This is a genomic window from Dactylosporangium sp. NPDC005555 (assembly GCF_040605635.1).
Lineage (GTDB): Bacteria > Actinomycetota > Actinomycetes > Mycobacteriales > Micromonosporaceae > Dactylosporangium.
In genome coordinates this window covers 1-56,259 of record NZ_JBEXDG010000041.1, presented here as the reverse complement: position 1 = coordinate 56,259, position 56,259 = coordinate 1, and the positions used below count along the sequence as shown (strand labels likewise).

The following is a 56,259-nucleotide window of genomic DNA, read 5'->3' as shown; positions in this document are numbered from 1 at the left end:
GTGCGAGCGCCGCCGCGCTGCCCCTGTACGGGATGGCCGGCTGGACCGGCCCGTGCCGGATCGGCGCGTGGTCCTGGGACGACGACCGGCTCGTGCACGCCGGCCTGACCTTCGGCGACCCGGCGACCGGCAGCGGCGGCTGGGTCGAGGTCGTCACCACCGCCGGCCCGCCACTGCCCCTGCTCATCGACATGCGCGTCGCCGCCGTCATGCCCCAGCCCCCCGAGGACCGCAAGACCTACGAACGCAACCTCCGCGCCGCCTCCACACCGGCCCCCCACCGCGTCGGCATCACCGTCGACGGCGTGCCGAAGCCGTTCCACCGCTGGCCCGACCAGCAGGTCCTCCCCTCCCAGAAGGGCTGGCTGGCCGTCCTCGACGAGGTGCCGGGTCTGCTGCTGCGCGTGTCCAACCTCGCCCCTGCGGACATCAGGCTCGCCCGGGTCGGCGACCTGGAACCCCACCTGATCGGCACGAGGACCCAGCTCCTCGCCGGCTACGACAACCACACCGAGGACCGCCTGCTGTAGCACCGCGGCGTTCAGTGCCGGCACCCGGGCGTTTCAGTACCGGGACGCCAGCGCCTGCGCGAAGTTGACCCGTTGCAGCGCCTCAGCCGCGTGCAACGGCGAGTACACGATCTCCCGCGCCATGTAGTGGAACTGCCCCGCCTGCACCGACACGATCAGCGGCCCCGACATGGTGTGGGTCTTCGCCGTCAGGAAGAACAGACCGAACATCAGGAACAGACTCAGCCCACACGTGAACGGCGCCAGCACCACGGCCAGAATCGCGCAGGTCACACCGAGCCCGATCCCCCACCCCGCAGTCGTGGTGATCGGCACCGGCTGCGAAATCACCATCCACCGGCTCCCCCGGATCGGCCACACCCCCATGGGTGTGTAGATGGCCCGCCCGTCGACCCGCACATCACCGATCTGCACGTCAGGCCCGGTGTACGCAGGCAGCTCACCGCCACCGCCGCTGTACGGGATGGGCAACGTCACGCGAACATTGTGCCGCCTCCCAGCCCCTGGAGGGACCCTCTCCGCGGCCCCACCGCGCCACCTGAACAGACAGCGCCCCAGCCACCCACTCATCCCACCCCTGCCGCCGCTGACGGCGCTCGCCGGGCAGCCGCTCACAACGCCGACCAGGTCAGCCGCTCACGGCGCTGGGCCGGGTAAGCCGCTCACGGCGCTCGCCGGGCACCCGCTCACGACACCGACCAGGGCAGCCGCTCACGGCGCTGGGGCCGGGTCAGCCATTCACGGCACTCGCCGGGCAGCCGCTCACGACACCGACCGGGGCAGCCGCTCATGGCGTCGACCGGACCGCCACCCGTGGCCCCTCGCCGTGCCGCAGCCCGCCACGGCGCAGGACCTGACCAGGTCGACGCTCCAGTGCATCGCGGCAGCCGGCGGAGCGGGTGCGGGTCATCGCTCGTCCAGGTGCTCCGCGAGCCGGTCGAAGAACTGGCGCCAGCCCGCTGCGGCGCCCTCGGCCTGCGCATCGTCGGTGTTGACGCCCTGCTCCCGCATGGTCATCTCGGTGCCGCCGTCACCGGTCGGCTTGAACATCACGCTGACGGTCGAGGCGACGTCGCCGGTGGTGTTGTCGGGATCGCCGGTCGTCATGACGAGCCGCGCGGGGGCTTCGAGCTCGCGATAGACACCGCCGAACGGGTGCTCGTTGCCGACGCTGTCGAGCATGACGACGTGCCAGGCACCGCCGGGCCGGGTCTGCATGACGATGCGGTCCTCCGGCGTGGTGAACTCCCTCGGCCCGAACCACCGGCTGAAGCCCGCAGGCGTCGTCCAAGCCCGGTAGACCCGTTTCGGGTCGGCGGTCAGCCTGCGGGTGATCGAGTATTCGGCGGTCCGCACCGTGCGCTCCTTGCAGGCGTGGAAGAGGCCGGCGCGATGCCGGCCCCTCCCGGTGTGGTCAGGCGTAGACGGCGGCGAGCCACTCGGACCAGGTCCGCTCCGCGGCCTCCCGGTCGATGTCGGCGAACACGTGGTGACCGGTGAGGATCATGCCGCCGCCACCCACGAACCGCAGCAGTGCGTCGTCGGTGCGCACCCCCAGGAAGCCGGGATCCAGGACGACGTCGACGACACCGACAACGGCCTGACCGTCGACGGTGAACTCCACCTTGTCGCCCTCACTGACCCGGCCGGTCAGGCCGACCGCGCCGACGATGCCGTCCCAGGCACGCTCCTGGTCGGACTGCTGCGGCCCGAACGCGGTGACCGGCACGGCGGTGCGACCCGGGAAGTGCAGCAGATACTGCTCGAGCGTGCGCAGATAGAGCGGGTTGCCCTGGCGCAGCGCGTCATACTGCTCCTCCCAGTCGCCGGTCATGATGCCGCTGTGCACGAGCCGCAGCGCGGTGCTCCCACCGTCGCGGCCCTCGACGAGATATTCGAACGCCATGAACGCACCGTCCTCGCCAGGCGTCGCACGGTAGGCGAACCGGTGCGGCGGCTCCCAGGCGGTGATCGTCGACTCGGCGGTGAAGCCGGGCATCGTGAGGGAGCCGCGCCCACCGACACGAGGCTCGATCTCGGTGCTGCCCATGAACCACGAGTCGACGCCGGGGCCGGTGGCTATCGCGTCCCAGACCTGCTCGGGCGTGGCCGCGATGTCGATGTCGTGGGTGAGCTCGAATTCGTGCGACATGTCAGGACTCCTCGGTCTGTGGACGGTGCTGACTTTCGATCTGAACGTCGGTGTCGGCGTCGACGGCCGCCGTGTCCGTCTGACGGCCGGTTTCCGGGCGCAGGCTCGGATGGATCGCGACGATGACCCGGTGCTCCCTGCCACCCTCGGCACGCTCGTCGTGATAGCGGCTGACCAGCCCGGCGACCGCCGTGGCCAGCTCCTGGGCGAACGCGGCCCGGTCGGCCGCAGAGGCGAACCGCACGGTGCCGTCGAGCGCGAAGGTGGCGACCGGTTTGCCCGCCCGGGCGGACCCGGTGATGAGTGCGCCGACCTCTTTGACGAGCCGGGCCGCGACGGCGAGCAGCCAACGCGCGGACAGCTTGTCGGGCGACCTCGACGGGTCGGGCGCCACATCGGCGAGCGCCGTCGGCGAGATCACGAACGAAGCGGCGGCGGACCGCAGCACCCGCTCCGTGACGTTGCCCTTGCGCCGCTCCTCGACGAGCTCGACGAGGCCGTGCGCCTCGAGCGTCTTGAGGTGGTAATTCACCTTCTGCCGGGGCAGGCCGACGATTGCCGCGAGGCCGGTCGCCGAGTGTGGCTCAACGAGCAGCGCCAGCAGTCGTGCCCGGATCGGGTCCAGCGCCACCTCGGCGGCACTCGGCTCCTCGATGACTCCCACTTCGAACATGCGAGAAATGTAGCCTCCGACAACTTGAACTGTCAAGACAGGAAAAATTGTCGGAGCCCGCCGCTACAGTGACCGCCGCACTGGCCGAGCGCCATCGTCCTCAGTGCGGGCGCGGCCATGTTCCTGCTCGCCCACGCATGGTTCCTGCCCGTCCCGTGATGGCCGCCGTGGTCATCGTCAAGGACCTGAGGACTGTCCGGACCGAGCACACCACCGTCATCCATGACTTCGGCCGCTGACCGCACGATCGTTGGTGGAGCAGGTCGACCCGGCGGACGAGCCGCGCCCGGCCGGCTGCTGGCGAAGGAAGCGGCGACTGCGATCGGCATGTCCGCCATCGGGGCGCGGTGCCGCACCGCCTCGTCCGGGACCGCTTGGGTCGCACGGGTCGGTGGCTCCGCCGACGAAGAAGGACCCGGCGAGAAGGACCTGATGAGGAGGACCTGACGGGAAGGACCTGACGGGATCGTTCGGCTGGGTCAGGGGCGGGCCGGCGGGAGAAGGCCGAGGGACATCGCGGTGGTGACGGCGGCGGTGCGGTCGCTGACGTCGAGTTTGTTGAAGGCGCGCAGCAGGTGGGTTTTGACGGTCGCTTCGGTGATGTGGAGGGTACGGCCGATGTCGGCGTTGGTGTGGCCGGTGGCGACGAGGGACAGGACCTCGAGCTCGCGGGCCGAGAGGATCGGGGTGGTGGCCGGGCGGGGTGGGTTGCGGACCTGCTGGACGAGGCGGCCGGCGACCGAAGGGGCCAGGACGGTCTCGCCGCGGGCGGCGGCGCGGACGGCGGCGGTCAGGTCGGTCCGGGAGGCGTCCTTGAGGAGGTAGCCGCTGGCGCCGGCCTCGACGGCGCGGAGGATGTCGGCGTCGGTGTCGTACGTGGTGAGGACGACGACCCTGGTCTGCGGGAGCGTGGCGAGGATGCGGCAGGTGGCGCCGGCGCCGTCGAGGCCGGGCATCCGCAGGTCCATGAGGATGACGTCGGGGTGGTGGATGCGCGCGGCGGTGACGGCCTCGTCGCCGGAGCCGGCCTCGCCGACGACGGTCAGGTCTGGTTCGGCCTCCAGCATGCCGCGCAGACCGTCGCGGACCACGGGGTGGTCGTCGACCAGCAGGATGCGGATCATACGAGCCGGTCCACGACGGCGGCATCGGCGGACGACACGCAGCCGACCGCCGAGGACGCGAAACCGGCCAACGACACCGCGAAACCGGCCGGGGAAACCGGGAAGCCGGCCCGCGAGACCGGGAAGCCGGCCCCCGAGACCAGAATCCCGGCCCGCGAGACCAGGAACCCGGCTCGGGAGGACAGGAGACTGACTGCCGAGACCGGGAAGCCAGCCAGGTAGGACAGGCGACCGGATGCCGTGATCGGAAGACCGGCCCGGGAGGACGGGACGCGAACCGGCAAGGGAAGAGCGCGTGCGGGACCGGCATCAGACGGCACGACGCGGATCATACGAGCCGAGCCGTGGTGGCGAACACCAGCGCGAAGCGGTGCTGGTCGCTCCGGATGGACCGGGACGCAAGGGCTGGGTGGCGCCGCGGTGCGGTTCATCCGAGTTGCACCGTGACAGTGGTGCCGGTGCCGGAGCGGCTCGAGACGGTGCACACGCCGCCGGCCTGCTCCACCCGCGCTCGCATGCCGGCAAGACCGAAGCCCGACCTGACGCTGGGTTCCGAGCCCGAGCCCGAGCCGACGCCCGACCCGGAACCAGACCCAGCGCCGGAACCGGACGCAGCGCCGAAACCCGAGCCAGACCCAGAACCGGAACCGAACCCAGAACCCGAGACAGAGCCGGAACCCGATTCAGCGGCGGAACCAGAGCCAGAGGCGGGACCGGACTCGGAAAAGGGGCGGGAGGCTGCGGTGGGAGCAGGGAGCGGCGGGGTGAAGCCGAGGCCGTCGTCGGTCACTGTCAGGACGATCGAGCCGTCCCTGAAAGAGAGCCGGACGTCGACGGTCGCGGCGTGGGCGTGTTTGCGGACGTTGGTCAGGGCCTCCTGCAGCGACCGCAGCAGCACCACCTGCACCGCGGTCGGCAGGGCGGCCAGGGCGTCGTCGATGCGGTGGTCGAAGTGGCAGGCGGTGTGGATGCCCGTCTCGGAGGCGAGCCGGGACAGTTGCCGCCGCACCGCGTCGCCGAGGCCCGAGGTCTGCAGGTCGGCGGGACTGAGGGCGGCGACCAGGGCGCGCGCCTCGGCGAGGTTCTCCCGGGCGGTGCGGGTGACCTGCGCCAGCCGGTGCGCGGTCTGGGACGGGTCGCCGGAGGCCGCCTGGGTGAGCGTGATGATGCTCGTGAAGCCCTGGGCCAGCGTGTCGTGGATCTCGGCGGCGAGGCGGGCCCGTTCGGTGAGGACCCCGGCCTCGTGGGAGAGGCGGGCGACCTCGGCGCGGCTGGCGGAGAGTTCGGCGATCATCGCGGCGCGTTCCTCGTTCTGGTCGGTGAGGCGGGCGATGTACGTGCCGGCCACGACCGCGAACGCCAGGCCCAGCACCGTGAGCGGGATCAGTCCGTGCACCTTGGCGAGGGTGCCGTCGCGCACCAGTGTCAGCGGCACCGGCAGCAGGTCGAGGGCGGCGACCACGGCGAGGGCGGGGCGCAGCGGCAACGCGGCGAACAGCATCGAGGCCCAGGCGATGAGCGCGAACGACGCCGTGTGGTCGAGCCAGACGGCGGTGAGGTGCAGCAGTGCGAGGACGCCGGCGAAGACCCAGACCGGAAACCCGAGCCGGCCGTGGAGAACGTGCCAGGCGAGGCCCAGGGCGAGGAGCACCGCGGCGGCCGGGGCGCTGACCACGCCGGGGGCCCGGTCGACCAGCAGGAAGCCGACGACCGAGCCCACGACCACGACATACAGCGCGTCCCACCGGGCCAGGGTCACCGGCGTGACCACCGGAACGTCAGCAGGCTCAGCGCCAGGCCGATCAGGCACCACACGCCCAGCACCAGGGCGGTCCTGCCGGGCTCCCATGTGCCTGCCACCTCCTGTGCGGCGAGGGCGTCGGGCAGGAAGACCGAGCGGAATCCCTGCCCCATCCATTTGACGGGGAACAGCGCCGAGACGTCGACCATGGCCGGCGGCAGCGCGGCGATGTGGACGAAGATGCCGGACGTGAACTGCAGGACGAGGACGGGCAGGTTGAGCACCGCCGGGGCGCTGCGGGCCGACCGGGCCAGCGACGAGGCGGCGATGCCCAGCAGGGTACAGGCGACCACCGACAGAACCAGGAGCCAGGCAAACGTCAGGAAGTGCGAAACATCCGCGAAGAAGGGCAGGTCGAAGAGCAGCGTGCCGACCAGCAACAGCAGCGCCACCTCGAAGAGCGCCGCGAAGAGGACCAGCACGATCTTGCCGATGAAGTAGGCCCCGGCGGTCACCGGCGTGCCACGGAGGCGCTTCAGCGTCCCGTCCTCGCGGTCGACGGCGATCCCGACGCCCATCGAGATGAACGCCGTGGACAGGATCCCGTAGGCGATCATCCCGGCCGCGAACACCTGGCTGTGCGTCGTGGAGGACCCCGGCATGACCGGCGTGGAGAAGATGAACCCGAGCAGGATCGTCAGCAGCGCTGGGAACGCGAACGTGAAGATGACCGCGTCCTTCTGCCGGATCAGCTGCAGCACCTCGACGAAGCCGCGGGAGCGGCCCATGGCAAGCGTGGACGGCATGGTCATGACCGGGCTCCGATCAGGTCGAGGTAGACGTCCTCCAGGCTGGGCCGGCGGACCTGCAGGTCAGTGGCGTCGGGACGCAACGAGGAGACCACCGTGCCGGGCGAGTCGGTGCGGACCTCGTGCAGGCCGGTGCCGTCGCGCCAGGTCACGGTCGCCTGCGCCTGAGCGGGTCCGCCCACGTCGGAGGGTGTACCGGCGGCGACGATCCGGCCGCCCACGATGATCGCGAGCCGCCCGGCGAGGGCGGCGGCCTCTTCGAGGTAGTGGGTGGTGAGCAGGATCGTGGTCCCGTCGGCGGCGAGGGACCGGATCAGCGCCCAGAACCGCCGCCGCGCCTCAGGATCGAACCCGGTCGTCGGCTCGTCGAGGAAGACGAGCGAGGGGTTGCCGATGATGCCGAGGGCGACGTCGACCCGCCGCCGCTGCCCACCGGACAGCGTCCGGATCCGGGCGTCGGCCTTGTCCAGCAGTCCCACCAGGGAGAGCACCTCGGAGGGGTCCCGCGGCGAGGGGTAGTGGCCGGCGAAGTGCCGGACGGTCTCGCGGACCGTGAGGTCTGCCGCGTCGGTGGCGGTCTGCAGCACGATCCCGATCCGCGACCGCCACCGGCGGCCGGCCGCACCAGGGTCCTCCCCCAGCACCCGTACATCACCGGCATCGCGACGACGGTGGCCTTCGAGGATCTCGATGGTGGTGCTCTTGCCCGCCCCGTTGGGCCCGAGCAGGGCGAAGATCTCCCCGGGCCCGACGGAGAGGGAGATCCCGTCGACTGCCGGGTTGCCCCCGTACGCCTTGCGCAGCCCGTGCACCTCGATCGGTTTCATGGACCTATCGAACTGCGTACACCCCCTGCGGAGGGACGACCGGAGGACTGAACCCGGATGTCAGCCGACCGGTGGACAGACGGCGCCGAGCCGGAAGACCTGGGCGGGTAGGTCTTCCGGCTCGGCTCTTACCTGAACAAAGCGGCTACGGCCCAGCCGTCACATAGATGATCTGGTTGGCCGTGTTGGCGGGTCCCGCCGTGTTGTTGATGACGTGGTTGATCGTGCCGACGCCGCCGAGGGAGACGCTGACCATGTTGCGGAACTGGATCCCGGACTTCACCGGCACCTCGAAGGAGCGTTCGCCGACGACGGCGGGGTTGACGTTGAAGTAGCAGTAGCTGCCGAGGCCCCACGCCTGGTGCGTGTTCACGCTGTCGGCGACCTTGTAGGCGGCCCAGCCCCGGGTGGAGCCGTTCATCCAGGCGGCCTGGTTCGGCGGGTCGTAGGGCATCTCGTTCTGGTAGAAGTACGTGCGGCCGCCGTTGCCGTTCCAGATGGTCTGGTACTGCTGGTAGTGCTCGACGAACAGCCCGTACATCGTGACGTCGTTGCCGTTGACGACCATGCCGTTCTGGCCCTTGCTGACGGTCCAGCCGTAGGTGCCGGCGTTGCCGTGGTCGGCGCGCCAGATCCACATGTGGTCGCCGATCACGTTGTTGCTGTTGACCTGCAGGCTGACCGTGGCGTTGCCGACGTGGGCGCCGCCGATGCGGAAGTACACGTCGTGCAGCGAGGTCGGGTTGGCGGCGTGCGAGGCCGACGAGCCGGCCGGGCCGAGCTCGACCAGGGTCGGCGAGTTGACCGTACCGGCGTCGATGAGGATCCCGGCGAGCTTGACGCCGTCGACGTCGGCGACCTTGATCGCGGTGACGCCGCCGTCCGGCACGAACGTCGCCAGGCCGAGGCCCAGGATGATCGTGTTCGGGTTGTTGACCTGCAGCGCCTGGTTGAGGTGGTAGACGCCGGGGGTCACCAGCAGGTGCCGGCCGGCGGCCAGCGCCGCGTTGATCTGCGCCGCGGTGTGCCCGGGCCGGACGATGAAGAACTGGTCGAGCGAGACCGACGAGCCCGCCGGCGTCTTGTTGTACCAGCTCGTGCCCGACGTGTTGGCCTGCAGGGCCGGGACGAACACCCGGTAGGTGCCGGTGCCGTCGATGTAGAGGAACGGCTTCTCCCGCTGCAGCGGCGTCTGGTTGATGACGGTGTGCGACGGGTTCGGGAAGTTCGGCGGCGGGGCGCCCTGGACGCCCTGGAAGACCATGTTCCACACGGAACCGGCCCAGCTGCCGAGCTCGCTGTTGCGGGTGTACCACTGCTGCTGCGAGCCGGACACGACCCGGCCGTCGACCTTCGTGTCGGCCATGAGGCCGCCGGAGGACCAGCCGTCGCCGCCGTTCCAGAGCTGGATCTCGTTGTTGGCGCCGCGCAGGTGCATGCGGCGGTACTGCACGGCCTGCGAGACCGCCCAGCGCTCGACCTGGGTGCCGTTGCCGGTGTTCGGCAGGGTCACGGACAGGTTCTCCGCGCCGCGCCAGAAGTTCTGGGTGGCGTTGCCGCCGAACCACAGTGCCTCGGCCCGGACGTGGCCGTTGATGTTGACGTCGTCAGGTGAGAAGCCGAGACCGGCGACCTGGGTGTAGAAGCCGATGTTGGCGTCGATCGTGTGGTTGCCGGGCTTGAACAGCACCGCGTAGCGCTCGGTGCCGAACTGGTTGGTCTCCTGACCGGCGAAGATCTGGTTGAGCCGGGCCTGCGCGGCGGCCTGCTGCGACGGGTCGTAGACGGAGACGTTGGGGCCGAAGTTGGGGTTCTTCGGGTCGGGCGTCTCGATGGGTCCGCTGCTCACCGGCGGGCTGCTGGACGGCTGGCCACCACCCACGACGTACACCTCGAACTCCCACAGCGACACACCCCACTGGGTGGCCTTGGCGGTGGCGTTGACCCGGACGTAGCGGCCGGTGCCGGTCACGTCGATCGTCTGCACGCCGCCGGTACCGGTGGTGGTCGAGTAGACCTGGGTCCACGCCGCGTTGTCGTTGGAGACCTGGATCTGGAAGGCGTTCGCGTAGGCGGCCTCCCAGCGCAGGACCACCCGGCAGAGCTGGTACGCCGAGCCGAGGTCGACCGTGAGCCACTGCGGGACCGAGGCGGCGCTGGCCCAGCGGGTGCCGGTGTTGCCGTCGGCGGCGGCGGTGGCGGGCGTGCCGGCGTTCTCCGTCGAGGAGGCGGTCGCCGGGCGGCTGATCGCGCGGTTCGTCGGGCCGCAGGTCTGGCCGGTCGGGGAGACCTCGCCGAAGACCTGGAACTCCCACAGCGAGTAGCCGTAGGCGGTGTTGCGCTGGGTGCCGTACATCCGCACGTACCGGCCGGTGCCGGTCACGTTGATCGTCTGGGTGCCACCGGCGCCGGTGGTGGTGTTGTAGACCTGCGTCCAGGTCGCGGCGTCGTTGGAGATCTGGATCTGGAACGCCTTGCCGGACGCGGCCTCCCAGTTGAGCACGACCTGGGACAGCGCGGCGGGCGCGCCGAGGTCGACCTGGATCCACTGCGGGTCGCTGAAGGCGCTGGCCCAGCGGGTCCCGGTGTTGCCGTCGGTGGCGGCGGTCGCCGGTGCGCCGGCGTTCTCGGCCGACGAGGCGGTGGTGGGCTTGCCCTGCGACAGCAGGGTCGGCGCGGCGGAGGCGTTGGGCAGCGCGATCGCGGCGACGGCGGTGGAGAGCATCAGGGTGGCGGCGCCACCGAGGAGCCAGCGGCGCAGACCGTTGCGACGCCGCGGCGCATCAGACGATGCATGCGCCGATGGATAGCGCGACAAACGCGGAAATTTCATGATCCTGCCTGTCAGTCGGGGGACGTTGGCGGGGATCCGGACCGGTGCTCACCGGCCGTGATCTGGGCGGACGGAACCGTGAGGGGTCGTGCGGTGACACGGCGGCGCAAGGCGGTGCGCCGACGGTCCCCGGCATCGTCATGCCGGAACACACATCTGAGAGAGCGCTCTCTCAGAACCACGAGTGTTACGCCGGGGTTGCGTCGGCGTCAAGACAAACTTCTATCGCGACGTGAAAAATCCGTTTTTGCGGCCTTTGCGAGGTCGTCGCGACAGGGACCGGACCTTGACGGCACGAAAGCGTCCCACTTTAATGACGACATTATTTAAGTCTCGATAGAAACTGGTCGCGGCACCACACCCCCGTTCGGCTGGGACCAGCACCACCTTCACCCCCTGTCGAGCGTGCGACCGTCACGCCGCAGTCCCAACCCCTGCGGTCGCTTCGGCACGCCGGTCGGCACCCATCGAAAGGGCAGACACCGTGCCGGGACGACGAAGGCTCGTGTTACTGATGGCGGCCGCCCTGCTGACCGGCTCGCTCGCCGCGTGCGGCGAACCCGTGGCGGACGCCAAAACCTTGACCTACTGGGCGAGCAACCAGGGCAGCAGCCTCGAATTCGACAAGCAGACGCTCGCGCCCGTCCTGGAGCGCTTCGAGCAGCAGACCGGCATCCACGTCAAGGTCGAGGTCGTGCCCTGGTCCGACCTGCTCAACCGGCTCCTGGCGGCGGCGACCTCGGGCCGTGGCCCGGACGTGGTCAACATCGGCAACACCTGGTCGGCGTCGCTGCAGGCGACCAACGCGCTGATCTCCTTCGACGCCGCGGCGTTCGACCGGATCGGCGGCAAGGACCGGTTCGTGCCGGCCGCCCTCGCCTCCGCCGGCGCGCCCGGCAAGGCCCCGGCGGCGGTGCCGCTCTACTCGCTGTCCTACGCGCTCTACTACAACAAGCAGATGTTCGCCGACGCGGGCATCAGCAAGCCCCCGGCCACCTGGGAGGAGCTCGTCGAGGTCGGCAAGCGCCTCACCAACGGCAAGCAGTGGGGGCTGGCGGTCGAGGGAGCCAACCTGTCCGAGAACGCCCACCACGCGTTCACGTTCAGCCAGCAGTACGGCGGCGAGTGGTTCGATCCCAGCGGCAAACCGACGTTCGACACCGACCAGAACGTCAAGGCCATCAAGCGGTACATCGACCTCATGGCCGTCGACAAGATCGTCAACCCGAGCAACGCGGAGTACGCGAAGAACGAGTCGCTGTCCGACTTCGCCAACCGCAAGGCGGCGATGCTGCTGTGGCAGGCGGCCGGCTCGGCGTTCCAGGCGCAGGGCATGCGCCCCGAGGAGTACGGCATCGCGCACGTGCCGTTCCCGGCGAACCCCCCGACCGGCGGGCGCCGGGTCAACAGCATGGTCGCCGGGATCAACATCGCGGTCTTCCGGCACAGCCGCAATCTGGAGGGCGCGATGGAGTTCGTGAAGTTCATGACCAGCGACACCGAGCAGGTCGCGCTCAACAAGGTGTACGGGTCGCTGCCGTCGGTCAAGGCGGCGCTGAGCGACCCCGCGTTCTCCGCACCGGAGCAGAAGATCCTCGCCGAGGTGCTCGCCTCGACCGCCTCGCCGCTGCCCCAGGTGACCACCGAGAGCCAGTTCGAGACCCTGGTCGGCGCGGTGATGAAGGAGCAGTTCGCCAACGCCGCGAACAACAAGCCGATCACCGAGGCCGCCATCTTCGCGAAGCTGAAGGCCGTCGAGCAACGGATGAAAGGATGACGGGGCCGCAACGGGTCAGGGGGTCGGCGGTCGTGCCGGTCCGCCGGCCGATGCACGCGGCGCCCGACGTGCGCCAGCACAACGCCCGCGCCCACGGCGGCACCCCGTCGCGGCGGCCGAGCACGCCGAAGCAGCGCCGGAGGCGCCGGCTGCGGTCCAAGCACCTGCCGTACCTGCTGGTCCTGCCGGCGGTGATCCTCGAGGTCGCGATCCACGTCGTGCCGATGCTCGTCGGCGTGTGGATGAGCCTGCTGGAACTGACCCAGTTCCACATCCAGGACTGGTCGACGGCGCCGTTCGTCGGGCTCGGCAACTACACCGCCACGCTCGACTTCAGCAGCGAGACCGGCAAGGCCCTCGCCCACTCGTTCGGCATCACCGTGCTGTACACGTCGCTGTCGGTCTTCATCTCGTGGCTGTTCGGGCTGTCGGCCGCCGTGTTCCTGCAGCGGCCGTTCCGCGGCAGGGCGCTGCTGCGCACCCTGTTCCTGACCCCCTACGCGCTGCCGGTCTACGCGGCCGTCATCACCTGGGGGTTCCTCTTCCAGCGCGACACCGGCCTGGTCAACCACGTCCTCGTCGACCAGTTCGGGCTCGTCGACGGCGAGCGGCCGTTCTGGCTCATCGGCGAGAACAGCTTCTGGGCGCTGCTGGTCGTGTCCGTGTGGCGGACCTGGCCGTTCGCGCTGCTGTGCATCACCGCCGGGCTGCAGAACGTGCCGACGGAGATGTACGAGGCGGCCGCGATCGACGGCGCCGGGTTCTGGCGGCGGATCACCTCCGTGACGCTGCCGTCGCTGCGCCCGATCAACCAGGTGCTGCTGCTGGTGCTGTTCCTGTGGACGTTCAACGACTTCAACACCCCGTACGTGCTGTTCGGCGGGTCCGCGCCACCGGAGGCGGACCTCATCTCGATCCACATCTACAACAGCTCATTCAGCACCTGGGACTTCGGCACCGGCTCGGCGATGTCCGTGGCCCTGCTGCTGTTCCTGCTGCTGGTCACGGCCGTGTACCTGGTCATCACGAACCGCAGGAGGAACCATGCGTGAGGGCAGGGGCGAGCGGATCGCCCGCTGGATCGTGCTGACGTTCCTGTCGCTGTTCGTGCTCACGCCGCTGTACGTGATGGTGAGCTCGGCGCTGAAGCCGCTGCAGGACGTGCAGGACTACTTCACCTGGTTCCCCTCGACGGTGACGTTCCAGGCGTTCGTCGACATGTGGACCACGGTGCCGCTCGGCACCTATCTGCTCAACAGCGTGATCGTGTCGTCGGTCGCGGCGGTTTTCTCCGTCGCGATCGCGGTGTTCGCGGCGTTCGCGATCAGCCGGTACCGCTTCCGCGGCCGCGGCGTGTTCTCCGTCGCGGTCCTGTCGACGCAGATGTTCCCCGGCATCCTGTTCCTGCTGCCGCTGTTCCTGATCTACGTCAACCTGGGCACGGCCGGCGGCGTCGACCTGTACCAGACCCGGCTCGGCCTGGTCATCACGTATCTGACGTTCTCGCTGCCGTTCTCGATCTGGATGCTCGTCGGCTACTTCGACTCGATCCCGCGCGGCCTGGACGAGGCCGCGCAGGTCGACGGCGCCGGGTCGATGCGCACGCTGTTCACGGTCATCCTGCCGACGGCGGTGCCCGGGATCGTCGCGGTCACCGTCTACGCGTTCATGACGGCGTGGGGCGAGGTGCTGTTCGCGTCGATCATGACGGATCAGGACAGTCGCACCCTCGCCGTCGGCCTGCAGGCCTACTCCACGCAGTTCCAGGTGTACTGGAACCAGGTGATGGCCGCGTCCCTGGTGGTCAGCATCCCGGTCGTGGCCGGGTTCCTGGCCCTGCAGCGGTACTTCGTCGCCGGCCTCACCGCCGGCGCGGTCAAGTAGGCGCCTCCCACCGCAGCACCCGGCCGGTCTCACCGCCGGCGCCGTCAGGTCAACCCGTCCTCACCGCAGCACCCCAAGAGGAGAACCGTCCCGTGCTGGATCTGTCCAACCTCCCACCGAACTTCATCTGGGGGTCCGCGACCGCGGCGTACCAGATCGAGGGCGCCGTCACGGAAGACGGCCGTGGACCGTCCATCTGGGACACGTTCAGCCACGCGCCCGGCAACGTCGACAACGGCGACACCGGCGACGTGGCCTGCGACCACTACCACCGCTGGCCGGAGGACGTGGCCCTGATGCGCCGGCTGAACCTGGCGGCGTACCGGTTCTCGGTGGCGTGGCCGCGGATCGTCCCGGCGGGGACCGGCGCGGTGAACGAGGCGGGCCTGGACTTCTACGACCGGCTCGTCGACGGGCTCCTCGGGGCGGGCATCCGGCCGTTCGCGACGCTGTACCACTGGGACCTGCCGCAGGCGCTGCAGGACGCGGGCGGCTGGCCGCAGCGCGCGACGGCGGAGGCGTTCGCGGACTACGCGGCCGTCGTCGCGGGCCGGCTCGGCGACCGGGTCGCGGACTGGAACACGGTGAACGAGCCGCTGTGCGTGTGCTGGATCGGGCACCTCGAGGGCCGGATGGCGCCGGGCGAGCGGGACCTGACCCGGGCGGTGCGCGCCTCGCACCACGTGCTGCTCGGCCACGGCCTGGTCAACCAGGCGATCCGGGCCTCGGCGCAGCTGCCGCCGGCGGTCGGGATCGTGCTCAACCTGAGCCCGACGGAGCCCGGCAGCGACCGGCCGGAGGACGTGGCCGCGGCCCGCCGCGCCGACGGGCACATCAACCGCTGGTGGCTGGACCCGCTGCACGGCCTCGGCTACCCCGCCGACATGCTCGAGGTGTACCAGGTGGAGCTGCCCGTCCGCGACGGCGACCTCGACCTGATCGCGGCGCCGACGGAGTTCCTCGGCATCAACTACTACTTCCGGCAGGTCATCGTCGACGACCCCACCGGCGTGGCCCCGTTCGTGCGGCAGATCCCCGTGCCGGGGTCGACCGAGACGGCGATGCCGTGGGAGGTCCACGCGAAGGGCCTGGAGGACATCCTGGTGCGCGTCGCCGAGACGTACGGGCCGCGCAGCATCCTCGTGACGGAGAACGGCTCCGCGTGGGCCGACGCGGTCGAGCCGAGCGGCGAGGTCCAGGACAAGGAGCGCGTCGACTACCTGGAGCAGCACCTCGACGCGGTCCGCGACGCGGTCGTGCGGGGCGCCCCGGTCGACGGCTACTTCGCCTGGTCCCTGCTGGACAACTTCGAATGGGGCTACGGTTATGACAAGCGGTTCGGCCTGGTCCGGGTCGACTACGACACGCAGCAGCGCACGATCAAGGCGAGCGGCCACCGGTACGCGGAGCTGATCCGAGGCCACAGCGCCGCACACAGCGCGGCCCACGATTCGGTGGATTAGGGTCGAATGTGGCGCTGCCGGGTAAGCAGAACGGCAGCGCCACAGGACCTGCCACCGAGGAGACGAATCATGAGCTCTGACACCGCGAGCTGGGACCCGGCCCCGGACGAGGAAGGCCAGCTGTCCGTCGAGGACACCCTGTCGGACCGCGGGCTGGTCGACGCCCTCGACGAGGGCTACTCGCCGCCGGAGAAACCGCTCGGCCTCAACGCGTTCGGCGTCACCCAGGCCGAGGCGCAGCAGGGCGAGTCCTGGGACCAGCGGATCAAGCAGGAGGAGCCGGACCCGACGGCCCGGCCCGACCTCGACGACTACGGCGCCACCAGCGAGTCCGGGGAGTTCTTCGACGCCGGCGAGGTCGGCGACCGGCGGGCCGGCCGGCTCGTCGCCCCCGACGAGGGCTGGGGCGAGGACGAGGAGAAGGACGAGATCGGCTCCGACGTCGGCATCGACGGCGGCGCCGCGTCCGCCGAGGAGGCCGCCATGCACATCATCGACGTCGACCGCTGACGGTCACGCTTCTTGCGGGCGGTGGCCGCCTGGTAACCCAGCGCGACCACCGCCACGCCCGCGGCCCACAGCACGTACCACCCGGTGAGGGCGAGCAGCCCCACGACGCACAGCAGCGCGACGACCGCCGTGCGGCGTGCCCAGCTGCCCGCGGGAAGCACTTTCACCGCCGCCGCCGTGCCCAGGACGTACACGACGACGAACGACGCCGTCGTGGCCAGTATCAGCGGCTTCGCGCCCACCCCGAGGGGGATCATCGGGTACGGGATGATCGGCGCCGCCGACCTGCCGGTGGCCCTGGACCTCCTCGACCGGGCGTCCGGCTCCTGACCGGCGGGATGACAGCCGGCCACGGAACGCTCGGTTACGGTGAGCGGATGCTCGTGCGCCGCGCCGCCGCCCTCACCGTGCTCACGGTGTGCCTCACCGGCGTGGCCGCCTGCGGCAGGTCGAAGCCGCACGCCGCGCCGCCCCCCGCCGCGCCGTCATCCGCCGCACCGGCGTCCTCCGCACCCGCGTCGTCGCCGGCCGTCTCCGCGCCGCCCTCGCCGGCCGTCGAGGCCGCCGGCAGTGCCCCGCCGGCCGCCGCGGGCATCCCGACGATCACCTACACGCGGGCCGCGTCCGGCTTCCCCGCCGACCCCGACCAGGCCTCGACCGTCCCGCTGACCGAGGCGCTGCACCCGGCGGCGAAGCTCGCCGCGTACGACAGGCCCGGCGGCACCGCCCGCGCGTTCCTCACCCCCGAGATCAGCGGCGTGCCGCTGATCATGCCGATCGTGGCGCGCCAGGCCGGCTGGGTCGCGGTGCTGCTGCCGACCGTCAACCGCAGCGTCGGCTGGATCCCCGACGGCGGCTGGAGCACCGTCGCGCTGCGTGACCAGATCGTCGTGCGACGCGGCGCGTACACGCTGACCTGGGTCCGCGACGGCGTCGTGCAGCGGACGTGGACCGTCACCGTCGGCGCCGCGTCGACCCAGACGCCGCTGGGCCGCACGTTCGTCCTGGGCCGGTCGTCGCTGTCCAGCAAGGTGTACGCAGGGCTCGACGTCCTCGCCCTCGGCGCCGTGCCCGACGACAAGGGGGCCGTCGCGGAGGGCCTGCAGGACGCGCACACCGGGATCCACGCGTGGTACCGCAACGAGTTCGGCTTCCGCAGGTCCAACGGCTGTGTCCGGATGCCGCCCGCCGCCCAGAAGACGCTGCTCGACTCGGTGCCCAGCGGCACCAGCGTCGTCGTCCTGCCCTGAGCCGTCTTCCCGTCCTCACGTTCTGTCGTCGTCCCGCTCTTCACTGGCGTTTCACCGCCGACGGCTTACCGTAGGGAAGGTGATCCGTACAGTGGCACTGATTGGTATCGACGGCGCCGGCAAGTCCACCCAGGCGCGGTGGCTCGCCGACTGGCTCGACGCGACCGGCACGCCCGCGCGCTATCACCGCAACGCCGCAGGCCGGGTCTTCTTCAGCCGGCTCGCCCAGCGGCTCGGCCGCCGCGACGCCGAAGACCTCCTCGGCGTGCGACTGTTCCTGCTGGTGGAGACGCTGATCCGGGGCTTCGTCATCGCGCGGGCGCTGACCCTGTCGCGGCTGACCGGCACGGTGGCCGTCATGGACCGGTACACCTACTGCCAGTACACGAGCATCACCGTGCGCGGGGGCACGCCGCGGCCGGCCCGGCTGCTCTTCCGCCTGCTGCCGCAGCCCGACCTCGTCTTCTACCTGGCGGTGCCGCCGCTGGTCGCGCAGGCCAGGGTCGAGGCGCGGGGCAAGGACCACGAGGAGCTCGACTACCTGACGGCGTCGGACCGGGCGTACCGGGCGCTGCCCGAGGCCGGCCGCTTCACCGTCGTCGACGCGGGCGTGGACCCGTCGGCGGTGCAGGCGTCGCTGCGCGCGGCGCTGCGCCCCGACCCGCTGCCGGGCACCGTCTCGCCGCGTCCCGCGCGGTCCACGTCGCACCTGCTCCCGATCGGGTGACGGGCACGCCTGTCGTGGACCCGGCAGGCCGGACGGCCGGTTAGCGTCGATGTCTCGGGCCACGCGGGCACCCGAGCCCGACGAAAGAAGGAACGCGCGTGTTCTCCACCGGCGACGATCCCGCGGCACGGCTGCGCCACGAGCTGCACACCCCGTTGACGTCGATCCTCGCGTACACCCGGCTGCTGCGCGACGACCTGGCCTGCGCCCCCGCGGCGGACGCGTTGCGCGAGGGCGTCGCCTGTCTCGACGCGATCGACCGCAACGCGGTCCGCCTGCAGCGCTACGTCGACGGCGTCATCCTGCCCCTCGCCACCGTCGAGGGCACCCCCGCCGGCGACGCGCACCGGGTCGGCGCCACCGACCTGGTCGTGGTGCTCCGCGACGCCGTCGACCTGGCGCGGCGGGTCGCGGTCGCCGGCGCCGTCAGCATCCACGCGGACGCGCCGGCAACGGTCCTCGTCGCCGTCGACGACCTCGTCTGCCGGCACCTCGTCGGGCAGCTCGTCCTGTGGCTGGCGACGGCCGCCCCGAGCCGCGCCCACATCGAGATCGCGCTGCGCGCCGACCCGGTCCCGGCGATCGACGCGAAGATCGTGCCGCACGGCGAGCTGACCGCTCCGCAGCCGCGCCCCAGCGACCCGCAGCGCCCCGCCGACCTGCGGGTCGCGAGCGCCGTGGCCAGCCTGTGCGGCGGCGAGGTCCGCCTCGACGAGACCTCGTTCCGCCTCACCCTGCCGGCCAGCGTCCTCGCCACCGCGCGCTAGCCCGGCTCAGAGATCGACGATGCCGTCGAGCTCGCCGATGGTGCGGCGGACCGCGGGCCCGTGCGCGGTGAGCAGCCGGGCCTCGTGCCGGTGCGCCTCAGCCACGGCGTGAGCGAGCCCGAGCGACCCGTTGAGCCGCGACGCCAGCCTCCCCAGCCCGACCGCGTCCGCACCCCCGAGCGGCGCGACGGTGACCGCGCCGAGCAGGGCGTCGAGCCGGGCGAGCTCCTCGGCGTACGCGAGCTCACTGCGGGTCTCCGCGAGCGACACGGCCGGCACCACCACGACGCCCCCGTCGGCGAGGACGGTGCTGACCAGGTCGTCGACCCCGGTGTTCCCCTGCGTGTACGCGAGCACCGCCGACGGATCGAGCACCAGCCCGACGGCCTCGCTCCCGGCGGTGACCTCGTCGGCGGTGACCTCGTCGGTGGTGACCTCGTCGGTGGTGACCTCGTCGGTGGTGACCTCGTCGGTGGTGGCCTGATCGGTGGTGGTGTCGTCGGTTGCCGGCTGCTCGGTCATGCCCAGCCCATCAGTTCGCGGACCTGCTCCCGCGACTCGGTGCGGGCATCGGCGGTGACCTTCGCGCCCGCGTCACTGAGCCGCTTCCGAGCGCGGGCACGGCGCTCGTGCTCAGGTGCGGTCTCGGCGGCGACACCGGCACCAGGGTCGATCTCGTTCATGGCGTGACCGTACCCCTTCATATCGATCACCGCGGTCCTCCGAAGCGCCGACCTTTCCCCGCCGCGCCGGGCCGCTCCGCGGCGGGCTTCCGTGGTGACCGGCGGGCGGCGGGTCAGCGGCTGTGGGAGCGGAAGGCGACGGGGTCGAAGCGGCCGTGCAGCAGCGGGGCCAGCCAGTGCGGGGACTCGCGGCGGAACAGGGATGGGGCGAGGGCGCCCGCGCCGTCGGGGATCGCGCCGGCCAGGTCGCCGGGGAGGTCGTGGAGGTTGGTGCGGTGGACGAGTTCCGGGTCGGCGGGCCAGGTGCCGAGGACGACGGCGGCGGGGACGTCGCGGGCGGCGAGGGCGGCGAGGGTGAGGGCCGTGTGGTTGAGCGTGCCGAGGCCGGGGCGGGCGACGACGACCGCGGTCGCGCCGAGCGCGGCGGCGAGGTCGAGCATCGTCCAGCCGTCCTCGCCCATGGGCACCAGCAGGCCGCCGGCGCCCTCGATGAGAGTGAGGTCGTGCTCCTCGACGATGGTGCGCAGTGCCAGCTGGGCCATGACGGCGGTCAGCGGGTCCTCGCCGGCGACCCTGGCCGCGGCGAGGGGGGCGAGGGGGTCGGGGAAGCTGGCGAGGGTCCGCACCGTGACGGGCTCGGCGAGGCGGGCGACGGTCGCGGCGTCGGGCTCGTCGCCCTCGGCGGTGCCGGTCTGCGCCGGTTTGACGACGGCGACCAGGCGGCCGGCGGCCGTCGCGGCGGCGGCGATCGCGGCGGTGACGATCGTTTTGCCGACGCCGGTGTCCGTGCCTGTGACGACGACCGCACCGGTGATCGGCTCGGTCGCCGCCGGGGTCACGTCCTGCGACAGCAGCGTCTCGCAGCGCAGCGCGTCGGCGAGGAGGGCCTCCGCGGGCGAGACGTCATGGTGGTCGGCGGGGCGCGGGTCGCTCAACGGCTCGTCCTTCAGTCGTCCTCTAAGGGCGCTCTTTGACGACGATGTCGAGCGCGTGCTCGAACGCCGCCGGTGGCACGCCGACGTTGACGGTGAGCCGCAGGCGCGACCGACCGTCCGGTGTGGACGGTGGGCGGAAGCAGCCTACCGCGACCCCCCTGCCCCGGCACGCGGCCGCCCAGGCGAAGGCCTCGTCGGGGCTGGGCGCGCCGACGGAGATGACCCCGCCGTCGGGGTCGGAGACGTCGAGGCCCTCGGCGCGCAGCCGGGCGACGGCCCGCGCGACCCGCCCGGCGAGCTCGGCCCGCAGGTCGTCCCCGGCGCTCAGCAGGTCCAGCGCGGCGAGGGCGCCCGCGGCGACGGCGGGCGGCAGGGCGGTGTCGTAGATGAACGTGCGGCCGGTGTCGACGAGCTGCCGGCCGAGCTGGTGCGGCCCGGCGACGACCCCGCCGGCGGCGCCCAGGGACTTCGACAGCGTCGCGGTGACGATCACGTCCGGCCGCCCGGACAGCCCGGCGGCGGCGACCCCGCCCGCGCCGCCGGGGCCGATCACGCCGAGCGCGTGCGCGTCGTCGACGAGCAGCAGCGCGCCGCCCGGGTGTTCCCCACAGGTGGCGTACAGCGCGGCGAGCGGCGCCAGGTCGCCGTCGACGGAGAAGACGCTCTCGGTGACGACGACGGCGGGCCGGTCCGGCTCGGCGGCCAGCAGCGCCCGCACGGCCGCGGGGTCGGCGTGCGGCGCGACCACGGTCCGCGCGCCGCGGGCCGCGCTGCCGGCGCAGGCGAGGCGGCAGCCGTCGACGATGGACGCATGGTTGTGCGCGTCGGAGACCACGAGCGTGCCGGGGCGCACCAGGGCCCGGATCGCGCCGAGGTTGGCGAGGTACCCGGACGAGTACACGAGCGCGGTCTGCGCGCCGAGGAGCCGGGCGAGCCCCTCCTCCAGGGCGTGGTGGGCGTCGGTGGAGCCGCGCACGAGCCGCGAGCCGGTCGCGCCGAGCCCGTAGTCGGCGAGGGCCCGCGCGGCGGCGGCGAGCACGTCGGGGTGGCGCGAGAGGCCGAGGTAGTCGTTGCCGGCGAGATCGATCACATCGTCGCCGGTGCCGCGCGGACGCAGCTCCCGGCGCAGCCCGGCGGCCTGCCGGTCGGCAGCCTCACCGTCCAGCGTGGACAGCCACGATCCGTCCGGCGTGGACAGCCGGGATCCGTCGTGCACCGCAGCACCCTCCCCGTCGCGTTGTAGAACCCCTACGATGTCGTTTGTGCGATGTGCACAACGTAACTGACCACCTTCGGGCCGACCGCCCGACCCTAACGTTTTGTAAGGTACGAGCATGCTTGATGCTGCCAAGGCTGTCGTCGACACCGGAGTCGGGCTCGACCTCGAGGGCGTTCTCGCCGTGCTGCGCTGCTCCGACGAGGAGCTGCCCGACTATCTCGCGATCGCGCATGACGTGCGGATGACGTGGTGCGGCCCGGAGGTCGAGGTCGAGGGCATCGTCTCGCTCAAGACCGGCGGCTGCCCCGAGGACTGCCACTTCTGCTCGCAGTCCGGCCTGTTCACCTCCCCCGTCCGCGCCGTCTGGCTCGACATCCCGTCGCTCGTCGAGGCCGCCAGGCAGACCGCCGCGACCGGGGCCACCGAGTTCTGCATCGTCGCCGCCGTCCGGGGCCCCGACCAGCGGCTCATGACCCAGCTCGCCGACGGCGTCGCGGCGATCCGCGCCGCGGTCGACATCAACATCGCCGCCTCGCTGGGCATGCTGACCCAGGAGCAGGTCGACGAGCTGTCGGCGCTGGGGATCCACCGGTACAACCACAATCTGGAGACCGCGAGGTCGCACTTCCCGCAGGTGGTCACCACCCACACCTGGGAGGAGCGGTGGGACACCCTGCGCATGGTCCGCGACGCCGGCATGGAGGTCTGCTGCGGCGGCATCCTCGGCCTGGGCGAGACGGTCGAGCAGCGGGCCGAGTTCGCGATCCAGCTGCAGGAGCTCGACCCGCACGAGGTCCCGCTCAATTTCCTCAACCCGCGCCCCGGCACCCCGCTGAGCGACCAGCCCGTCCTCGACCCGAAGGACGCCTTGCGCGCCGTGGCCGCGTTCAGGCTCGCGTTGCCCCGCACGCTGCTGCGGTACGCCGGCGGCCGCGAGATCACGCTCGGCGACCTCGGCACGCGTGACGGCCTCCTCGGCGGCGTGAACGCGGTCATCGTCGGCAACTACCTGACCACCCTGGGCCGCTCCCCCGACCAGGACCTCGCGCTGCTCGACGAGCTGAGCATGCCGGTCAAGGCTCTCTCGGCGACCCTGTGACGGACACGGACACCGCCACGTGGTGCGACCGGTGCGGCGAGGCGCTGACCGGCCCGCACCCGGCGTGCGCGGCGGCACGGGAGCTGGAGCCGCCGCGCTTCTGCCCCCGGTGCCGCCGCCGGATGAAGGTGCAGGTCCTGCCGCAGGGCTGGTCCGCCACCTGCGTCGAGCACGGCCCCACCGCACAGGGCGGGTAAGGCGGCCGGCAGCCCCCGCCGTCGGGCCCCTCGGCCGCCCACCTTTTCCGTGATCCGGAAGACTTCGTGCACCCTGGACGACACGAACTCTTCCGGATCACGGGATGCGCGAGGGTTGGTCAGGCGGAGGTCGGGCCGGGCCATTCGGCGGCCGCGGCGGCCGCCCTGTCGAGGGTGCGGGGGTTGGCGCGGCCGAGCGCGGCGCCCATCGCGCGGCTGGTGAGGCCGCCCCGGGGCTGCAGCACCGCGGCCGCCTTCCGGGTCTGCTGCAGGACCCTGGCGATCCGGGCGCGGCGCAGGCGGCTGTACTCGTCCAGGGCGGGCGCCAACGGCCCCCGGACGTTGGCGAGGACCGCCTGGAGGGTGGCGACGTCCTCCAGGGCCAGGCAGGCGCCCTGGGCGAGGTGGTGCGGCATGGCGTGGGCGGCGTCGCCGATCAGGGCGTAGCCGCCGTTGCCGGCCCGCACGCCGAAGGTCTCCGGCATCGGGGTGAGCTCGCCGACGGACTCCTGGACGAGGTCGTCGGGCTCGGTCGCGGCGAGCAACTGCGGGATCGGGGCGTGCCAGCCGGCGAACCAGCGGCGCAGCAGGGCGAGCTGGCCGGCGGCGGGCTCGGGGCGAAGCGCGCCGGGGACGGTCGCGACCCAGGAGATGCCGCCGCGGGTCGAGCCGCCGGACGAGCCGCGCTCGCCGAGGGAGGCGTGGGTGAAGCGGTGCCCGGCGTCGAGCGTCTCGCCGTGCGGCGGGAGGCCCGGCGGCAGGTCGGGGATGCGGTACCACGGAATGACCGCCCGCCACGCGGCCACACCGGCGCTGGCGAACGACGTGGCCGGGGCGAGCCGGCGGCGCACGGCGCTCTGCACCCCGTCGGCCGCGACGATCAGGTCGGCCTCGAACGTGACCCTGCCGTCGCCGACGGCGCAGCGCTCCCGGTGGACGCGGGCTGGCTGCACCTCGATGCCGCTGCGGATGTCGACCTGGTCGCTGAGGCCGGCGATGAACGCGTCGTGCAGGTCCTCACGGTGCACAACGACCGGTGGCGACTCGACCTCGTCCGGTGCGACCGCGCCGGGACGGACCAGCCACTGCCCGTCGGGCCGGCGGATGCCGACCGGCGGGACCGGGGTGGCGATGCCGTCGAGGCCGCCGGCCAGGCCGAGGCCGCGCAGCGCCCGGACCCCGTTGGGCCACAGGACGAGCGCGCCGCGGCCCGGCCGGAGCCGGTCGTCGCGTTCGAGGAGGGTGACCTGCCAGCCGGTCCGGGCGAGCGCGCCGGCCGCGGCGATCCCGCCGATGCCGGCGCCGACCACGACAGCGGTGCGCATCCGCTCGCTACCTCAGCCCTTACTCAGCGACGTGCCCGGCGAGCTGTCCGAGTCGCTGTCCGCTTCGGAGGAGGCGTCAGGCTCCGGTTCCGCCACGTCGTCGTCCGGGTCGTCCGAGGGAGCCGGGGAGTCCGAGGCGTCGGCGACGGCCGGATCGGCCAGGGCACCATCCGCGGTGACCGGGGTGATGCGGCCGTTCTCGTCGTACGTCACGCGCTCCTGCGGCCCGCGGACGCGCAGGAAGTAGGCGAGCGCCAGCGCGAAGACGACGATCGACGTCCAGTTGTTCAGGCGCATGCCCAGGAAGTGGTGGGCGTCGTCGATGCGCAGCGCCTCGATCCAGAAGCGGCCGACGCAGTACAGCGCCACGTACAGCGCGAACGCCCGCCCGCGCCCGAGGGACCAGCGCTTGTCGGCATACCAGACGGCGGCGGCGACGCCGAGGCACCACAGGAACTCGTACAGGAACGTGGGGTGGAACGTGCCGAGGACGATCGGCTCACCGTTGACGGTCTGGGCGTGGCCCGCGCTCGCGTCCCAGTTGTAGACGCGCAGCGCCCACGGCAGGTCGGTCTCCTTGCCGTAGAGCTCGTTGTTGAACCAGTTGCCCCACCGGCCGAGTGCCTGGGCGACGGGCAGGCCGACGGCCAGGGTGTCGGCGGCCATCGCGAAGGGCAGGTTGAGCCGGCGGCAGGCGATGTATGCGCCCACGGCGCCGCCCGCGATGCCGCCCCAGATGCCGAGGCCGCCCTCCCAGATCTTGAACGCCTTGATCAGGTCGCCGTTCTCACCGAAGTAGGCCTCGGGCGAGGTGATCACGTGGTAGATCCGGGCGCCGATGATGCCGGCGGGCACCGCCCACACCGCGATGTCGAGAATCACCCACGGCGGGGCGCCGCGCTGGCGCAGCCGCCGGTCGGCGATGAAGCACGCGGCGACGATGCCGAGCACGATGCACAGCGCGTAGGCGCGCAACGGCAGCGGCCCGAGGTCCCAGACGCCCTGCGAGGGGCTGGGGATCACGGCCAGCGGGGAAAGGGCAGCATCCACGGGTGCACACGCTACCGCCGATCCGCCGAAACGCGATGCCCTGGGTTCGCCCAATTCGTCATCCGGCAGCGCGCGGAAACCCACTCCGAGCGGCGAAGATCACCATCAGCGAAGGTATCGCAACGGTCCGCTATGCCGCTTAGAGTGCGAATATGAGCTACGAAGTCTCGTCCGCCGTCGCCGCGATCATCGAGGACGCCGCCGGTCGCGTGCTGCTGTGCCAGCAGGCGGGCGGCCACCGGCTGTGGGGCCTGCCGGGCGGGCGGGTCCGGGCGGCGGAGAGCCCGGTGCACGCCGCGGTCCGCGACATCTTCTCCGAGACGGGTCTCCAGGCGCGGATCGTCGAGCTCGTCGGCTTGTACGAGGTGACCGGCGACGGCTGCGGCGAGGCGATGCCGGACCTGTCCGTCCACGTGTTCCGCGGCCGCCTGGACGCCGGTGGTCCGGCGCTGAACGCGCCCGGGCGGATCAGCCGCCTGGCGTGGCACGACCCGGCGGCGTTGCCGGAGCCGCTGACCGCCACGACGCGGACCGCCATCGCCGACGCGGCCGCCGGCCGCGCAGGGGTGGTCCGGCAGATCACGCGCGACATGCAGCGCGAGGTCATCGACGCGTGACACGTGCCCGGGCCGGTGGTGATCTACTTGACCCGTGGCCTACTACGCGCTCGGCGACTCCATCTCGATCGACGACTATGCCGGCGGGCCGGGCCTGGGTGCCGCCTCGCTGCTCGCCGACGACTTCGGCATCGACCTGACGCTGCTCGCCCGCGACGGTGCGACCAGCGACGACGTCATGCGGTCCCAGCTGGACAAGGTCGAGGGCCGACCCGCCCTGATCACGCTCACCATGGGCGGCAACGACCTGCTGACGGCCATGACCGAAGCAGGGACCCGGGCGGATGAGGGCACCGTCGCCAGGATCGCGGGCAACTACGAGGTCGTCATGCCCGCCCTGACCGCGACCGGCGCCCGGGTGGTGGTCAGCACCGTGTACGACCCGACCGACGGCACCGGCGACCTGTCCTGGGCGGGGCTCCCGCCGTGGCCGGGCGGCCTGGAGGTCCTCGCCGCGCTCAACGCCGCCATCCGCGACGCGGCGGCGCGGCACGGGGCGGTCGTCGCCGACCTGCACGCCGCGTTCCTCGGTCACGGCGCGAAGGCCGGCGACATCACGGCCGCCGACCCGCGACCGGACAACCGGGACCTGTGGTTGTGCGGCCACATCGAACCCAACGCCTGGGGCGCCCGGGCCGTCCGCGACGCCTGGAGAGCGGCGCTGCGGGCCTAGAGGCGCGGGAACACCGGGTCGGGGGTGCCGACACGCGCGCCGTCACCGAGTTGCGCCGCGAGGCGGGCGGCGCCGGACGGCAGGAACGGCGCCAGCTCGCGGGTCACCTCCCGGCACTTCGCCACCAGCGTGGAGAGCACGGCGTCCAGGTCGGCGTCCCGGCCCTGCTTCGCCAGGTCCCACGGCTTCGCCGTCTCCACCAGGCGGTTGCCGTCGGCGACGGCCGCGCAGATCGCCTCGGTCGCCGCCCGGAAGTCGAACCCCGCCAGCGCGGCATCGACGGCCGCCGACAGCCCGGCGCCGGTTTCCGGACGGACCACCGAGCCGGCCCGGTAGCGGTGCACCAGGCCGAGCGTCCGGTTGACGAGGTTGCCGACCCCGTTGGCGAGGTCCTGGTGGTACCGCTGCAGCAACCGCTCCTCGGTGAAGTCCGTGTCACCGAGGAGGGCGACCTCGCGCAGCAGCCACCAGCGCAACGCGTCCTCACCGAAGCGGGACACCAGGGAGAACGGGTCGACCGCGTTGCCGGCGCTCTTGGACAGCTTGGCGCCGTCGACCGTCAGGTATTCGTGGACGAAGATCGTGGTCGGCAGCGGCAGCCCCGCGGACAGCAGCAGCGCCGGCCAGTACACGGCGTGGAAGCGCACGATCCCCTTGCCGATGACGTGGACCCGCTCGCCCGCGTCCTGCCACCACTCCTGGTAGAGGTCACCGTCGAGGGCGGTGACGTAGTTGGCGAGGGCGTCCCACCAGACGTAGATGACCTGCGACGGGTCGCCGGGCACCGGGATGCCCCACCCGCCGGCACGTGAGGCGGGCCGGGACACGCTGATGTCCCGCAGCCCGGCCCGGACGAACGCGAGGACCTCGTTGCGTTTCGCGGCCGGCTCGACCCGCACCTCCCCCGATTCCAGGACTTTCAGGATCCGGTCGGTGTAGCCGGACAGCCGGAAGAACCAGTTGGACTCCGTGACGGTCTCCAGCGGCGCGTCATGCTCCGGGCACTCCTCGGACGGTTCGTAGAACTGTTCGCAGCCCTGGCAGTACAGGCCCTCGTAGTCACGCGGGTAGAAGTCCGCGGCGGAGCGCCGCCACAGCGCCTCGACGCCCCGCGCGTGGCGTGGATCGGCGGCGGTGCGGATGAAGTCGTCGAACGACAGCCCGAGCACGGGCCCGAGCGCGGCGAAGCGGTCCGCGTTCGCCGTGACGAACGCGGCGACGTCCACGCCCGCGGCGGCCGCCGCCGTGACGTTCTTCAACGCGTTCTCGTCGGTGCCGGTGAGGAACCTGACCCGCTGCCCGCGCAGCCGCCTGTGCCGGGCGAGGACGTCTGCCTGCACGAGCTCCAGGGCGTGCCCGAGGTGCGGTGCGGCGTTGACATACGGGATGGCGGTGGTGACGTAGAAGCTCATGACGGATCTCCGGTCTGCCTCAACGGGACGACCTGATCCGGCTCGCCCCAGAACCAAGGGGCGAGTGGTGAGCGAGTTAGCGCACGCCGACGGACCCCGTGACGGGGCGCATCATCCGGCCGGTGTGCATGGGGGTCAGCGTACCCCGAGCGCGAACAGCTTTTCGAGCGCCGCGAAGTACACGTGGTCGCCGGACAGCAGCAGCGGCTCGTCGCCGTGCAGCGCGTCGAACGGCAGGGCGCGGCGCAGCAGGACCGTCCCGGCGGCGGCGTCCAGGGCGAGCAGCTCGGTGCGGTGCACGGGCTCGCCGTCGCGGATCGCGAACTGGTACACGACCGCGTAGAGCACGCCGCCGCCGGTCACCGGCGACCAGTAGGACGTCGCCACCTCCGCGCCGGCCATGCCCCAGTCGCGGGTCCAGCGGACGGTGCCGTCGGCGGCGTCGAACCCGGCTGCGCGCCCGTGCGCGGCGAGCACCATGAGGGTCCGCCCGTCGGTCGCCGCGGACTGCGGATCGACCAGCGTCTCCGGGTCGCACCAGCGGCGGGCGCCGTCGGCGACGGTGAGGGCGCAGACGCCGCCGCGGCCGGTGGTGTAGGCGACGCCGCCGGCCGCGATCACCCGCGGGCCGCTCGCGTCCTGCCGCCACACCCGCGCGCCGGTCCGCAGGTCGAAGCCGGCCAGGCCGGTGCCGCCGCCCACCTCGAACGACTGGATGGCGACGCCGGCGTCGGCGACGGGCGGGTGCAGGCCCGCCTCGCCGTCCAGTGGCGCCGTCCACGCCGTGGTGCCGTCCGCGACCCGCAGCGCGGTGAGGGTGGCGCCGGCGGCGCGCAGCACGAGGTCACCGGCGACCGTGAAACCCCCGGAGACCTCGTCGGACAGCGGCGCCTCCCACCTGGTTCCGCCGCGCATGGTGTACGACGTGAGCCTGCGCTCCAGGAGGTGCTTCGTCGTGGGGTCGATCGTCTGCGCCTCGACGAGCAGCGCCGTGCCGCCGCCGGTGCCTGCGCCTGCGCCGCTGCCGGTGCGTGCGCCGCTGCCGGTGCGTGCGCCGCCAGTGCCGCTCCCGGTGCCAGTGCCGGTGCCGGTGCCGGTGCCGGTGCCAGTGCCGGTGCCGGTGCCGGTGCCGGTGCCAGTGCCGCTGCCGACGCCGACTCCGGTGTTGCTGCCGGTGTCGCCGCTGGTGTCGCCGGCGGTCGTGACGGCGAGCTGGCCGAACCTGCGGTCGGCGACGTCGGTGACCGGGCCGAGGTCGGCGCCGGTGACCGCGTCGTAGCGGCGGATCTGCCCGGTCGGGCCGCCCGAGGAGCGCAGCAGGACGCCGTCGGCGACGACCGCGCCGCCGACCTGTTCGTCGGGGCGGGAGACGGGCGCGGTCCACACGGTGTCGAGGCGGGCCGCGGAGCCCGTGCCGAGATACGGCGTGACCGGCTGGAACCCGCTGCGGCCCGGGCCGTTGCCGTCCTGCCGCCAGCCCGCGTCGGCCTCGACGACACCCGCCGCGGGTGGGCGCTGTGCCGCCGCGGACGCCAGCGCGAAGCCGGGCGCCGCCGCTAGGAGGAGCGCTACAGGTACCAAACGGAAAAATCGCCGCACGCCGGGCTCAACGACGCGCGTCGAACCCGGTGACTGCGTGGCGCTCTTTACCGGCGGCGGCGGACGCCGTCAGCGAGGTCGGCGCTGAGCGCGGCGACGGCGGCGACACCTTCGGCCGGCGTCGCGGCGTCCTGCAGGCACCGCACGAGGGCGCTGCCGACGATGACCCCGTCGGCGAACGCGCCGACCTCCGCGGCCTGGTCGCCGTCGGAGACGCCGAGCCCGACCGCGACCGGCAGCGTCGAGTCGCTCCCGGCGGCCTTGCGGATCCGCTCGACGAGGGCCGGCGCGGCGGTGCTGGTGCTGCTGCGGGCGCCGGTGACGCCCATGACGCTGGTCGCGTAGACGAAGCCGCGGCAGCGGCCGGCGGTCATCGCGATCCGGGCGTCGGTCGACGACGGCGACACGAGGAACACCCGGTCGAGGTCGTGCGCGTCGGACGCCTCCAGCCACGGCTGCGACTCGTCCGGGATCAGGTCGGGCGTGATGAGCCCGGCCCCGCCGGCGGCGGCGAGGTCCGCGGCGAAGCGGCCCACCCCGTAGCGCTCGACGAGGTTCCAGTAGGTCATGACGAGGATCGGGGCACCGGCCGCGGCGACCGCCTCGACGGTGCGCAGGCCGTCGGCGACCCGGAAGCCGCCCGCCAGGGCCGCCTCGGTGGCCCGTTGGATGACCGGCCCGTCCATCACGGGGTCGGAGTACGGCAGGCCGACCTCGACGATGTCCACCCCGTTGTCGATCATCGCCTTGATGGCGTCGATCGCGCCGGGAACGGTCGGGAAGCCGGCCGGAAGGTAGCCGATGAGCGCGCTGCGGCCCTCCGCGCGGGCCTTGTCGAACGCCACGGAAACGCTCACTGTCACACCCCGAAGAAGTCGCGCGCGGTGTCCATGTCCTTGTCGCCGCGGCCGGACAGGCAGATCACGACGACCGGCTCCCGGCCGAGGTCGTGCGCCAGCTTCGGGACGACCCGCAGCGCGCCGGCGACCGCGTGGGCGCTCTCGATCGCGGGGATGATCCCCTCGATCCGGCAGAGCAGCTTGAACGCGTCCATCGCCTCGGCGTCGGTGACCGGCTCGTAGATCGCGCGACCCGTGTCGTGCAGGTATGCGTGCTCCGGGCCGACGGCCGGGTAGTCCAGGCCGGCGGAGATGGAGTGCGACTCGACGGTCTGCCCGTCCTCGTCCTGCAGCAGGTATGTGCGGGCGCCGTGCAGCACGCCCTTGGACCCGCCGGTGATGCTGGCCGCGTGCCGGCCCGTGTCGACGCCGTCGCCGCCGGCCTCGAAGCCGTACAGGGCGACGCCCTCGTCGGGGACGAACGCGTGGAACGCGCCGATCGCGTTGGACCCGCCGCCGACGCACGCGGCGACCGCGTCGGGCAACCGCCCGGTCTGCTCCAGGATCTGCCGGCGCGCCTCGACGCTGATGCCGCTGACGAAGTCGCGGACCATCGCCGGGAACGGGTGCGGCCCGGCGGCGGTGCCGAGCAGGTAGTGGGTCGTGTCGACGTTGGTGACCCAGTCGCGCAGCGCCTCGTTGATCGCGTCCTTGAGCGTCTTGCTGCCGGTCGTGACGGGCACGACGGTCGCGCCGAGCATCCGCATGCGGGCGACGTTGAGCGCCTGGCGGCGGGTGTCCTCCTCGCCCATGTACACGACGCACTCGAGGTCGAGCAGGGCGCAGGCGGTGGCGCTGGCGACACCGTGCTGGCCGGCGCCGGTCTCGGCGATGACCCGCGGCTTGCCCATCCGCTTGGTCAGCAGCGCCTGGCCGAGCACGTTGCGGACCTTGTGCGCACCGGTGTGGTTGAGGTCCTCACGCTTTAGGAACAGCTGGGCGCCGGCGTGCGCGGACAGCCGGTCGGCGCGGTACAGCGGCGACGGCGTGTTCGCGTAGTCGCGCAGCAGCCTGGTGAACTCGGCCTGGAACGCCTCGTCGGCCTGGGCGTGCCGGTAGGCGGCGTCGAGCCCGTCCAGGGCCGCGATCAGCGCCTCCGGGACGAACCTGCCGCCGAAGTCGCCGAAGTGCCCCGACTGGTCCGGCAGGAGCCCGGCGGCGGACAGGAACGCGCTCACCGAGCGGGCCTCGGCGTCGCCGGGTGACTGCCGGCCGTGACGAGCTCGGCGACCGCGTCCCGCGGACTCTTCTGGGTGACCAGACCCTCGCCGACCAGGACCGCGTCGGCGCCGGCGGACGCGTAGCGGATCAGGTCGTGCGGGCCGCGGACACCCGACTCGGCGATCTTCACGACGTCGTTGGGCAGGCCGGGCGCGATCCGCTCGAACACCGTCCGGTCGACCTCGAGGGTCCGCAGGTTGCGCGCGTTGATCCCGATGACCCGCGCGCCGGCCTCCAGGGCGCGGTCGGTCTCCTCCTCGTCGTGCACCTCGACCAGGGCCGTCATGCCCAGGCTCTCGATGCGGTCGAGGAGACCCGACAGGGTGTTCTGATCCAGCGCGGCCACGATCAGCAGCACCAGGTCCGCGCCGTAGGCCCGGGCCTCGTGCACCTGGTAGGAGGACACGACGAAGTCCTTGCGCAACAGCGGCACGTCGACGGCGGCGCGCACGGCGGCGAAGTCGTCGAGGCTGCCGCCGAACCAGCGGCCCTCGGTCAGCACGCTGACGGCGCGGGCACCGCCCGCCGCATACTCCTTGGCGAGCTCGGCCGGATCCGGGATCTCGGCGATCTGCCCCTTCGACGGCGACGCGCGCTTGACCTCGGCGATCACCCCCACGCCGGGGGCCCTCAGCTTGGCGTAGGCATCCTTGGGCGGTGCCGCCTGCGCCGCTGCTGCCTTGATCTCGTCCAGGGGCTTCTGCGCCTCGCGGATGGCCAAGTCTTCGCGCACGCCGGCGAGGATCTCGTCGAGCACACGGCCAGATTCCGCGTTGATCAAGGAGCTCCCCTCTCCGGTGGTCATGCGTCCGATGCTAGGAGCCCCCCGGTCAGTGGATGGCCGTGGGGGTATGGCCGACGTCACCTGATGGACTAGGGCATAATGCGTTGCCGTTCGTATGGTTGGGCGTATGACCGTGGATCGAGCCAACGCTCTGACCTCGCGCTGGGCGGCCGCCTCCGACGGCCCGGCAGCCTTCTCCGGCGCGGGGGTCTACCCGCTGCTCGCCCTGCTCGCGGGGGTCGCGTCCGGCCCCGCCCGCGACGAGCTGCTCGCCGTCGCGCCGTCGGCCCTGACCCTTCCCTCGACCGGCGGCGTCAGCGCCGCGCTCGGCGTCTGGACCCGCCACGACCTCCCGCTCTCCCCCGGTTGGGACCCCGGCACCCGGCTGTCCGGGGACCCGTCGGCCGACCGGCGGCGCCTGGACGCGTGGGCCTCTTCGCAGACCGGCGGGCTGATCCCGGCGCTGCCCGTGTCCGTCGACGAGGACACCGGCGTCGTGCTCGCCTCGGCGCTGTCCGTGGTCACTGAATGGGCCGTGCCGTTCGACGACAGCGTCCTGTCCCCCTCCGACGGGCCCTGGGCCGGTCGTACCCTCGCCGCACTGCATCGCAAGCACGCCGCCACCGACGCCCTGGCGCCCCTGCGGGTCCTCGACGGGTCCGTCACGCTGCTCACCGTCGAGGGCAAGGACGACATCGACGTGGTCCTCGCGCTCGGCACCGGCGGGCCCGGCGCCGTTCTCGCGACCGCCGTCGACGGGTGGACCCGGGCCGTCCCGGCGACCGCGGGGCCCGGGATCGCCGCGGAGGAGGTCGAGGCCACCGACGACGCACCCGAACTCGTGACGCGGCTGCCGTCGTTCGACGTGACCGCGGGCCACGACCTCCTCGCCGATCCGGACCTGTTCGGGCTGCGGACGGCGGCCCGCGACGGGACGTTCCCCGGCATCAGCCCGGTCGACCTCGCCGTGTCCTCCGCCCGCCAGCAGGCCCTCGCCAGCTTCACCGCGCTGGGCTTCCGGGCCGCCACGGTGACGGCCCTCGCCATGTACCCGCTCGCCTACCGCCCGCCGAGCGCGCGGAAACTGCGGGTGACGGTGACGTTCGACCGGCCGTTCGGCTACTTCGCCGTGCACCGCCCCACCGGACTCGTCCTCATCGCCGGCTGGGTCACCGCCCCCGCCGACTGGACACCGTGAACACCGGCCCGTGGAGGCCGCGAACCCGCTGACGGCCGCGTGGGCCCACACCGTCACCGGCGGGACCGTGCTGTCCGGCGCCGGCGTGCACCCCGGTGCTGGACCTGCTCGCCTCCGGCGACGACGGGCGGCCCGCGACGAGCTCCGGGCCGTCGCGCCGGCGCCCCTGGCACTGCCGGTCGGCGACGGGGTCCGGGCCGCCGCCGGGCTGTGGCCCCGCGCCGACCTGCCGCTGACACCACGCTGGGAGGCGCTCGTCGCGGGCGTCCTCACCGCCGACCTGGCGCCGGCTCTCCAGGCCGGCACGACCGACCCGCGCGTCTAGCCCTCGACGCTGTCCTCGGGGCGGCGCCAGCGGGCCGGGATCTCGCCGCTGGCCTGCATCTCCTTCCACTTCGCGAAGGGGTCGTAGTCGACCTCCAGGGGCTCCTGGGCGGGCCGGTCGGCCTCCGGCACGTGCACGAGGTTGAGCCGGATCCGGGTCCACAGACTGTTCACCCCGCGCATCGAGTCGACGAGCACGTCCGCGGGCTCCAGCAGCGGCCACACCGTGGGGTGCCGGGCCTTCCAGCGTTCGAGACCTTCCAGGGCCTCGTCCTTCGTCGCCGCGCGGGCGATCTCGATCAGCGGCATGGTCGGCAGCCGGCGGCCGGTGCCTTTCTTCGCCGGGGCCTGCTTCTTGTGCTTCGCCGCGAGCTCCAGCAGCGCCGTCAGGTCGCCGCGGCTGTCCTCGATGCCGGCCCACGCGTCGATGCCCTCCCGCAGGCGGCCCTGCACCGACTCCATCGTGTACGCCGCCGGGTCGCACCCCGGCACCTCGTCCCAGGTGAGCGGCGTGGAGACGCGGGCCTCCTCCGACGGGCGCACCGAATACCCGGACGCGGTGGTGTGGTCCTTCGCGTTCTGGTTGTAGTCGACGAAGACGCCGTGGCGCTCCTCCTTCCACCAGGCGCCGGTCGCGAGGTCCGGGGCGCGGTGGGCGACCTCCCTGGCGAAGCCCTCCGCCGCCCGGCGCACCTCGGCGAAGGTCCAGTTGGGCTGGATCCTGGCGTACACGTGGAAACCTCGCGAACCGGAGGTCTTCGGCCATCCGGTGAGCCCGTGGTCGGCGAGGACGTCCCGGGCGACCATCGCGACCTCGACGACCTGCGCCCACGGCACGCCCGGCACCGGGTCGAGGTCGATGCGCAGCTCGTCGGGGTGGTCGACGTCCTCGGCGAGGACGGAGTGGGTGTGCAGCTCCAGGCAGCCGAGGTTGACGACCCAGGCGAGCTGGGCGGCGTCGCGCAGGACGACCTCCTCGGCGGTGCGCCCCGACGGGTACCGCAGCTGCGCCGTCTCGATCCAGTCGGGGCGTTTCTCCGGCGCCCGCTTCTGGAAGAACGCCTCGCCTTCGATGCCGTTGACATAGCGCTTCAGGGCCATCGGCCGCCCGCCCGCGCCGCGCAGGGCACCGTCGGCGACCGCGATGTAGTAGCGGACGACGTCGAGCTTGGTGCGGCCGGACTTCGGGAAGTACACCTTGTCGGGGTTGGTGACGGTCACCTCACGCCCGGCGACCTCGAGGACTTCCTTGCTGCTGCTCGCCATAGGCGAACCCTACTTGTCGGCGGTCGGATCCTCGCCCCGATCGAGGGCGTCCCAGAGCTCCGTCTGTCGTGGTTTCGCGGTGGTACCGGTGGCCGGCCGCTCATAGCGGGCGCCCATCTCCGGCCACGTGTCGCTGTACCGGATGGTGACGCCGCCGGCGACCACGACGACGGCGGCCGCGACGATGGTCAGCAGCGGCCAGCCCACGTCGACGCCGTGCCGCAGGGTCTCGATCACCGCGACGACCAGCCCGATCCCGGCGAGTGCCAGAAGGCCGCCGACGATCGTGCGGAGCCGCCCGCGGGTCGCGAGGAGCGCGCCGGCACCCGCGAGGCCGACCGCGCCGAGCGCCGGCAGCCACGGCGACATCTGGGTGCCGGTGCGGTGCTGCGTCATCGGCGGCAGCGGCGAGACCTGGTGCGTCATGACGGTGTCCCAGTTGCGGGTGGCGGCGAACAGCACCACCGCCGAAGCGACCGCGGTCGCCAGCGTGGTGACGGCCAGCCCCCGCCTGCCGGCCGGCCTCGGGGCGGCGGTCGGTGGGCTGGTCGCGGCCCCGGTCATCGGGCCGGGCGCAGGGTCTCGGCGGTGGCGATCGCGGCCAGGACGGCGGCGGCCTTGTTGCGCGTCTCCGTCTCCTCCGACAGCGGGTCGGAGTCGGCGACGATGCCCGCACCGGCCTGCACGTACGCCATCCGGTCCCGCATGAGCGCCGTCCGGATCGCGATCGCCGTGTCCATGTCGCCACCGAACCCGAAGTAGCCGACGACACCGCCGTACAGGCCGCGCCGCGTCGGCTCGAGCTCCTCGATGATCTCCATGGCCCGCACCTTCGGCGCCCCCGACAGCGTGCCCGCCGGGAACGTCGCGGCCAGGGTGTCGAACGCGGTCCGGTCGTCGTTGAGCTCACCGACGACGGTGGACACGATGTGCATGACGTGGCTGTACCGCTCGACGGTCATGAACTCGGGCACCTCGACCGTCCCCGGCTTGCAGACCCGGCCCAGGTCGTTGCGGGCCAGGTCGACGAGCATCACGTGCTCGGCGCGCTCCTTCGGGTCGGCGAGCAGGTCCGCGGCGAGGGCGTTGTCCTCCTCGGGCGTCGCGCCCCGCCACCTAGTGCCCGCGATCGGGTGCAGCAGCGCCCGCCGCCCGTCGACCTTGACGTGCACCTCCGGTGACGAGCCGACCACGTCGAAGCCTTCGAAGCGCAGCAGGTACATGTAGGGGCTCGGGTTCGTGGAGCGCAGCACCCGGTACACGTCGATCGGGTCGGCGTCGGTGGCCCGCTCGAACCGCTGGGCGACCACGATCTGGAAGCACTCGCCGGCCCGGATCGCCTCCTTGGCGGCCTCGACGGCCTTCGGGTACTCCCCCGCGGGGGTGCGGCTGACCACGTCCTGGGGCCGCAGTTTGTCCACTGTGGACACCAGCGGCGGGGTCGGCCGGGACAGCGCCGTCGTCATCGCGTCCAGACGTCCGATCGCCTGGTGGTACGCCGCCGTGACGGTCGCCTCGTCGGCGCCCTTCTCCGGCAGGACGGCGTTGGCGATGAGCAGCGCCGCGCCCTCGAAGTGGTCCAGGGCGACCAGGTCCGTCGCCAGCATCATGCCCAGTTCCGGGTGCCGCAGGTCGTCCTCGGCGAGCTCCGGCAGCCGCTCGAAGCGCCGCACCGCGTCGTACGACAGGAACCCCACGAGCCCGCCGGACAGCGGCGGCAGGCCGAGCCCCTTCAGGTCGGCGTCGTCCTCGCTGAGCGCTTCGACCGTCTGCTTGAGGACCTGCGTGGGGTCGCCCCCGGTCGGGACGTTGGCCGGCGGGTTGCCGAGCCAGTGCGCGCCGCCGTCCCGCTCGACCAGGGTGGCCACGCTGCGGACGCCGATGAAGCTGTACCGCGACCACACCGCACCCGCCGCGCCGGCACCCTGCTCCGCCGACTCCAGCAGGAAGGTGCCCGGGCCGCCGGCGAGTTTGCGGTACACCCCGACCGGCGTCTCACCGTCGGCGAGCAGCCGCCGCGTCACCGGCACGACCCTTCGCCTCCTGGCCAGCTCGCGGAAGGTCGCCTCGTCGGGCGTCACGGCTCCGGTCGTCATCGCGCCACCTTCAGGTCCGTGTAGAAGCAGGTGTGGTTGCCCGTGTGGCAGGCCGCGCCCGTCTGCTCGACGGTGACCAGCAGCGTGTCGCCGTCGCAGTCGATCGCGACCGACCGGACATGCTGGGCGTGCCCGGACGTCTCGCCCTTCACCCAGTACCCGTTGCGGCTGCGCGACCAATACGTCGCCCGCCCGGTCGTCAACGTCCGGTGCAACGCCTCATCGTCCATCCACGCCAACATCAACACCTGCCCGGTCCCGTGCTCCTGCACGACCGCAGGCACCAACCCGGCCTCGTTGCGACGCAGAAGGTCCGCGACTTCTGGATCAAGGTTCGACGACACAACGCTAATTCTCCCGCACGGCCCTGTCTCGTCGGTTTGGGGTCTATGGCTGGTCGTGTTTGCGGAGTACCTTGACGGTGCGCCGCACGGAAGTCTGGGCGGTCGCTCATCCCTCCCCGCCTGCCGTCGGCCGACCCTCCTCGCCGGGGGTCCCGCTTGCCGTCGGCTTGCCGGCTCTGGGCCGGGCGCCGTTCGGCCTCCCGGCGTCCGCGACCCCAGCGCTGAGCCCACAGCAGTCTGAACGGGTGGCACCCTCCCCCGTTCCGACCGAGCGGACGGAGGACCCACCCCGATGCATCCCAACTTCACCCCGCCGGACGACCAGTCGAGCCCCTCCCCTGAAGTCACGACCCCACCGGGCGTGCCCGAGCAGCGCCAGCCCGTCGAGGACACCGTCCCACCCGTCACCGTTTCCGCCGCCCCCGTTTCCGCCGTCCCCGCCTCTTCCTCTTCCGAGGAAGCCCCGGCCGAGGAGGCGCTGGCCGACGTCTCGGCCATCACGGTCGCCGTCCCCGACGACATCTCCGACATCGTCGGCCCGGCCGACACCTCCACCGAGGAGGAGCCGGCCGCTGGGGTCGACGCAGACGCCGCCGAGTCCGCCCCGACCGCCAACCTCCAGGCGCCCGAAGCCCCCGAAGACCTCTCCACCGACTCGGACGCCGAGGACGAGCCCGCCACCGAGCCGGAAACCGCCGACGACCCCGAGGCCCTGGGCGAGGTCGCCACCGAAGAGGCCACCGCCGAGCCCGAGAGCGCCGACGAACCCGAGGCCCTCGACGACGCCGCTGCAGCGCCTGAGACCGTTGCAGAGCCTGAGACCGTCGAAGAGGTCGCCACCGACGAAGCGGCCGGCGACCCCGTCGCCGAATCGGACACCGACGACGCCCCTGAGGCCGTGACCGACGAGGCCGGCGAAGAGGCCGCCGCAGAGCTGGACACCGCCGACGAGCCGGCCGCCCTCGAAGAGACCGACGCCACTGAGGTCGTGACCGACGAGGCCGACGATGAGGTCTCCGCCGAGCCCGAAGCAGCCGTCGAGGAAGCTTCCGCAGAAGCCGAGCCCACTGCGGAAACCGTCGCCGACGAGGACACGACCGACGACGAGCCCGCCGCGCTCGAAGAGGCCACCGCCGAGGACGACGCCCCCTCCGACGAGGCAACCGAAGACCCCGCCGCCGAATCGGACACCGCCGACCCCGAAGCCGAAGCAACGGCCGAGGACGAAGCCGCCGAGGACGAGCCGGAAGCCGAGGCAGTCACCGACGACGAGGCGACCGCCGAAGAGTCGCAAGCCGAAGCCGCCACGGAAGAGACCGACACCGAGGACGAGCCGGCCGCGGAGGCCGCCACGGAAGCGACCGACGCCGAGGACGAGCCAATCGCCGAGGCCGACGAGGACGCGCCCGAAGCCGAAGCAGTCACCGACGACACGGCCGGCGACGTCGCCGAGGACGAGGCCACCGTCGACGACGAGACGACCACCGACGAGCCGGAAGCCGAAGCCGCCGCGGAAGCGACCGACGCCGAGGACGAGCCAATCGCCGAGGCCGACGAGGACGCGCCCGAAGCCACCGTGGAAGAGGCCACCGCCGAGGACGAGCCGGCCGCCGAAGCTGATGACGACGAGGGCGAGCCCGAAGCTGAAGCAGCCGTCGAAGCGGAGGCCGAGCCCGAGGCCGAAGCAGCCGGCGAGGACGAGGCCGACGACGCACCGGAAGCGGAAGCCGTCGTCGAAGAGCCCACCGCGGAGCCGGAAGCCGAAGCCACCGACGCGGACGGTGAGCCCGAAGCAGTAGCCGAGGACGAGCCGGAGGCCGAGGCGGCCGTCGAGGACGAGCCGACCGCCGAGGAGCCGGAAGCCGCCGCGGAAGAGGGCGTTGAGGACGAAGCCGCGGAGGACGTTGCCGCGGAGGCTGCCGACGGGACCGCCGAGGTCGACGCTGCCGAGGACGTCGTGGCGGAGGTCGGCGACGAGTCCGACAGTGGCGATGAGGCGGCGGACGAGGCGGACGGCGCGGAGCCGGTGGCGGAGGCCGAGACTCCGGCGGAGGTTCTGGCCGAGGCGGTCGACCCCAGCGTCGACAACAGCGACAGCACCGATGACGCCGGCGACGTCGACCTCGTTGCCGACATCGACGAGCTGACCGCCGCGACTGAAGCCGAAGCCGCCGATGAGGCGGAGGCTCCGGACGAGCCGGCCGCCGAAGCCGTCGCCGACGAGTCTGCCGACGAAGCGGACGAAGAGCCGGCCGCGGAGGCCGGGGAGCTGGCTGCCGAAGCCGTTGCCGAGGAGGAGTCCGCCGAGGACGCGGACGAGGAGCCGGCCGCAGAGGCCGAGGCGGTCGAAGCCGTCGAGAACGACGTCGAGGAGCCGGCCGCCGTCGAGGAGACCGACGCCGAAGCCGAAGCCGACGCCGAGGACGACACCGAGGACGAGCCCGCCGCCGAAGCCGAGCCTGACGCCGACGCGGACGCGGAGGCCGACACGGAGGTTGCAGCCGAAGCCGAGGAAGAGGGCGCCGCAGCTGGCGCTGAGGAGCCCGCAGCCGAGGCCGAGGAAGACGCCGAAGGCGGGGAATCCGCTGCGGAGGCTGAGGCCGCGGCCGACGACTCCGGAGACGAAGAGGCCGAAGCTGTCGCTGAGGACGAGGCGGACGGTGGCGCGGTCGAGGATGTCGTGGCGGAAGCCGATGACGAGTCCGACGGCGGGGCCGAGCCGGCAGACGAGGCAGACGAGGCCGAGCCGGTCGCGGAGGCCGAGACTCCGGCGGACGTGCTCGCCGAAGCGGTCGACGCCGGCGATGACAGCGCCGGCGACGTCAACCTTGTCGCCGACATCGACGAGCTGACCGCCGAGACCGACGCCGGGGACGCCGCCGAAACCGACACGGACGCAGACGCAGACGACGAGCCCGCCGCCGAAGCAGACGCCGAAGCCGAAGTCGAAGCGGAAGCCGACGACGAGGCAGAAGACGAGGACGAGCTCGTCGCCGAGGCGGACGACGACGAGGACGACGACGAGGACGACGACGAGCCGGTCGCCGAAGCCGAGGCGGACGACGAGGAAGCATCCGCGGATGCCGAGCCCGCCGCGGAAGCCGAGGACGAGGTGGACGAGGACGAGGAGCTCGAGTACGCGGCCGCCGGCGTCCTCCCCCTCCGCCCAGGTGACCTCGCCGAGCAGCGGATCGTGTTGTGGAAGCCGAAGCGGGCGGACAAGTTCCGGTCGCGGCTGGTCAAGGCGGAGTCCAAGTTCGTCGACGACCCGGTGAAGGCGCTGACCCGTGCGTCCGCCGTGGTGAGTGACGCGATCGAGACGCTCGCCGAGAAGCTGCAGGAGCAGCAGCTCGCGATCGACCCGCACCGGTCGGCGAAGAACCCGGACACCGAGGCGCTGCGGGTGGCGTTGCGGCAGTACAAGGAGTTCCTGGAGCGCGTCCTCGCGCTGTAGCGAACAAGGATCACGAACGGGGCGGGCCGGAGCGACGGTCCGCCCCGTTTCGTGTTTGACGCACGGTCAATATTTCATTTACCGTTGAGTTCATCACTCGTTGAGTTGTTCCCCGGACTGGAGGAATTCGAGATGACCAACGCGATCGAGGTCGAGCACCTCGTCATCGCGCGCGGCAGGCGGCCGGTGCTGCACGACTTCACCTGCTCGGTGCCGAGCGGGACCGTCACGGGGCTGCTCGGGCCGAGCGGCAGCGGCAAGACCACGTTCATGCGCGCGGTCGTCGGCGTGCAGAAGATCGTCAGCGGCACGGTGACGGTCCTCGGGCACCCCGCCGGGTCGAAGCCGCTCCGGGGCAAGGTCGGCTACCTGACGCAGGCCCCCAGCGTGTACGCGGACCTGACCGTCCGTGAGAACGCGCGCTACTTCGCGTCGCTGTACGGGATCGGTGCCGCCGACGCTGACGCGGCCGTGTCCGACGTCGGGCTCAGCCAGGCGAAGGACCAGCTGGTCGGCACCCTGTCCGGCGGCCAGCGCGCCCGGGCCTCGCTCGCGTGCGCGATCGTGGGCAAGCCGCGGCTGCTCGTCCTCGACGAACCCACCGTCGGCCAGGATCCGGTGCTGCGCAACGAGCTCTGGCAGCGCTTCCACGCACTGGCGAAGGCCGGTTCGACGCTCCTGGTGTCGAGCCACGTGATGGACGAGGCGGGTCGCTGCGACCGGCTCCTGCTCATCCGCGAGGGCGTGCTCATCGCCGACGAATCCCCCGCCGCCGTCCGGGAACGGGCCGGGACAGACGACCTGGAAGAGGCGTTCCTGCGACTCGTACAGGCGCAGGAGACCGAGAAGGAGCAGGTGGCCTAGCCATGTCCGCCCGTTTGACGCTCGCGACCGCCGGCCGCATCCTGCGGCAGCTCCGGCACGACCGGCGCACGATCGCGCTGATCCTCGTCGTGCCGACGGTGCTGCTGACGTTGCTGCGCTACCTGTACGACAACAGTCCCCAGCTGTTCGACCGCGTCGGGCTCATCATGCTCGGCGTCTTCCCGCTCGTGATCATGTTCCTGCTGACCAGCGTGGCGATGCTCCGCGAGCGCACCACCGGCACGCTGGAGCGCCTGCTGACCACGCCGATCGGCAAGGTCGACATCCTGCTGGGTTATGGCATCGCGTTCGCGGTCGCCGCCGCGGTACAGGCAGCGATCGCCGCAACCCTCGCGTACGTCCTCCTGGGGCTGGACACCCTGGGACCCGCGTGGCTCGTCGGTGTGATCGCGGTCGGCAACTCGGTGCTCGGCATGGCGCTCGGCCTGCTGGTCAGCGCGTTCGCCAACAGCGAGTTCCAGGCCGTGCAGTTCATGCCGGCGGTCGTCCTGCCCCAGGTGCTGCTCTGCGGCCTGCTGCAGCCCCGCGACCAGATGGCCGGTTGGCTGCAGGCGATCAGTGACGTGCTGCCCATGTCGTACGCGGTGCAGGCCCTCACCGAGCTCGGCGCCCACACGGAGCCGACCGGCGTCATGTGGAGGGACCTCGGCATCATCGTCGGGTGTGTGATCGTGGCACTCTTGCTCGGGGCGGCAACCCTTCGCCGGCGCACCGCCTGAGTTCCAGCTTTGTCGGGTACATCGGAATGAGGCTCATGGCACGCACCGGACGACGCCCCGGCAACCAGGACACCCGGCAGGCGATCCTGAGCGCCGCCCGCCAGGCGTTCGCCGACCGTGGATACGACGGGGCGTCCATCCGCCAGATAGCCACCAGCGCCGGGGTCGACCCGGCGCTGGTGCATCACTATTTCGGGGCGAAGGACAAGCTGTTCCTGGCCACGCTGGACGCACCGATCGACCCCGGCGAGATCGTGCCGAAGGTCTTCGAGGGCGGCCTCGACGGCGTCGGCGAGCGCCTCATCCGCACGTTCCTCGGCGTGTGGGACTCCCCCGCCGGCTCGTCCGCGGCGGCCCTGTTCCGCAGCGCGATGCAGCACGAGTGGTCCGCGCGGATGCTGCGCGAGTTCCTCGTCACCCAGATCCTGCGCCGCGTGATCGGCCAGCTCCACCTCGACCCGTCCGAGGCGCCGAAGCGCGCCGCCCTGGTCGCGTCGCAGATGGCGGGCCTCGTCATGGTCCGCTACATCCTGAAGATCGAGCCCATGACGACCATGTCGCAGGACGAGATCGTGTACAGCGTCGCGCCGACCATCCAGCGGTACCTCACCGAGCCGCTGCCCTCGACCGCGAAGGGCTAGCCGTCCGCCCGGGGCGGCGCGTCCCGGCCGGGTCAGTCCTCGACGTCCGCGCAGTGGACTCTGGCCTGCGGTGTCAGCAGCAGCGCCACCAGCCCGGCGGCGCAGCACACCGGCACGACCGCGAACGGCAACGGCGCCGGCAACAGCCACGTCAGCAGCGGCGCCGTCGTCCCCACGAACGCCCAGAACACCAGGCTCGCCAGCCACGCCCAGTGCTCACCCCGCCTGATCCTCGTGCCGAGGAACACCAGCACGACGGCCAGCGGAAACAGGAACAGCACCGCGTTGAAGAACAGCACGAAGTCGAGATACCCGGTGCCGCCCTGGTTCACAGGATCGACCTGCATCCCGGACAGCAGCACCCCGAGCGCCGTGAGCGCCAGCGTCAACATGACACCGCCGATCGCGTTGAACCCCGTCACCGCGACCCGGACCTGCATCGGCACATATCGACGCCCCCCGGCTGGCACACAGCCACTTTAGGCCCTCCGCCCCACCGTGGCCCTCCCCGACGCGCCCCCTCCCGATCCACCCCCTGATCCGGAAGGCTTCTTACCCCCAGGACGACAACAACTCTTCCGGATCTATGACCAGGGGTCAGCGGGTCTGTTCGAGCCAGGACGCATACAACCGGGCGTAGATCGAGTCGGTGTCGGCAACGAGGTCGGCGTGCGGCCCGCGCTGCACGACGTGGCCCTTGTCGACCACGATGACCTCGTCGGCGCTCTGCGCGGTCGACAGGCGGTGGGCGATCGCGATGGTCGTGCGGCCGCGGGTCACGGCGTCGAGGGTGCGCTGGAGGCGGACCTCGGTCGCGGGGTCGACGGCGCTGGTCGCCTCGTCGAGGACCAGCAGGTCGGGGTCGGCGACATAGGCCCGGGCCAGGGCGACCAGTTGCCGCTCGCCCACGGAGAGGGCCTCGCCGCGCTCGCCCACCTCGGTCCGCAGCCCGTCGCTGAGGCCGCCGACCCAGTCGAGGAGGCCGAGCTCGGTGAACGCGAGCTCCAGGTCCACGTCGCTCAGGTCGGGCCGGGCGAACCGCACGTTGTCGGCGACCGTCGCGTCGAAGAGGAAGCCGTCCTGCGGGACCATGACGACGCGGCTGCGCAGCGAGTCGAAGCGGACCTCGGTCAGTGGCACCCCGGACAGCAGGACGCTGCCGGTGGTGGGGTCCATGAGCCGGGTCAGCAGCTTGGCGAACGTGGTCTTGCCGCTGCCCGTCTCGCCGACGACGGCGACGCGGGTGCGGGCGGTCACGGTGAGGTCGACGTCGGTGAGGACCTCGGGGCCGCCGGGATAGGCGAAGTGCACGTGGTCGAACCGCACGTCGACGGCGCCCTCGGGCAGGGCACGGCCGGCCGTGCCGGGGTCGGCGACGTCCGGCGACGTCTCGATGATGTCCAGGACGCGGCGCCAGCCGGCGATCGCGTTCTGCGCCTCGTTGAGCACCTCGGTGGCGACCTGCACCGGCTGGACGAACAGCGTGGCGAGGAACAGGAACGCGGTGAGCTGGCCGATGGTGAGCTTCCCGTCGACGCCGAGCAGCGTGCCGACGACGATGACGCCGCCGAGGGCGAGACCGGCCGCGAACTCGCCGAAGCTCATGCTGATCACGTTGTTGGTCTGCGCGCGGAACTGGGCGCGGCGGCTGCGCTCGATGGCCGTGTCGAGCCGCTCGGCGGTGCGGTGCTGCACCCCATACGCCCGGACGACGGACGCGCCGACGACGCTCTCGGCGATCGCGCCCAGCATCGCGCCGATGCTGTCCCGCACGTCGAGATAGAGCACGCTGAGCCGCTTCTGGAAGTGCCGCACGACGAGGACCAGCGGCGCGAACGCGAGGATCACCACGAGGGTCAGCTGCCACGAGTAGACGAGCATGACGGCGGTGGTGACGATGACCTGGCCGAGGCTGATCAGGAAGATCAGGCCGCCGAACTGCAGGAACTGGCTGATCTGGTCGACGTCGCCGGTCACCCGCGAGACGAGCGCGCCGCGGCGCTCCGACTGCTGGTGCAGCATCGACAGATCGTGGATGTGCCGGAACGTGCGGGTGCGGATGCCCGCCAGGGCGGTCTCGCTGACGGTGAACAGCCGCACGTTCATCATCGCGGCGCTGAACATCGTCAGGAACAGCACGCCGGCGGTGACCGCGACGATCAGCGTCAGCACACCGACGTCGGGCCCGCCGGGCGCGCGCAGCCCGCGGTCGATGCCCTGCTGGATCGCGACCGGGACGGCGACCCGCCCTGCGGTGGCGAGCACGGCGAGCCCCAGCGTGCCGGCCAGCCCGGTGAACAGCTCCGGCGAGAGCCGCAACCCGCGCCGCAGGACGCTCGGCTTCGGCGCCTCCTGTGAAGGCGCCGCCTCAGTGGCAACCGTCGTCATGCGGTCACGGTCTCCTCGTCGTCGAAGACATGCTCCCGCTCCTTCTCCGCCTCGGCCTTCTCATAGGCCGTGACGAGGTCGGCATAGCCGGGGACGGTGGCGAGCAGGTCGGCGTGGGTGCCGCGGGCGGCGACCCTGCCCCGCTCCAGATAGACGACCTCGTCGGCGAGGGCGATCGTGGCCCGTCGATAGGCCACGACGAGGATCGACGCCTGCCGGTCGGTGTCGACTTCAGCAGCGGTTGGTCCGGACGGGGTGCGCAGCGGGGTGACGTCGCCGCGCAGCGCGGCGAGGATCGCCGCCTCGACCCGCGGGTCGACGGCGCTGGTCGCGTCGTCGAGGACGAGCAGCCGCGGCGCGCCGGCGAGGGCCCGGGCGATGGTGAGCCGCTGCCGCTGCCCGCCGGACAGCGACGTGCCCCGCTCGCCGACCTTCGTGTCGAGCCCTTCGCCGAGCTGCTGGACGAACCCGTCGGCCTGGGCGAGCCGCAGCGCCGACCAGGCGGCCTCGTCGTCGACGGGCCGGCCCGCGGCGGTGCGCCGGTCGAGCGTCACATTGCCCCGGATGGTGTCGTCGAAGACGAACGGCACCTGGGCGACGAGCGCGACCGTGCCGACGAGCGCCTCCTGGGTCAGCTCGCGGGCGTCGACGCCGTCGACGCGGACGGTGCCGGTGTGCGGGTCGACGAGCCGGGCGGCGAGCGCGGCGATCGTCGACTTGCCGGAGCCGGTCGAGCCGACGAGGGCGACGGTGCGCCCGGCCGGCACGTCGAACGTGACCCCGCTGAGCACGTCGCCGCCGCGCTCGCCGGCGGCGTCGGTGTAGGCGAAGTGGACGTCGTCGAAGCGCAGCGCCGCCGGCTTGTGCGGCTCGGGCGGTGTCGTCGTGCCATAGGCCATGTCGCCCTCGGCGTCCAGCACGTGCCGGATCCGCTCCCAGCCCACGACGCTGCGGGGCAGCTCGGCGAGGACCCAGCCGATCGCCCGGACGGGGAAGGCGAGGACCGTGAACAGGAACGCGACGCTGACCACGTCGGTCACCTCGACGGCGCCCTGCCGGAAGCGCAGGCCGCCGACGACGAGCACGGCGAGGGTGCCGACGCTCGGCAGCGCGTCGAGCACCGGGTCGAACACGGCCCGGACCCGCCCGACCTGGATCGTGGCGTCGCGCAGCTCGACCGTCTTCGCCGTGAACCGCTCGGTCTCGGCGGCCTCCCGGCCCATGGTCTTGACGACCAGCGCGCCGTCGAAGCTCTCGTGCGCGACCGCGCTGACCTCGGCCCGCAGCTGCTGGGATCTGGCGACGCGGGGCGCCATCCGCCGCGAATAGGCGACGTTGACCCCGAGCAGCGACGGGAAGATCGCGACACCGACGAGGGCCATGGCCCAGTCGGTGGCGAAGAGCGAGGCGATCGCGGCGACGAGCATGACGACGGTGCCGACCGCCATCGGGAACGGGGCGATCGGATACCACGCGGACTCGACGTCGGCGTTGGCATTGGACAGCAGGGTGCCGGTCGCGTGCCGCTGGTGCCACTCCAGTGGCAGCCGCAGATAGCGCCGGGTCACGGCCTGCCGATAGCGCGCCTGGAGGCGGAACTGCATGGCGCCCGCCCCGAGCCGCCGGCCGAAGATGCCGATGATCTTGCCGATGCTGACCGCCAGGACCGCGACGCCGCCGAGCAGCAGGGCGCCGGTCGCGACGCGCCGGTCGTCGATCGCGGGGAGGGCGATCTCGCCGACCACCCGCCCGGAGACGAACGCGGTGGCGATGGTGAGCAGGCTGAACACCACGCTGCCGACGACCGAGATCGCGAACACGTGAGGCTCGTCACGGACGGCCCGGCCGAGCACCCACAGCCCCTTGAGGAGCACCTTGCCGCTGGTCACATCCGCCCTCCGTTGCGTCCGGCCGGTAAGTCGCCCCGACCGTCTGCAACCTTACCGACGGCGTACGACAGAATCCGGCCCCGGCCCATCCCCGCTAGCGTTACGTTCATGACTTCCTTCGCGCGGGCCGAGCGCCTGGCCCTGGCCGACACCCTCCTCGCCGCCGGCCCGGACGCGCCGACACTCTGTGCCGGGTGGGCGACCCGCGACCTCGCCGCACACCTCGTCCTGCGGGAGCGCCGCCCGGACGCGGCAGCCGGAATTCTGGTCAAGCCACTGCAGAACCACACGAAAAAGGTCCAGGACCGCCTCGCCGCCGGCGACTACGCGGATCTGGTCGGGAGGGTCCGCACGCCGGCCCTGTGGGTGAGCCCGGGCTTTGCCGAAGAGGCCGTCAACATCACCGAGTTCCTGATCCACCACGAGGACGTGCGCCGCGCCGTCCCCCAGTGGACCTCCCGCACCCTGGACACGAAATATGAGCAGGCGCTCGCCGGCCGGCTCAAGGGCGCCGCCAAGCTCGCGGCGAGGAAGTTCCCGGCGGCCGTCACCGTCGCACCCGGGAATGCGACACCCTTCACCGTCGGCAAGGGCGGCGAAGCGCTCCGCGTACAGGGGAAACCGTCGGAACTGCTGCTGTTCTTCACCGGCCGCCAGACCCACGCGGACGTGACCGTGACCGGACCGGACGCATTGGCCGAGCGCCTCAGAAATGCGAGCCTCGGACTGTAGGACCTGGGTCTCAAATCTGGCCCCAGGCAACGGGAATCAGCGTTCCACTACGTTTCGGTTTCGGGTCTAGCCGGTAACACGACCGACCATTTACCCTCCAGTAACCGACGGGACGTGATGCCAGTCACCGTGACGTCCACGCCAGCCTCGGAGGGGCCCCACATGACCCAGACCAAGCGGCTCGAACTGCCCTACCGCTCGATCCCGGACATGTTCCTGCACCGTGTGGCGGACACCCCCGACAAGCGGGCGTTCGGCAAGCCCGCCGCCGACGACGCCGGCGACCCGGTCTGGCTGACCTGGCGCGAGGTCGACGGGCACGCCCGCGCCATCGCCGCCGGCCTCACCACGCTCGGCGTGCGCCCCGAGGACCGGGTCGGCATCCTGGCCAACACCCGCCTCGACTGGATCCTCGCCGACCTCGGCATCATGCTCGCCGGCGCGGCCACCACCACGGTGTATCCGACGACCGAGCCCGAGGACGCCGTCTACATCGTCGCCGACTCCGGCTCGAAGGTGCTCTTCGCCGAGAACGCGGCGCAGGCCGCCAAGCTCGACGGCGCCGACCTGCCCGACCTGGCCGCGATCGTGCTCATCGACGGCGTCCCCGGCGGCGCCGAGCGCACGAAGACCCTGTCCCTCGCGCAACTGGAAGCCGAAGGACAGCGGGCGCTGGAAGCGGATCCCGAGCTCATCGAGCGGATCGTCGCCGGCATCACCGGCGACCAGCTCGCCACCCTGATCTACACGTCCGGCACCACCGGCCGCCCCAAGGGCGTCGAGCTGATGCACGCCGGCTGGGTCTGGCAGGGCTACACGCAGGTCGACATGGGCCTGCTGACCGCCGACGACCTGCAATACCTGTGGCTGCCGCTGTCGCACTCGTTCGGCAAGACCCTGCTGTGCGGGATCGTCTACGTGGGGCTTCCCACGTACGTCGACGGCCGCGTCGACAAGCTCATCGACAACCTCGGCAAGATCCAGCCGACGCTCATGTGCGCCGCGCCCCGCGTCTTCGAGAAGGTCTACAACCGGGTCGTCACCGGCGCCCAGGCCGACGGCGGCGCCAAGTGGAAGATCTTCACCTGGGCGGTCAAGGTCGGCAAGCAGGCCTCCGCCGAGCGGCTCGCCGGCCGGACCCCCGGCGGCATGCTCAAGGTCCAGCACGGCATCGCCGACAAGCTGGTCTTCAGCAAGCTCCGCGCCCGCCTCGGCGGCAAGATGCGCGCCATGGTGTCCGGCTCCGCGCCGCTGTCGAAGGAGATCGGCGAGTTCTTCTTCGCCGCCGGCCTGCCGATCCTGGAGGGCTACGGCCTGACCGAGACCTCGGCCGGCTCGTTCGTCAACCGCGAGGACACCCCCCGCATCGGCACCGTCGGCACGGCCCTGGGCGACCTCGAGGCGAAGCTCGACACCGACGGCGAGATCCTGCTCAAGGGCACGCCGATCATGCGCGGCTACCACAACCTGCCCGACGAGACCGCCGCGTCGTTCACCGAGGACGGCTGGTTCCGCACCGGCGACATCGGCGAGTTCGACGCCGACGGTTACCTGCGCATCACCGACCGCAAGAAGGACCTGATCAAGACCTCCGGCGGCAAGTACGTCGCGCCGAGCCACATCGAGGGCCTGTTCAAGTCCGTCTGCCCGTACACCTCCCAATGCATCGTCGTGGGCCAGGCCCGCAACTACGTGACGATGCTGGTCACCCTCGACCCCGACGCGATCAAGGGCTGGGCCGAGGGCACGCCGCTGGCCGGGAAGTCCTATGCCGAGATCGCCGCGTCCCCCGAGGCGAACGCCCTGGTCGAGGGCTACGTCAAGGAGCTCAACACCAAGCTCAACCGCTGGGAGACGGTGAAGAAGTTCACCATCCTCAGCCGCGACCTCTCCATCGAGGACGGCGAGCTCACGCCGTCGCTCAAGGTCAAGCGCCGGGTGGTCGAGAAGTCCTTCGGCCCGGACATCGACCGCATGTATGCGGGGTCGCTCGCCGAACTCTGATCACACCCCACAGTGTCATGGCCTCCGGGAACCGCCGTCCCGGAGGCCATGACGCTTTTCAAGCCTCAAAAAGCCGCCTGCTCCGGTCCGTCGTGGCGGAGGCCCGCTGCTCCCGTCAGCATCCGGTCAGGCCCCGGGGGGCCTGACCTCTCCCGCCGCCGGCAGTTGCCCGGCCACGACCTCCGGTCGTGAACACCCAACCCCATGATCCGGAAGACTTGTAGTCGCCAGGGCGACGAAAAGTCTTCCGGATCACGGGAAACCAGTCAGGCGACGACGACCGGGGACGACCAGGCGTGCCGGCGGGGCCGGTCCAGGTCGGCACGCGCGGCCGCGAGCCGATGGACCGCCTCGACCAGATCGGCCTCCGGCAGCGTGTACGGCAGCCGCATGAACCGCTCCATGGTCCCGTCCGCACCGAACCGCGGCCCCGGCGCGATCCGCACCCCGAGCTCCTCCGCGGCTCGCGCGAGCGCGCTGGACACCGGCGCGTCGAGCTCGACCCACAGCACCATCCCGCCGCCGGGCAGCACGAACCGCCAGTCCGGCAGCTCGGCGCGCAGCGCGGCGGCGAGCGTGTCCCGGCGGGCGAGCAGCTGCCGCCGCCGGGCCGTGACGATCGCCTCGCGGCGGCGCAGCAGCTGGACGGCGACGAGCTGGTCGAGCACCGGCGACGCCATGTCGACCCCGACCCGGGCCGCGGCGAGCCGGGCGATCAGCGGTGCCGCCCCGCGCACCCACCCGATGCGCAGGCCACCCCAGTACGGCTTGCTCATCCCGCCGATCGTCAGCACCCGCGCACTGCGGTCGAACGCCGCCACCGACGGCGGCAGCGCGACGTCGTCCAGCGCGAGGTCGACGAACGACTCGTCGATCACCAGGTCGGTGCCGGCGGCGTGCGCGGCGGACGGCAGCCGCTCCCGCAGCGACGTCTGCATCAGGTGGCCGGTCGGGTTGTGGAAGTCGGGGATGAGGTAGGCGACGCGGGCCTGCGCGGCCCGGACCGTGGACAGCAGCAGGTCCTCGTCCCAGCCGTCGGGCCCGATCGCATACGCGCTGATCCGCGCCCGGCTGGCGGTGAAGGCGCTCAGCGCGTTCGGGTAGGTCGGCGTCTCGACCAGGGCCCGCTGCCCGGGCGCGACCAGCAGCCGCAGCAGCAGGTCGAGGGCCTGCTGGACGCCGCCGGTGACCATGACCTGGTCGGGGTCGGTCGGCAGGCCCCTCTCGGTGTAGCAGTGCGCGATCGCCTCGCGCAGCACCAGCAGGCCCATCGGCTGGTAACCGGCGCCGAGCGTGTAAGGGGCGAGCTCGGCGATCGCGTCCGTGGCCGCCTCGGCGAGCTCGGCGGGGGCGGGCATCGCCGCGCAGCCGAGGTCGATCAGGTCCGCGTCGTCGCTCGGCGTCCACAGCCCGGACGTGCCGACCCGGTGCCCGGCGGGCAGCGCGGTCCAGCTGCCGGCGCCACGGCGGCTGCTGAGGTGGCCGCTGTCGCGAAGCTCACGGTAGGCGGCGGTGACCGTGGTCCGGCTGATGCCGAGCGCCGCGGCGAGCTCACGCTCAGCGGGCAGCCGCACCCCGAGGGCGAGCCGGCCGTCGATGAGCAGGCCACGGACGGCGCCGGCGAGCACGACGTACTCCGGGCGGCGGCCGGCCGGGCCACGCACCCCGACGGCGACCTGCCACGCGTTGAGCATGCGGGCCAGTTGCGCGCCTCGGACGATCGCTGACAAGGCCAGTCCCCCTCAATTGGCTCTTTGCACCGGACGGATTGGCCCTAGGGTGGCATGCATGGACGCCCCAGGCAAGACCAATCCCATCCCGCTGCGCCACCGGTTCACGCGCCGGTTCGCGCAACTGCAGGGCGGCCTCGTCCTGTACGGGGTGAGCCTCGCCCTCCTGGTCCGCGCCCATCTCGGCCTGGACCCGTGGGACGTCTTCCAGCAGGGCATCTCCCGACATACCGGCCTGAGCTTCGGCACCGTGGTCGCCGCGGTCGGCGCGCTGGTGCTGCTGCTGTGGATCCCGCTGCGCCAGCGCCCGGGCCTCGGCACAGTCAGCAACGTCCTGGTCATCGGCCTCGTCGCCGACCTGTCGCTGCGCGTCGTGCCCGACGCGGAGCCGTGGTGGCTGCGCGGCGCCTTCATGGTCGTCGCCATCGTGCTCAACGCCGCCGCCACCGGCCTCTACATCGGCGCCCGCATGGGCCCCGGCCCGCGCGACGGCCTCATGACCGGCCTGGCGGAGCGCTTCTCCTGGCTGTCGATCCGGGTCGCCCGCACCTCGATCGAGGTGACGGTGCTCACCGCGGGCTTCTTCCTCGGCGGCTCGGTCGGCATCGCCACCGTCCTGTATGCCTTCGGCATCGGCCCCCTCACCCAGCTCTTCCTGCCGTGGTTCGTGGTCCGCGACCCCCTCCCGTCGACCACTGCCCCGGCCCTCGCCTGACGCACCACCGTCGCGCCCCGAACCTCGCGGCGGCGCTGGTCCGAACTGCACCGCCAGCCGGAGTCCCGCCGCCGGCACCGGCGCCGGCCCTCGCCTGATCGGGCGATCCGGTCAGGGGGCCGCGTCCGCCCGCGCCGCCGGCCAGGCACCCGCGGCCGGTGCTGGACCGGCCTGCCCCGCCGGCCCGGGGGGCCCGCCCGCCGGCACCGGCGGCCGGCTGACGCGCACCGCGCCGAGCAGGACGCCGCCGAGGATCGCGGTGCCGCCGGCTGCGTCGTACCAGTGGATGCGCTCCCCCAGCAGCAGCGCCGCCGACAGGATCGCGAACACCGGGGCCAGGGCCGCGAACGGCGCCACCGTGCCGGCGTCGTAGCGGGCGATGAGCCGGCCCCACACCCCGAAGCCGAACAACGTGCTGAGGTAGGCGATGTACGCGATGGCACCGACCGCGGTCAGGTCCAGGCCGCGCAGGCCGCGCCAGACGTCCGCCGGACCGTCGACGGCGAGGGCCAGCACGACCAGCGGCGGGGTCGCCACGGCGCTCACCCACACCATGAAGTTGAGCATGTCGGTGGCCTTCGCCTTCCGCATCGCGATGTTCGCCAGACCCCACGCCGCGCCCGCGGCGACGACCAGCAGGAACGCGCCGAGCGGCCGGTCCAGCCCGAGCTGCGAGGCGATCAGGACGATCCCGGCACCGCTGAGCACCACCCCCGCCACGCGACGTCTGCCCGGCCTGTCGCGCAGCAGTACCATCGCGAACACCAGCGTGAAGACGACCTGGCTCTGCAGGACCAGCGCCGACAGCCCCGACGGCAGTCCGGCCGCCATGCCCGCGAACAGCAGTGAGAACTTCACCACGCCGAGTGCCACGCCCGTCGCGACCACCCACCGCCACGGCGCCTTCGGCCGCCCGACCAGCAGCACGGCGGGCAGCGCCGCCACCCCGAAGCGCAACGCGCAGAACAGCAGCGGCGACATGCTGTCCAGCCCGACGTGGATCACGACGAAGTTCACGCCCCAGATCGCCGAGACGAGGATCGCCAGCGCGACGTCACGAGGTTTCATGGTCCGATCGTCATCCCGTACAACCGTGAAGCACCATCGAAAGGTTCTACAACATTCTTGTAGGATCGCTACATGCTTGAACTTCCACGGCTCCGGGCGCTACGGGCCGTGGCCACGTTCGGGACGGTCACGGCCGCCGCGGGTGCCCTGCACTGCACGCCGTCGGCGATCTCCCAGCACCTGGCGAAGCTCGAGCGGGAGACCAGGAGCACCCTCGTGGAGAAGGACGGCCGCCGCCTGCGGCTCACCGAGGCGGGCCGGGTCCTCGTCGAGCACGCGGGGCGGATCCTCGCCGTCGTCGAGGAGGCAGAGGCCGCCCTCGCCGCCCACCAGGAGACGGTGTCCGGGCAGCTGAGCATCGCCTCGTTCCCCACCGCGTGCCGCGGGCTGCTGCCCCATGCCCTGCGCAGCCTCGCCGTCGACCACCCGCTGCTGGAGCCGACCCTGCAGGAGGCCGACCGGGACGCGACCTTCGACGGCATCCTGCGCGGCACCGTCGACGTGGCCGTCATCGACGAGTGGCTCGACGTGCCGGCCGCGTTCCCCGCCGGGCTGGCGAGCGTCGAGCTCGGCCTCGACGTGGGCGACCTGATCCTGCCGGTCGACCACCCCCTCGCCGCCGCCTCCGGCCCCGTCGGCCTCGACGCGCTGCGCGACGAGCGGTGGATCGCCTCGAAGCCCGGCACCGTCTGCCACGAGTGGCTCCAGCGGATGCTGCCCGGCACCCGCCCGGCGATCCTCGTCAACGAGTTCGAGACCCAGCTGACGTTCGTCGCCGAACGCCTCGGCGTCGCGTTCGTGCCCCGGCTGGCCCGCAGCACCCTCCCGCCGGGCGTCGTCGCCCGCCCCATCACCCCCGAGGCGGCCCGGCGCGTCAGCGTCGCCTGGCGCGCCTCCGCGGGGCTCCGTCCCGCGATCGGCGCGACTGTCGCCGCCCTGCGCGAGGCCTGGTCACACCGCGACCACTGGCCCGCCGATCATCCGGTCCAAGTCGTATAACCCCTGGTCAAATGCACTATTGCCGTTTAATCACTCATTCACGCATTCAGTTCTGCGGGTTTCGGCGGCGCCCCTTACATTGATGTCATGGGCATCTTCGGACGCACCCGCACAGCCACCGGCGCAGGCGTCCTGGCGACGCTGCTCCTCGTGCTGATCTTCGGCAACCAGATCTTCTCGGAATGGGCCGACCGCCACGCGGACACCAAGACCGTGTGGGGCTGGTTCCTCAACCTGCTCACCTGGCCCCGCTGGTGGCTCGTCCCCCGCGACGACACCGGCAACGCGGCCCGCGAGCTCCTCGCCAACGATCTCAAGGCCCTCCTCCTCGTCCTCTTCACCGCCCTGATCCTCGCCGTCGCCGGCCGCTCCATCGTCACCGGCGGCGGCGCCTTCATCCTCGGCTGGGCGTCCCTGATCTTCGGCGCCGCCCTGGCCGCCTTCGCCACCGACTTCATCACCGCCAACCCCACCCTGCTCAGCGCCTTCGCCGCCGCCTCGGCCGCCGCGGGCTACGGCCTGTTCGTCGGCTGGATCGTCGGCATCGCCGTCACCACCGGCAAACGCGGCGACTGACCTGCCCACCGCCCCGCCGCCGCGACCACCAGCCGGAAATCCGGCGGCGGGCCACCTCCGAGCCGATCCCCGGTCCCCCGTGGGCCGGCGGCCACGCCCACCACTCCCCAGCCCCAGCACACGGCGGCCGACCCACCGCTCCGCAGCTCCATAGGCGACGGGCCGATCCCCCAAGCAGCTCTACTGAGGGCGACGGGCGAGGGTCGTATCCACATGGGTGGTGTGCGAGCGGCACCATCCACCCCCGAATTCGTCATGTGGTCGAACCCGCCGGCCCGAAGATCACCGCCCGAGCCGTGGTACTCCCCGGTCCAGCCATCGACGCTGACCTCTTGCCCATGATCCGGAAGACTTCATGTCGCCAGAGCACAATGCCGGTGAGTTAAGCGTTCAGGGTGATGGATGGGGCTGGATGGTGACTGTGAAGGTTGCTGTCCAGCTTCGTTGTTTG

General features: G+C 72.2%; 54 protein-coding genes (1 of these 54 only partly in view). 25 read left to right on the top strand and 29 right to left on the bottom strand.

Going from position 1 to position 56,259, the window contains the following annotated elements:
- Positions 1-530, top strand: partial view of a hypothetical protein gene (locus ABZS58_RS34765; protein ID WP_354787499.1) — the 3' portion only. 70 nt of this gene lie to the left of the window's left edge; the window shows 530 of its 600 coding nt (coding positions 71-600); its start codon lies off the left edge, out of view; the stop codon is at positions 528-530.
- Between the two features lie 33 nt (positions 531-563).
- Here ABZS58_RS34765 and ABZS58_RS34760 read toward each other — a convergent pair whose 3' ends face one another.
- The 9 genes from ABZS58_RS34760 to ABZS58_RS34720 all read right to left on the bottom strand — a co-directional run bounded on the left by ABZS58_RS34760 (position 564) and on the right by ABZS58_RS34720 (position 10,581).
- Positions 564-1,007: a hypothetical protein gene (locus tag ABZS58_RS34760; RefSeq protein ID WP_354787498.1), complete on the bottom strand. Its 444-nt coding sequence runs from the start codon at positions 1,005-1,007 to the stop codon at positions 564-566.
- A 429-nt stretch (positions 1,008-1,436) separates the two neighbouring features.
- Entirely contained in the window at positions 1,437-1,886 is a 450-nt protein-coding gene (locus ABZS58_RS34755; protein WP_354787497.1) for an SRPBCC domain-containing protein, read from the bottom strand.
- Positions 1,887-1,944: 58 nt separating this feature from the next.
- A complete protein-coding gene (locus tag ABZS58_RS34750; protein WP_354787496.1) occupies positions 1,945-2,682 on the bottom strand; it encodes an SRPBCC domain-containing protein in 738 nt (245 codons plus the stop codon).
- 1 nt (position 2,683) lies between these two features.
- Positions 2,684-3,355: a helix-turn-helix domain-containing protein gene (locus ABZS58_RS34745; protein ID WP_354787495.1), complete on the bottom strand. Its 672-nt coding sequence runs from the start codon at positions 3,353-3,355 to the stop codon at positions 2,684-2,686.
- 479 nt (positions 3,356-3,834) lie between these two features.
- Positions 3,835-4,479 carry a response regulator transcription factor gene (locus tag ABZS58_RS34740; protein ID WP_354787494.1) on the bottom strand — a complete coding sequence of 215 codons (645 nt, stop codon included), beginning with the start codon at positions 4,477-4,479 and terminating at the stop codon, positions 3,835-3,837.
- 427 nt (positions 4,480-4,906) lie between these two features.
- Complete coding sequence (locus tag ABZS58_RS34735) at positions 4,907-6,238, bottom strand: sensor histidine kinase (protein WP_354787493.1); 1,332 nt, start codon at positions 6,236-6,238, stop codon at positions 4,907-4,909.
- Complete coding sequence (locus tag ABZS58_RS34730) at positions 6,235-7,032, bottom strand: ABC transporter permease (protein WP_354787492.1); 798 nt, start codon at positions 7,030-7,032, stop codon at positions 6,235-6,237. The genes ABZS58_RS34735 and ABZS58_RS34730 overlap by 4 nt, the downstream gene beginning before the upstream one ends.
- Positions 7,029-7,856, bottom strand: a complete 828-nt coding sequence (locus ABZS58_RS34725) for an ABC transporter ATP-binding protein (RefSeq protein ID WP_354787491.1) — start codon at positions 7,854-7,856, stop codon at positions 7,029-7,031. Before ABZS58_RS34725 ends, ABZS58_RS34730 begins: the two co-directional genes overlap by 4 nt.
- Before the next feature lie 145 nt (positions 7,857-8,001).
- Entirely contained in the window at positions 8,002-10,581 is a 2,580-nt protein-coding gene (locus ABZS58_RS34720; protein WP_354787490.1) for a discoidin domain-containing protein, read from the bottom strand.
- A 622-nt stretch (positions 10,582-11,203) separates the two neighbouring features.
- Here ABZS58_RS34720 and ABZS58_RS34715 point away from each other — a divergent pair.
- The 9 genes from ABZS58_RS34715 (at position 11,204) to ABZS58_RS34675 (ending at position 19,067) form a co-directional block, all read left to right on the top strand.
- Positions 11,204-12,466 carry a sugar ABC transporter substrate-binding protein gene (locus ABZS58_RS34715; protein ID WP_354787489.1) on the top strand — a complete coding sequence of 421 codons (1,263 nt, stop codon included), beginning with the start codon at positions 11,204-11,206 and terminating at the stop codon, positions 12,464-12,466.
- On the top strand, positions 12,463-13,518 hold the full coding sequence (locus ABZS58_RS34710; RefSeq protein WP_354787488.1) for a sugar ABC transporter permease: 1,056 nt from the start codon (positions 12,463-12,465) through the stop codon (positions 13,516-13,518). The genes ABZS58_RS34715 and ABZS58_RS34710 overlap by 4 nt, the downstream gene beginning before the upstream one ends.
- Complete coding sequence (locus ABZS58_RS34705; RefSeq protein WP_354787487.1) at positions 13,511-14,350, top strand: carbohydrate ABC transporter permease; 840 nt, start codon at positions 13,511-13,513, stop codon at positions 14,348-14,350. The genes ABZS58_RS34710 and ABZS58_RS34705 overlap by 8 nt, the downstream gene beginning before the upstream one ends.
- A gap of 92 nt (positions 14,351-14,442) precedes the next feature.
- The gene (locus tag ABZS58_RS34700; protein WP_354787486.1) at positions 14,443-15,813 is read left to right on the top strand and encodes a GH1 family beta-glucosidase; all 1,371 of its coding nucleotides are present in this window, start codon (positions 14,443-14,445) and stop codon (positions 15,811-15,813) included.
- Positions 15,814-15,882: 69 nt separating this feature from the next.
- Positions 15,883-16,323, top strand: coding sequence for a DUF5709 domain-containing protein (locus ABZS58_RS34695; RefSeq protein ID WP_354787485.1), 441 nt, complete (start codon positions 15,883-15,885; stop codon positions 16,321-16,323).
- A gap of 84 nt (positions 16,324-16,407) precedes the next feature.
- On the top strand, positions 16,408-16,653 hold the full coding sequence (locus ABZS58_RS34690; RefSeq protein ID WP_354787484.1) for a hypothetical protein: 246 nt from the start codon (positions 16,408-16,410) through the stop codon (positions 16,651-16,653).
- A gap of 47 nt (positions 16,654-16,700) precedes the next feature.
- Entirely contained in the window at positions 16,701-17,573 is an 873-nt protein-coding gene (locus ABZS58_RS34685; protein ID WP_354787483.1) for a L,D-transpeptidase, read from the top strand.
- Positions 17,574-17,664: 91 nt separating this feature from the next.
- Positions 17,665-18,300, top strand: coding sequence for a dTMP kinase (locus tag ABZS58_RS34680; protein WP_354787482.1), 636 nt, complete (start codon positions 17,665-17,667; stop codon positions 18,298-18,300).
- 98 nt (positions 18,301-18,398) lie between these two features.
- Positions 18,399-19,067: a histidine kinase dimerization/phospho-acceptor domain-containing protein gene (locus tag ABZS58_RS34675; RefSeq protein ID WP_354787481.1), complete on the top strand. Its 669-nt coding sequence runs from the start codon at positions 18,399-18,401 to the stop codon at positions 19,065-19,067.
- Positions 19,068-19,073: 6 nt separating this feature from the next.
- On the opposite strand, the gene ABZS58_RS34670 is transcribed toward ABZS58_RS34675, so the two are convergent.
- The 4 genes from ABZS58_RS34670 to ABZS58_RS34655 form a co-directional block, all read right to left on the bottom strand.
- Positions 19,074-19,589 (bottom strand): hypothetical protein, encoded by a 516-nt coding sequence (locus ABZS58_RS34670; protein WP_354787480.1) that lies wholly within the window; start codon positions 19,587-19,589, stop codon positions 19,074-19,076.
- Positions 19,586-19,750: a hypothetical protein gene (locus tag ABZS58_RS34665; RefSeq protein ID WP_354787479.1), complete on the bottom strand. Its 165-nt coding sequence runs from the start codon at positions 19,748-19,750 to the stop codon at positions 19,586-19,588. The genes ABZS58_RS34670 and ABZS58_RS34665 overlap by 4 nt, the downstream gene beginning before the upstream one ends.
- A gap of 113 nt (positions 19,751-19,863) precedes the next feature.
- On the bottom strand, positions 19,864-20,589 hold the full coding sequence (gene bioD / locus ABZS58_RS34660) for a dethiobiotin synthase (protein ID WP_354787543.1): 726 nt from the start codon (positions 20,587-20,589) through the stop codon (positions 19,864-19,866).
- A 118-nt stretch (positions 20,590-20,707) separates the two neighbouring features.
- Positions 20,708-21,901, bottom strand: a complete 1,194-nt coding sequence (locus tag ABZS58_RS34655) for an 8-amino-7-oxononanoate synthase (RefSeq protein ID WP_354787478.1) — start codon at positions 21,899-21,901, stop codon at positions 20,708-20,710.
- Between the two features lie 118 nt (positions 21,902-22,019).
- Here ABZS58_RS34655 and bioB point away from each other — a divergent pair, with 118 nt between their 5' ends.
- Together bioB and ABZS58_RS34645 are read left to right on the top strand one after the other, a co-directional pair.
- Positions 22,020-23,003: a biotin synthase BioB gene (gene bioB / locus ABZS58_RS34650; RefSeq protein WP_354787477.1), complete on the top strand. Its 984-nt coding sequence runs from the start codon at positions 22,020-22,022 to the stop codon at positions 23,001-23,003.
- A complete protein-coding gene (locus ABZS58_RS34645) occupies positions 23,000-23,200 on the top strand; it encodes a hypothetical protein (RefSeq protein ID WP_354787476.1) in 201 nt (66 codons plus the stop codon). Before bioB ends, ABZS58_RS34645 begins: the two co-directional genes overlap by 4 nt.
- A gap of 119 nt (positions 23,201-23,319) precedes the next feature.
- On the opposite strand, the gene ABZS58_RS34640 is transcribed toward ABZS58_RS34645, so the two are convergent.
- A complete protein-coding gene (locus tag ABZS58_RS34640; RefSeq protein ID WP_354787475.1) occupies positions 23,320-24,525 on the bottom strand; it encodes an NAD(P)/FAD-dependent oxidoreductase in 1,206 nt (401 codons plus the stop codon).
- Between the two features lie 12 nt (positions 24,526-24,537).
- The gene (gene lgt, locus ABZS58_RS34635) at positions 24,538-25,575 is read right to left on the bottom strand and encodes a prolipoprotein diacylglyceryl transferase (protein ID WP_354787474.1); all 1,038 of its coding nucleotides are present in this window, start codon (positions 25,573-25,575) and stop codon (positions 24,538-24,540) included.
- 152 nt (positions 25,576-25,727) lie between these two features.
- On the opposite strand from lgt, the gene ABZS58_RS34630 reads away from it, so the two are divergent.
- Positions 25,728-26,192 carry an NUDIX hydrolase gene (locus ABZS58_RS34630; protein ID WP_354787473.1) on the top strand — a complete coding sequence of 155 codons (465 nt, stop codon included), beginning with the start codon at positions 25,728-25,730 and terminating at the stop codon, positions 26,190-26,192.
- A 34-nt stretch (positions 26,193-26,226) separates the two neighbouring features.
- Entirely contained in the window at positions 26,227-26,865 is a 639-nt protein-coding gene (locus tag ABZS58_RS34625; RefSeq protein ID WP_354787472.1) for a GDSL-type esterase/lipase family protein, read from the top strand.
- On the opposite strand, the gene metG is transcribed toward ABZS58_RS34625, so the two are convergent.
- From metG to trpC, 5 genes are all read right to left on the bottom strand, one after another.
- Positions 26,862-28,277: a methionine--tRNA ligase gene (metG, locus tag ABZS58_RS34620; protein WP_354787471.1), complete on the bottom strand. Its 1,416-nt coding sequence runs from the start codon at positions 28,275-28,277 to the stop codon at positions 26,862-26,864. The two genes, ABZS58_RS34625 and metG, sit on opposite strands and share 4 nt — an antisense overlap.
- Before the next feature lie 135 nt (positions 28,278-28,412).
- The gene (locus tag ABZS58_RS34615) at positions 28,413-29,858 is read right to left on the bottom strand and encodes a PQQ-binding-like beta-propeller repeat protein (protein WP_354787470.1); all 1,446 of its coding nucleotides are present in this window, start codon (positions 29,856-29,858) and stop codon (positions 28,413-28,415) included.
- 65 nt (positions 29,859-29,923) lie between these two features.
- Positions 29,924-30,733 carry a tryptophan synthase subunit alpha gene (gene trpA, locus ABZS58_RS34610; protein ID WP_354787469.1) on the bottom strand — a complete coding sequence of 270 codons (810 nt, stop codon included), beginning with the start codon at positions 30,731-30,733 and terminating at the stop codon, positions 29,924-29,926.
- Positions 30,734-30,735: 2 nt separating this feature from the next.
- Positions 30,736-31,941 carry a tryptophan synthase subunit beta gene (gene trpB, locus ABZS58_RS34605; RefSeq protein ID WP_354787542.1) on the bottom strand — a complete coding sequence of 402 codons (1,206 nt, stop codon included), beginning with the start codon at positions 31,939-31,941 and terminating at the stop codon, positions 30,736-30,738.
- Between the two features lie 8 nt (positions 31,942-31,949).
- On the bottom strand, positions 31,950-32,753 hold the full coding sequence (gene trpC / locus ABZS58_RS34600; RefSeq protein ID WP_354787541.1) for an indole-3-glycerol phosphate synthase TrpC: 804 nt from the start codon (positions 32,751-32,753) through the stop codon (positions 31,950-31,952).
- A 154-nt stretch (positions 32,754-32,907) separates the two neighbouring features.
- On the opposite strand from trpC, the gene ABZS58_RS34595 reads away from it, so the two are divergent.
- On the top strand, positions 32,908-33,978 hold the full coding sequence (locus tag ABZS58_RS34595) for a serpin family protein (RefSeq protein ID WP_354787468.1): 1,071 nt from the start codon (positions 32,908-32,910) through the stop codon (positions 33,976-33,978).
- A gap of 10 nt (positions 33,979-33,988) precedes the next feature.
- On the top strand, positions 33,989-34,303 hold the full coding sequence (locus ABZS58_RS34590) for a hypothetical protein (protein ID WP_354787467.1): 315 nt from the start codon (positions 33,989-33,991) through the stop codon (positions 34,301-34,303).
- Here ABZS58_RS34590 and ligD read toward each other — a convergent pair.
- Genes ligD through hisI form a run of 4 tightly spaced genes read right to left on the bottom strand, consistent with a single transcriptional unit; the run spans position 34,300 to position 38,008 of the window.
- Positions 34,300-35,568, bottom strand: a complete 1,269-nt coding sequence (ligD, locus tag ABZS58_RS34585) for a non-homologous end-joining DNA ligase (protein ID WP_354787466.1) — start codon at positions 35,566-35,568, stop codon at positions 34,300-34,302. The genes ABZS58_RS34590 and ligD overlap by 4 nt on opposite strands.
- 9 nt (positions 35,569-35,577) lie before the next feature.
- A complete protein-coding gene (locus ABZS58_RS34580; protein ID WP_354787465.1) occupies positions 35,578-36,132 on the bottom strand; it encodes a Trp biosynthesis-associated membrane protein in 555 nt (184 codons plus the stop codon).
- Positions 36,129-37,664 (bottom strand): anthranilate synthase component I, encoded by a 1,536-nt coding sequence (locus tag ABZS58_RS34575; RefSeq protein ID WP_354787464.1) that lies wholly within the window; start codon positions 37,662-37,664, stop codon positions 36,129-36,131. Before ABZS58_RS34575 ends, ABZS58_RS34580 begins: the two co-directional genes overlap by 4 nt.
- Complete coding sequence (gene hisI, locus ABZS58_RS34570) at positions 37,661-38,008, bottom strand: phosphoribosyl-AMP cyclohydrolase (RefSeq protein ID WP_354787463.1); 348 nt, start codon at positions 38,006-38,008, stop codon at positions 37,661-37,663. Before hisI ends, ABZS58_RS34575 begins: the two co-directional genes overlap by 4 nt.
- A 292-nt stretch (positions 38,009-38,300) precedes the next feature.
- Here hisI and ABZS58_RS34565 point away from each other — a divergent pair, with 292 nt between their 5' ends.
- The 4 genes from ABZS58_RS34565 to ABZS58_RS34550 all read left to right on the top strand — a co-directional run bounded on the left by ABZS58_RS34565 (position 38,301) and on the right by ABZS58_RS34550 (position 43,707).
- Positions 38,301-41,462, top strand: a complete 3,162-nt coding sequence (locus tag ABZS58_RS34565) for a hypothetical protein (protein WP_354787462.1) — start codon at positions 38,301-38,303, stop codon at positions 41,460-41,462.
- Between the two features lie 132 nt (positions 41,463-41,594).
- Positions 41,595-42,326, top strand: coding sequence for an ABC transporter ATP-binding protein (locus tag ABZS58_RS34560; protein ID WP_354787461.1), 732 nt, complete (start codon positions 41,595-41,597; stop codon positions 42,324-42,326).
- A 2-nt stretch (positions 42,327-42,328) separates the two neighbouring features.
- On the top strand, positions 42,329-43,066 hold the full coding sequence (locus tag ABZS58_RS34555) for an ABC transporter permease (RefSeq protein ID WP_354787460.1): 738 nt from the start codon (positions 42,329-42,331) through the stop codon (positions 43,064-43,066).
- Positions 43,067-43,092: 26 nt separating this feature from the next.
- A complete protein-coding gene (locus ABZS58_RS34550) occupies positions 43,093-43,707 on the top strand; it encodes a TetR family transcriptional regulator (protein ID WP_354787459.1) in 615 nt (204 codons plus the stop codon).
- 32 nt (positions 43,708-43,739) lie between these two features.
- Here the strand turns inward: ABZS58_RS34550 and ABZS58_RS34545 are convergent, their stop codons facing one another.
- The 3 genes from ABZS58_RS34545 to ABZS58_RS34535 form a co-directional block, all read right to left on the bottom strand.
- Positions 43,740-44,177 (bottom strand): hypothetical protein, encoded by a 438-nt coding sequence (locus ABZS58_RS34545; protein WP_354787458.1) that lies wholly within the window; start codon positions 44,175-44,177, stop codon positions 43,740-43,742.
- 127 nt (positions 44,178-44,304) lie between these two features.
- Complete coding sequence (locus ABZS58_RS34540; RefSeq protein WP_354787457.1) at positions 44,305-46,095, bottom strand: ABC transporter ATP-binding protein; 1,791 nt, start codon at positions 46,093-46,095, stop codon at positions 44,305-44,307.
- Entirely contained in the window at positions 46,092-47,969 is a 1,878-nt protein-coding gene (locus tag ABZS58_RS34535; protein ID WP_354787540.1) for an ABC transporter ATP-binding protein, read from the bottom strand. The genes ABZS58_RS34540 and ABZS58_RS34535 overlap by 4 nt, the downstream gene beginning before the upstream one ends.
- A 123-nt stretch (positions 47,970-48,092) precedes the next feature.
- On the opposite strand from ABZS58_RS34535, the gene ABZS58_RS34530 reads away from it, so the two are divergent.
- A complete protein-coding gene (locus ABZS58_RS34530) occupies positions 48,093-48,716 on the top strand; it encodes a TIGR03085 family metal-binding protein (RefSeq protein ID WP_354787456.1) in 624 nt (207 codons plus the stop codon).
- 162 nt (positions 48,717-48,878) lie between these two features.
- Positions 48,879-50,720, top strand: a complete 1,842-nt coding sequence (locus ABZS58_RS34525) for a long-chain fatty acid--CoA ligase (RefSeq protein WP_354787455.1) — start codon at positions 48,879-48,881, stop codon at positions 50,718-50,720.
- 266 nt (positions 50,721-50,986) lie between these two features.
- Here the strand turns inward: ABZS58_RS34525 and ABZS58_RS34520 are convergent, their stop codons facing one another.
- A complete protein-coding gene (locus ABZS58_RS34520) occupies positions 50,987-52,450 on the bottom strand; it encodes a PLP-dependent aminotransferase family protein (RefSeq protein ID WP_354787454.1) in 1,464 nt (487 codons plus the stop codon).
- 58 nt (positions 52,451-52,508) lie between these two features.
- On the opposite strand from ABZS58_RS34520, the gene ABZS58_RS34515 reads away from it, so the two are divergent.
- Positions 52,509-53,165: a hypothetical protein gene (locus ABZS58_RS34515; RefSeq protein WP_354787453.1), complete on the top strand. Its 657-nt coding sequence runs from the start codon at positions 52,509-52,511 to the stop codon at positions 53,163-53,165.
- 111 nt (positions 53,166-53,276) lie between these two features.
- Here the strand turns inward: ABZS58_RS34515 and ABZS58_RS34510 are convergent, their stop codons facing one another.
- Entirely contained in the window at positions 53,277-54,233 is a 957-nt protein-coding gene (locus ABZS58_RS34510) for an EamA family transporter (protein ID WP_354787452.1), read from the bottom strand.
- 72 nt (positions 54,234-54,305) lie between these two features.
- On the opposite strand from ABZS58_RS34510, the gene ABZS58_RS34505 reads away from it, so the two are divergent.
- On the top strand, positions 54,306-55,232 hold the full coding sequence (locus tag ABZS58_RS34505) for a LysR family transcriptional regulator (protein WP_354787451.1): 927 nt from the start codon (positions 54,306-54,308) through the stop codon (positions 55,230-55,232).
- Positions 55,233-55,319: 87 nt separating this feature from the next.
- Positions 55,320-55,808, top strand: coding sequence for a hypothetical protein (locus ABZS58_RS34500; protein WP_354787450.1), 489 nt, complete (start codon positions 55,320-55,322; stop codon positions 55,806-55,808).
- Positions 55,809-56,259 lie beyond the last annotated feature (451 nt).

Coding starts and splice junctions, on each gene's coding strand:
- ABZS58_RS34580 (WP_354787465.1), bottom strand. CDS start 36,132: ATGACCGGGGCCGCGACCAGCCCACCGACCGCCGCCCCGAGGCCGGCC.
- ABZS58_RS34540 (WP_354787457.1), bottom strand. CDS start 46,095: ATGACGACGGTTGCCACTGAGGCGGCGCCTTCACAGGAGGCGCCGAAG.
- ABZS58_RS34715 (WP_354787489.1), top strand. CDS start 11,204: ATGGCGGCCGCCCTGCTGACCGGCTCGCTCGCCGCGTGCGGCGAACCC.
- ABZS58_RS34515 (WP_354787453.1), top strand. CDS start 52,509: ATGGACGCCCCAGGCAAGACCAATCCCATCCCGCTGCGCCACCGGTTC.
- ABZS58_RS34705 (WP_354787487.1), top strand. CDS start 13,511: ATGCGTGAGGGCAGGGGCGAGCGGATCGCCCGCTGGATCGTGCTGACG.
- ABZS58_RS34665 (WP_354787479.1), bottom strand. CDS start 19,750: ATGAACGAGATCGACCCTGGTGCCGGTGTCGCCGCCGAGACCGCACCT.
- ABZS58_RS34530 (WP_354787456.1), top strand. CDS start 48,093: ATGACTTCCTTCGCGCGGGCCGAGCGCCTGGCCCTGGCCGACACCCTC.
- ABZS58_RS34510 (WP_354787452.1), bottom strand. CDS start 54,233: ATGAAACCTCGTGACGTCGCGCTGGCGATCCTCGTCTCGGCGATCTGG.
- ABZS58_RS34555 (WP_354787460.1), top strand. CDS start 42,329: ATGTCCGCCCGTTTGACGCTCGCGACCGCCGGCCGCATCCTGCGGCAG.
- ABZS58_RS34745 (WP_354787495.1), bottom strand. CDS start 3,355: ATGTTCGAAGTGGGAGTCATCGAGGAGCCGAGTGCCGCCGAGGTGGCG.
- ABZS58_RS34670 (WP_354787480.1), bottom strand. CDS start 19,589: ATGACCGAGCAGCCGGCAACCGACGACACCACCACCGATCAGGCCACC.
- ABZS58_RS34720 (WP_354787490.1), bottom strand. CDS start 10,581: ATGCTCTCCACCGCCGTCGCCGCGATCGCGCTGCCCAACGCCTCCGCC.
- ABZS58_RS34740 (WP_354787494.1), bottom strand. CDS start 4,479: ATGATCCGCATCCTGCTGGTCGACGACCACCCCGTGGTCCGCGACGGT.
- metG (WP_354787471.1), bottom strand. CDS start 28,277: ATGAGCTTCTACGTCACCACCGCCATCCCGTATGTCAACGCCGCACCG.
- ABZS58_RS34710 (WP_354787488.1), top strand. CDS start 12,463: ATGACGGGGCCGCAACGGGTCAGGGGGTCGGCGGTCGTGCCGGTCCGC.
- ligD (WP_354787466.1), bottom strand. CDS start 35,568: ATGGCGAGCAGCAGCAAGGAAGTCCTCGAGGTCGCCGGGCGTGAGGTG.
- ABZS58_RS34685 (WP_354787483.1), top strand. CDS start 16,701: ATGCTCGTGCGCCGCGCCGCCGCCCTCACCGTGCTCACGGTGTGCCTC.
- ABZS58_RS34630 (WP_354787473.1), top strand. CDS start 25,728: ATGAGCTACGAAGTCTCGTCCGCCGTCGCCGCGATCATCGAGGACGCC.
- ABZS58_RS34730 (WP_354787492.1), bottom strand. CDS start 7,032: ATGACCATGCCGTCCACGCTTGCCATGGGCCGCTCCCGCGGCTTCGTC.
- ABZS58_RS34550 (WP_354787459.1), top strand. CDS start 43,093: ATGAGGCTCATGGCACGCACCGGACGACGCCCCGGCAACCAGGACACC.
- ABZS58_RS34560 (WP_354787461.1), top strand. CDS start 41,595: ATGACCAACGCGATCGAGGTCGAGCACCTCGTCATCGCGCGCGGCAGG.
- ABZS58_RS34595 (WP_354787468.1), top strand. CDS start 32,908: ATGACCGTGGATCGAGCCAACGCTCTGACCTCGCGCTGGGCGGCCGCC.
- ABZS58_RS34505 (WP_354787451.1), top strand. CDS start 54,306: ATGCTTGAACTTCCACGGCTCCGGGCGCTACGGGCCGTGGCCACGTTC.
- ABZS58_RS34565 (WP_354787462.1), top strand. CDS start 38,301: ATGCATCCCAACTTCACCCCGCCGGACGACCAGTCGAGCCCCTCCCCT.
- bioB (WP_354787477.1), top strand. CDS start 22,020: ATGCTTGATGCTGCCAAGGCTGTCGTCGACACCGGAGTCGGGCTCGAC.
- ABZS58_RS34695 (WP_354787485.1), top strand. CDS start 15,883: ATGAGCTCTGACACCGCGAGCTGGGACCCGGCCCCGGACGAGGAAGGC.
- ABZS58_RS34640 (WP_354787475.1), bottom strand. CDS start 24,525: ATGCGCACCGCTGTCGTGGTCGGCGCCGGCATCGGCGGGATCGCCGCG.
- ABZS58_RS34575 (WP_354787464.1), bottom strand. CDS start 37,664: ATGACGACCGGAGCCGTGACGCCCGACGAGGCGACCTTCCGCGAGCTG.
- ABZS58_RS34525 (WP_354787455.1), top strand. CDS start 48,879: ATGACCCAGACCAAGCGGCTCGAACTGCCCTACCGCTCGATCCCGGAC.
- ABZS58_RS34725 (WP_354787491.1), bottom strand. CDS start 7,856: ATGAAACCGATCGAGGTGCACGGGCTGCGCAAGGCGTACGGGGGCAAC.
- ABZS58_RS34750 (WP_354787496.1), bottom strand. CDS start 2,682: ATGTCGCACGAATTCGAGCTCACCCACGACATCGACATCGCGGCCACG.
- ABZS58_RS34500 (WP_354787450.1), top strand. CDS start 55,320: ATGGGCATCTTCGGACGCACCCGCACAGCCACCGGCGCAGGCGTCCTG.